The 41048-nt window shown below is 53.3% G+C and carries 48 protein-coding genes and 4 pseudogenes (1 of these 52 running past the window's edge); 21 read left to right on the top strand and 31 right to left on the bottom strand.

Features of this window, described 5'->3' with window-relative positions:
* Positions 1 to 108 precede the first annotated feature (108 nt).
* Entirely contained in the window at positions 109 to 1875 is a 1767-nt protein-coding gene (locus BLW38_RS10320) for a PAS domain-containing protein (protein ID WP_245710157.1), read from the top strand.
* A 3-nt stretch (positions 1876 to 1878) separates the two neighbouring features.
* On the opposite strand, the gene BLW38_RS10315 is transcribed toward BLW38_RS10320, so the two are convergent.
* The 5 genes and pseudogenes from BLW38_RS10315 to BLW38_RS10300 all read right to left on the bottom strand — a co-directional run bounded on the left by BLW38_RS10315 (position 1879) and on the right by BLW38_RS10300 (position 5764).
* Complete coding sequence (locus BLW38_RS10315; RefSeq protein WP_143040859.1) at positions 1879 to 2649, bottom strand: hypothetical protein; 771 nt, start codon at positions 2647 to 2649, stop codon at positions 1879 to 1881.
* Between the two features lie 18 nt (positions 2650 to 2667).
* Positions 2668 to 3258 carry an RNA polymerase sigma factor gene (locus BLW38_RS10310; protein WP_143040858.1) on the bottom strand — a complete coding sequence of 197 codons (591 nt, stop codon included), beginning with the start codon at positions 3256 to 3258 and terminating at the stop codon, positions 2668 to 2670.
* A 126-nt stretch (positions 3259 to 3384) separates the two neighbouring features.
* The gene (locus tag BLW38_RS16845; protein ID WP_092817159.1) at positions 3385 to 3645 is read right to left on the bottom strand and encodes a DUF7386 family protein; all 261 of its coding nucleotides are present in this window, start codon (positions 3643 to 3645) and stop codon (positions 3385 to 3387) included.
* Positions 3646 to 4254: 609 nt separating this feature from the next.
* Positions 4255 to 4362, bottom strand: a pseudogene (locus BLW38_RS15885) (IS5/IS1182 family transposase); the annotation flags it as partial.
* Between the two features lie 166 nt (positions 4363 to 4528).
* Positions 4529 to 5764: a Cdc6/Cdc18 family protein gene (locus BLW38_RS10300; protein ID WP_092817158.1), complete on the bottom strand. Its 1236-nt coding sequence runs from the start codon at positions 5762 to 5764 to the stop codon at positions 4529 to 4531.
* 1361 nt (positions 5765 to 7125) lie between these two features.
* Between BLW38_RS10300 and BLW38_RS16840 the strand changes: the two are divergent.
* Together BLW38_RS16840 and BLW38_RS10295 are read left to right on the top strand one after the other, a co-directional pair.
* Positions 7126 to 7401, top strand: a pseudogene (locus BLW38_RS16840) (ATP-dependent helicase); the annotation flags it as partial.
* A pseudogene (locus BLW38_RS10295) lies at positions 7391 to 8364 on the top strand (RNA-guided endonuclease InsQ/TnpB family protein); the annotation flags it as partial. The pseudogenes BLW38_RS16840 and BLW38_RS10295, both read left to right, overlap by 11 nt.
* A gap of 105 nt (positions 8365 to 8469) precedes the next feature.
* Here the strand turns inward: BLW38_RS10295 and BLW38_RS10290 are convergent.
* Positions 8470 to 9300 (bottom strand): hypothetical protein, encoded by an 831-nt coding sequence (locus tag BLW38_RS10290; RefSeq protein WP_218143051.1) that lies wholly within the window; start codon positions 9298 to 9300, stop codon positions 8470 to 8472.
* Between the two features lie 300 nt (positions 9301 to 9600).
* Positions 9601 to 10695, bottom strand: a complete 1095-nt coding sequence (gene fni / locus BLW38_RS10285) for a type 2 isopentenyl-diphosphate Delta-isomerase (protein ID WP_092734930.1) — start codon at positions 10693 to 10695, stop codon at positions 9601 to 9603.
* Positions 10696 to 11074: 379 nt separating this feature from the next.
* On the opposite strand from fni, the gene BLW38_RS10280 reads away from it, so the two are divergent.
* Positions 11075 to 11899 (top strand): IS5 family transposase, encoded by an 825-nt coding sequence (locus tag BLW38_RS10280; protein WP_092817156.1) that lies wholly within the window; start codon positions 11075 to 11077, stop codon positions 11897 to 11899.
* Between the two features lie 202 nt (positions 11900 to 12101).
* Here the strand turns inward: BLW38_RS10280 and BLW38_RS10275 are convergent, their stop codons facing one another.
* On the bottom strand, positions 12102 to 12413 hold the full coding sequence (locus tag BLW38_RS10275; protein ID WP_092817155.1) for a hypothetical protein: 312 nt from the start codon (positions 12411 to 12413) through the stop codon (positions 12102 to 12104).
* A gap of 732 nt (positions 12414 to 13145) precedes the next feature.
* Entirely contained in the window at positions 13146 to 13568 is a 423-nt protein-coding gene (locus BLW38_RS10265) for a hypothetical protein (RefSeq protein WP_245710156.1), read from the bottom strand.
* A 55-nt stretch (positions 13569 to 13623) separates the two neighbouring features.
* Between BLW38_RS10265 and BLW38_RS15870 the strand changes: the two genes are divergently transcribed.
* Positions 13624 to 13935 carry a hypothetical protein gene (locus BLW38_RS15870; protein WP_143040857.1) on the top strand — a complete coding sequence of 104 codons (312 nt, stop codon included), beginning with the start codon at positions 13624 to 13626 and terminating at the stop codon, positions 13933 to 13935.
* 167 nt (positions 13936 to 14102) lie between these two features.
* Here the strand turns inward: BLW38_RS15870 and BLW38_RS15865 are convergent, their stop codons facing one another.
* The 4 genes from BLW38_RS15865 to BLW38_RS10250 all read right to left on the bottom strand — a co-directional run bounded on the left by BLW38_RS15865 (position 14103) and on the right by BLW38_RS10250 (position 16917).
* Complete coding sequence (locus tag BLW38_RS15865) at positions 14103 to 14462, bottom strand: hypothetical protein (RefSeq protein WP_143040856.1); 360 nt, start codon at positions 14460 to 14462, stop codon at positions 14103 to 14105.
* A 202-nt stretch (positions 14463 to 14664) separates the two neighbouring features.
* The gene (locus tag BLW38_RS15860; RefSeq protein ID WP_143040855.1) at positions 14665 to 15021 is read right to left on the bottom strand and encodes a hypothetical protein; all 357 of its coding nucleotides are present in this window, start codon (positions 15019 to 15021) and stop codon (positions 14665 to 14667) included.
* 425 nt (positions 15022 to 15446) lie between these two features.
* Positions 15447 to 15692 (bottom strand): hypothetical protein, encoded by a 246-nt coding sequence (locus BLW38_RS10255; protein WP_245710155.1) that lies wholly within the window; start codon positions 15690 to 15692, stop codon positions 15447 to 15449.
* 499 nt (positions 15693 to 16191) lie between these two features.
* The gene (locus BLW38_RS10250; RefSeq protein WP_245710154.1) at positions 16192 to 16917 is read right to left on the bottom strand and encodes a hypothetical protein; all 726 of its coding nucleotides are present in this window, start codon (positions 16915 to 16917) and stop codon (positions 16192 to 16194) included.
* A 259-nt stretch (positions 16918 to 17176) separates the two neighbouring features.
* On the opposite strand from BLW38_RS10250, the gene BLW38_RS10245 reads away from it, so the two are divergent.
* Positions 17177 to 17467, top strand: coding sequence for a hypothetical protein (locus BLW38_RS10245; RefSeq protein ID WP_092817152.1), 291 nt, complete (start codon positions 17177 to 17179; stop codon positions 17465 to 17467).
* Positions 17468 to 17538: 71 nt separating this feature from the next.
* On the opposite strand, the gene BLW38_RS10240 is transcribed toward BLW38_RS10245, so the two are convergent.
* From BLW38_RS10240 to BLW38_RS10235, 3 genes are all read right to left on the bottom strand, one after another.
* Positions 17539 to 18522 (bottom strand): DUF3592 domain-containing protein, encoded by a 984-nt coding sequence (locus tag BLW38_RS10240; RefSeq protein WP_092817151.1) that lies wholly within the window; start codon positions 18520 to 18522, stop codon positions 17539 to 17541.
* 71 nt (positions 18523 to 18593) lie between these two features.
* Complete coding sequence (locus BLW38_RS16270; RefSeq protein ID WP_177167480.1) at positions 18594 to 18767, bottom strand: hypothetical protein; 174 nt, start codon at positions 18765 to 18767, stop codon at positions 18594 to 18596.
* A 114-nt stretch (positions 18768 to 18881) separates the two neighbouring features.
* The gene (locus BLW38_RS10235; RefSeq protein ID WP_092817150.1) at positions 18882 to 19655 is read right to left on the bottom strand and encodes a hypothetical protein; all 774 of its coding nucleotides are present in this window, start codon (positions 19653 to 19655) and stop codon (positions 18882 to 18884) included.
* A gap of 229 nt (positions 19656 to 19884) precedes the next feature.
* Here BLW38_RS10235 and BLW38_RS10230 point away from each other — a divergent pair, with 229 nt between their 5' ends.
* Both BLW38_RS10230 and BLW38_RS10225 read left to right on the top strand, forming a co-directional pair.
* Positions 19885 to 20547 carry a DUF4013 domain-containing protein gene (locus BLW38_RS10230; protein ID WP_092817149.1) on the top strand — a complete coding sequence of 221 codons (663 nt, stop codon included), beginning with the start codon at positions 19885 to 19887 and terminating at the stop codon, positions 20545 to 20547.
* 73 nt (positions 20548 to 20620) lie between these two features.
* Positions 20621 to 21172 carry a hypothetical protein gene (locus tag BLW38_RS10225; protein ID WP_092817148.1) on the top strand — a complete coding sequence of 184 codons (552 nt, stop codon included), beginning with the start codon at positions 20621 to 20623 and terminating at the stop codon, positions 21170 to 21172.
* Here BLW38_RS10225 and BLW38_RS10220 read toward each other — a convergent pair whose 3' ends face one another.
* Complete coding sequence (locus BLW38_RS10220; protein ID WP_092817147.1) at positions 21173 to 21679, bottom strand: GbsR/MarR family transcriptional regulator; 507 nt, start codon at positions 21677 to 21679, stop codon at positions 21173 to 21175.
* Positions 21680 to 21824: 145 nt separating this feature from the next.
* On the opposite strand from BLW38_RS10220, the gene BLW38_RS10215 reads away from it, so the two are divergent.
* On the top strand, positions 21825 to 22169 hold the full coding sequence (locus BLW38_RS10215) for an ArsR/SmtB family transcription factor (RefSeq protein WP_092817172.1): 345 nt from the start codon (positions 21825 to 21827) through the stop codon (positions 22167 to 22169).
* An 819-nt stretch (positions 22170 to 22988) separates the two neighbouring features.
* Here the strand turns inward: BLW38_RS10215 and BLW38_RS15855 are convergent.
* The 6 genes from BLW38_RS15855 to BLW38_RS10180 all read right to left on the bottom strand — a co-directional run bounded on the left by BLW38_RS15855 (position 22989) and on the right by BLW38_RS10180 (position 28119).
* Positions 22989 to 23195, bottom strand: coding sequence for a hypothetical protein (locus BLW38_RS15855; protein WP_143040854.1), 207 nt, complete (start codon positions 23193 to 23195; stop codon positions 22989 to 22991).
* A gap of 557 nt (positions 23196 to 23752) precedes the next feature.
* Positions 23753 to 24301: a hypothetical protein gene (locus tag BLW38_RS10200; RefSeq protein ID WP_092817145.1), complete on the bottom strand. Its 549-nt coding sequence runs from the start codon at positions 24299 to 24301 to the stop codon at positions 23753 to 23755.
* Between the two features lie 47 nt (positions 24302 to 24348).
* Positions 24349 to 24558, bottom strand: coding sequence for a helix-turn-helix transcriptional regulator (locus BLW38_RS10195; protein ID WP_092817144.1), 210 nt, complete (start codon positions 24556 to 24558; stop codon positions 24349 to 24351).
* Positions 24559 to 24563: 5 nt separating this feature from the next.
* Positions 24564 to 24992: a DUF2178 domain-containing protein gene (locus BLW38_RS10190; protein ID WP_092817143.1), complete on the bottom strand. Its 429-nt coding sequence runs from the start codon at positions 24990 to 24992 to the stop codon at positions 24564 to 24566.
* A 187-nt stretch (positions 24993 to 25179) separates the two neighbouring features.
* Positions 25180 to 27084 carry a serine hydrolase domain-containing protein gene (locus BLW38_RS10185; protein ID WP_177167479.1) on the bottom strand — a complete coding sequence of 635 codons (1905 nt, stop codon included), beginning with the start codon at positions 27082 to 27084 and terminating at the stop codon, positions 25180 to 25182.
* A 255-nt stretch (positions 27085 to 27339) separates the two neighbouring features.
* Positions 27340 to 28119 (bottom strand): hypothetical protein, encoded by a 780-nt coding sequence (locus tag BLW38_RS10180; protein WP_092817142.1) that lies wholly within the window; start codon positions 28117 to 28119, stop codon positions 27340 to 27342.
* A gap of 118 nt (positions 28120 to 28237) precedes the next feature.
* Here BLW38_RS10180 and BLW38_RS10175 point away from each other — a divergent pair, with 118 nt between their 5' ends.
* From BLW38_RS10175 to BLW38_RS10165, 3 genes are all read left to right on the top strand, one after another.
* Positions 28238 to 28747: a hypothetical protein gene (locus tag BLW38_RS10175; protein WP_245710153.1), complete on the top strand. Its 510-nt coding sequence runs from the start codon at positions 28238 to 28240 to the stop codon at positions 28745 to 28747.
* A gap of 272 nt (positions 28748 to 29019) precedes the next feature.
* Positions 29020 to 29286, top strand: coding sequence for a hypothetical protein (locus tag BLW38_RS15850; RefSeq protein ID WP_177167478.1), 267 nt, complete (start codon positions 29020 to 29022; stop codon positions 29284 to 29286).
* Between the two features lie 112 nt (positions 29287 to 29398).
* On the top strand, positions 29399 to 29827 hold the full coding sequence (locus BLW38_RS10165) for a DUF5518 domain-containing protein (protein ID WP_092817140.1): 429 nt from the start codon (positions 29399 to 29401) through the stop codon (positions 29825 to 29827).
* A gap of 4 nt (positions 29828 to 29831) precedes the next feature.
* On the opposite strand, the gene BLW38_RS15845 is transcribed toward BLW38_RS10165, so the two are convergent.
* Both BLW38_RS15845 and BLW38_RS10160 read right to left on the bottom strand, forming a co-directional pair.
* The gene (locus tag BLW38_RS15845) at positions 29832 to 30011 is read right to left on the bottom strand and encodes a hypothetical protein (RefSeq protein ID WP_143040852.1); all 180 of its coding nucleotides are present in this window, start codon (positions 30009 to 30011) and stop codon (positions 29832 to 29834) included.
* A 152-nt stretch (positions 30012 to 30163) separates the two neighbouring features.
* Complete coding sequence (locus tag BLW38_RS10160; RefSeq protein WP_245710151.1) at positions 30164 to 31276, bottom strand: peptidase; 1113 nt, start codon at positions 31274 to 31276, stop codon at positions 30164 to 30166.
* Positions 31277 to 31396: 120 nt separating this feature from the next.
* Between BLW38_RS10160 and BLW38_RS10155 the strand changes: the two genes are divergently transcribed.
* The 4 genes and pseudogenes from BLW38_RS10155 to BLW38_RS10145 form a co-directional block, all read left to right on the top strand.
* Positions 31397 to 31909, top strand: a complete 513-nt coding sequence (locus tag BLW38_RS10155) for a hypothetical protein (RefSeq protein WP_245710149.1) — start codon at positions 31397 to 31399, stop codon at positions 31907 to 31909.
* A gap of 91 nt (positions 31910 to 32000) precedes the next feature.
* A complete protein-coding gene (locus BLW38_RS10150) occupies positions 32001 to 32387 on the top strand; it encodes a hypothetical protein (RefSeq protein ID WP_092817138.1) in 387 nt (128 codons plus the stop codon).
* Positions 32388 to 32403: 16 nt separating this feature from the next.
* Positions 32404 to 32625, top strand: coding sequence for a hypothetical protein (locus BLW38_RS16520; RefSeq protein ID WP_245710147.1), 222 nt, complete (start codon positions 32404 to 32406; stop codon positions 32623 to 32625).
* A gap of 27 nt (positions 32626 to 32652) precedes the next feature.
* A pseudogene (locus BLW38_RS10145) lies at positions 32653 to 33231 on the top strand (DUF6159 family protein); the annotation flags it as partial.
* 836 nt (positions 33232 to 34067) lie between these two features.
* Here BLW38_RS10145 and BLW38_RS10135 read toward each other — a convergent pair.
* Together BLW38_RS10135 and BLW38_RS10130 are read right to left on the bottom strand one after the other, a co-directional pair.
* A complete protein-coding gene (locus tag BLW38_RS10135) occupies positions 34068 to 34475 on the bottom strand; it encodes a hypothetical protein (protein ID WP_092817136.1) in 408 nt (135 codons plus the stop codon).
* Between the two features lie 132 nt (positions 34476 to 34607).
* Positions 34608 to 35522 carry a hypothetical protein gene (locus BLW38_RS10130; RefSeq protein WP_092817135.1) on the bottom strand — a complete coding sequence of 305 codons (915 nt, stop codon included), beginning with the start codon at positions 35520 to 35522 and terminating at the stop codon, positions 34608 to 34610.
* A 360-nt stretch (positions 35523 to 35882) separates the two neighbouring features.
* Between BLW38_RS10130 and BLW38_RS10125 the strand changes: the two genes are divergently transcribed.
* From BLW38_RS10125 to BLW38_RS10115, 3 genes are all read left to right on the top strand, one after another.
* Positions 35883 to 36692: a DUF7847 domain-containing protein gene (locus tag BLW38_RS10125; RefSeq protein ID WP_092817134.1), complete on the top strand. Its 810-nt coding sequence runs from the start codon at positions 35883 to 35885 to the stop codon at positions 36690 to 36692.
* 87 nt (positions 36693 to 36779) lie between these two features.
* The gene (locus BLW38_RS10120) at positions 36780 to 37232 is read left to right on the top strand and encodes an ArsR/SmtB family transcription factor (protein ID WP_092817133.1); all 453 of its coding nucleotides are present in this window, start codon (positions 36780 to 36782) and stop codon (positions 37230 to 37232) included.
* On the top strand, positions 37229 to 38134 hold the full coding sequence (locus BLW38_RS10115) for a hypothetical protein (protein ID WP_245710143.1): 906 nt from the start codon (positions 37229 to 37231) through the stop codon (positions 38132 to 38134). The genes BLW38_RS10120 and BLW38_RS10115 overlap by 4 nt, the downstream gene beginning before the upstream one ends.
* 44 nt (positions 38135 to 38178) lie before the next feature.
* On the opposite strand, the gene BLW38_RS16940 is transcribed toward BLW38_RS10115, so the two are convergent.
* The gene (locus BLW38_RS16940; RefSeq protein ID WP_449404968.1) at positions 38179 to 38499 is read right to left on the bottom strand and encodes a DUF7521 family protein; all 321 of its coding nucleotides are present in this window, start codon (positions 38497 to 38499) and stop codon (positions 38179 to 38181) included.
* A complete protein-coding gene (locus tag BLW38_RS10110; protein WP_080508658.1) occupies positions 38496 to 38843 on the bottom strand; it encodes an ArsR/SmtB family transcription factor in 348 nt (115 codons plus the stop codon). The genes BLW38_RS16940 and BLW38_RS10110 overlap by 4 nt, the downstream gene beginning before the upstream one ends.
* A 148-nt stretch (positions 38844 to 38991) precedes the next feature.
* On the opposite strand from BLW38_RS10110, the gene BLW38_RS16835 reads away from it, so the two are divergent.
* Together BLW38_RS16835 and BLW38_RS10100 are read left to right on the top strand one after the other, a co-directional pair.
* Positions 38992 to 39342 carry a DUF4870 domain-containing protein gene (locus BLW38_RS16835; protein ID WP_092817131.1) on the top strand — a complete coding sequence of 117 codons (351 nt, stop codon included), beginning with the start codon at positions 38992 to 38994 and terminating at the stop codon, positions 39340 to 39342.
* Between the two features lie 222 nt (positions 39343 to 39564).
* Entirely contained in the window at positions 39565 to 39843 is a 279-nt protein-coding gene (locus tag BLW38_RS10100) for a hypothetical protein (protein ID WP_092817167.1), read from the top strand.
* Between the two features lie 223 nt (positions 39844 to 40066).
* Here BLW38_RS10100 and BLW38_RS10095 read toward each other — a convergent pair whose 3' ends face one another.
* Entirely contained in the window at positions 40067 to 40930 is an 864-nt protein-coding gene (locus BLW38_RS10095; RefSeq protein ID WP_092817130.1) for an ABC transporter permease, read from the bottom strand.
* Positions 40927 to 41048 carry the final stretch of an ABC transporter ATP-binding protein gene (locus BLW38_RS10090; protein WP_092817129.1) on the bottom strand. Its footprint extends 811 nt past the window's final position, so only the last 122 of its 933 coding nucleotides appear in the window; its start codon lies off the right edge, out of view; the stop codon is at positions 40927 to 40929. Before BLW38_RS10090 ends, BLW38_RS10095 begins: the two co-directional genes overlap by 4 nt.

Here is a 41048-nt window from a genome sequence, read left to right as displayed (position 1 = left end):
TCGATTCACTCGACGAACTTACAACGGCAATCGATACCGCTCTTGACCAAATTTCTATCCCAAAAGTGAGCAACTATTTCTAACGTCTACTATATTGACGAGGAAAGTTTGATCGCTGATGTCGGCGAAGGAGTACGAATACTCCACATAGAAGACGACCAGAGCTTTTCTGATCTTGTAGCGACGTTTCTCGAACGCGAACGCGACTACTTTGAAGTGGAAACGGTAAACGATCCACGAGATGGGCTTGAATATATAGAAGAGGCTAACGTGGATTGTGTTGTCAGCGACTACGAGATGCCTCATTTAGACGGACTGGCCGTACTCGACGAAGTGCGAAATGAATTCCCAGACTTGCCGTTCGTTCTGTTTACTGGAAAGGGAAGTGAGGAGATCGCCAGCGAGGCCATCTCCAAAGGTGTGACGGAATACTTACAAAAAGGTGGCAGTACGGAGCAGTATGAAGTTCTAGCTAACCGAATCGAACAGGCAGTAGCACGTCACCGCGCCGAGCGACAGGTCGCACGGGGATTCCGCGCTATTGAAACGGCACATGACGGCATCAGTCTTCTCGATAACAACGGACGATTCATCTACATCAACGATGCGTACGCCGACATCACTGGGTATGATCGTAAGGAACTGATCGGTGAGCACTGGGAGACTCTGTACCCGGACGACGAGGTAGAACGAGTTCACGAGGAAATGTTACCTGAAGCGCGGGACGACGAATGGACGGGACGTACTGTCTACGTTAGGAAGGACAGTAGCTTGGTTACTGTTGATCATCGTCTCTCCTACACAAAAGATGACGCCCTAGTCTGTACGATCTCCGATATTTCCGAGACGAAGCAGGTGCGTGAGGAGCTGTCGTTGAAGGAACAGGCGATGGACGCAGCGCCGATTGGCATCACCATTGGGGACACTGACGGGGCAGATAACCCACTTATCTACGCGAATGGCGGATTTGTCGATTTAACTGGCTATCCCCGTGAAGAGATTATCGGGCAGGACTGCCGGTTCTTACAAGGAGAAGAGACGCGAGAGCCACCCGTAGCTGAGATGCGCGAGGCGATCAACAATGCGGAACCGGTCACTATCGAGTTGCGCAACTATCGCAAGGACGGCGAGATGTTCTGGAACCGCGTCAGCATCGCACCGATCTTCGACGAAGACGGCGAACCAGACTACTTCGTTGGCTTCCAGCAGGATGTGACCGAAGAGCGCGAAATACAGGAACGGCATGAAGAGTGGGTCGAAATGATGCAAGGGTTCGGACAGTTGCTATCCCATGACTTGCAGACACCACTCGACGTGATCCAAGGGCGGATTGAGTTAACCCAAGAGACTAGCGAAGTCACTCATCTGGAAGATGCACAAGAGGCGCTTGACAGAGTAGAGGAATTGATTGGGGACGTGGCGGATGTAATGCAGACTGGAGAGTTAGTGAGTGACGAGGAATACGTTGACGTTGGGAAATTGACGAAGGAAGTGTGGCAGACGCTGGACGTTGGAGACGCGTCGATTAAGATAGCCGATGAAATACCGGACGTGTACGCGGACGAATTAGCATTAAAGAGATTGCTGGAGAATCTGTTAGGGAACTCGCTGGAACACGGCGAAGAGGACATTCTAGTCCGCGTGGGACGACTAGATGACGAGCCAGGATTTTATGTAGAGGATAACGGGCCGGGAATTCCAGAGAACGAGCGAACCGATGTGTTCGTGCCAGGATTTACGACGAAAGAGAGTGGTACTGGCTTCGGGATGGCAAGTGTGGCGCAAATCGTCGCGGCGCACGGATGGCGAATACGAGTACAAGACGGGATCAACGGTGGTGCAAGATTCGAAATTTTCGAGATAAAGGGTACGTAGAACCTAAAACAAATTTTTTGACAGGTCTCCAAAGATATTTTCCAACCGTCGGACTGCATCTGGCGCAATTCGTTGAGCAGCCATCGGTTCAATGATTCGAGACGCGAACACGGCAGCAGCAAGTTCCTCGTCACTGCCTTTCCGATAATCAACGAACGGTCCATCCGTTTCAATCATCGGGCCATAAAGTCGCTCCGAGAGTCTCCTAGCCTGTTCTTTTTCATCCGGCATTCGGAAGAGCCGAGGGTGCTCTTCGATTCCACTATCCGGACTCCACGCATCATAGAATGCGTGACCCACTTCGTGTGCAAGCACAATTCCCGTGCGGAACCCTGGAAAGTCGTCTGAGTCTGTCCCGATCTCGATTAAGTTGACCCCACGCCAGTACTTCCCGCGCACGGTCTCGTCTTCAAATGTAACATCACGGGTGACGCTGTCAACGTAACCTTCCTCGGTAGCCAGCTCGGCAACCCGGTTTGCACGACGACGCTGTTCGTCAATCGGAATAGTATCTACGAACGGGAAATCGAGCTCCATCATATTTTCCCGCCACTCCGACAGGGCTCTAGTGACTGGCTCGTTCGACTCTTCATCTCGTTCCCGTTCCGATTCTTCACGTTCGCTATGGAGCTGTTGAGCTTGCTCTAGCGGATCGCCACCCTCTCGAAGCGTGAATGGTGTGTCTTCGTCTCCAAGGCGAACAAATCCGTCATCCAGTTCCTGAATCCGATTATCTATTCGATCCGCGAGTGTTGGCGATGGAAAGCGACTCATTCAGCGTCTCCTCGTATCTTATGAGAGGGGCGTAATGTCGCTTGAGGAACTCGCCTCGTCACTGACCCCTGCCTCATCAAAGAAGTCTGGATGAACCTCAGCGAGTTCATCAGCATCGACATAGACGAACTGAACCAAGTTCTCTGCCGCGGTCAGTTTCTCTTTCGCCCGCTGAAGATGCGTATCGACAGTACTCGGGGAGATGTTGAGGATTGCAGCCGTTTCATCACGGCTGAACTCCGCTTTCTCCCGAAGCGCGTATACATGGGCTTGTTTGTGACTAAGCGGCGTCAGATCGCCAAAGTGCCACGCCTGTAGGAGCGCTTTTCCCACGGTCGAGAGTTCAGTCTCTACGTCGGCGGTACTAAATTCTCGAACACAGGCAGACATCAACCGGCTCTCACACTCAATCGTGTACTCCGGTTTGAGTTCCTGGCTCTCATAGTGACCGATCAAGATGCTTCCCTGGCCGTGAATGTAGTAAGCAGCTAATCCAGCGAACTTACCGTCGCCAGTAACGCGTCCAATAAGAACCGCATCCTGGTCCAGAAGCCGTCGGGGAAGACCCTCGAATTCGGTTTCTTCGGAGACAGTTGGCTGATGGGGCATCGTCTTGCTACATATTTGTAGCAAAAGGTCAAAAAGCTATCGCCGCTGAACTCATCAGCGCTGGAATCGCTTGGACAGGATAGTCAAATCAATCAGAGAACCGGAGCTGGTGAAGTGAACTACTGATTATCGCCATTTCGACTCAATACTGGTCCGATACCGTAGTCCAAGTACGGATGTGTTACAGCAATCCTTGATTTCCTGCGGCGGATACCGGTCACGAACCTTCTGAATATTATCTTCACTCTCGATGAGGTGCGTCAGTGCTGCGTCGATGACATCGCTCATCGGTGGATCATCATCTGGTCCGCCAGCGACAATCTCACTAGCCCGGTCAAGTTTGCGCTTCCGTTCGTCACTTAGTCTGAGTGTAGTTCTGTCAGTCATTTATGTACCGTTGTCCATACGGTGGGGGAGTTGACGTGGTCCTAAGGTGACCGAACGCAGTTTCCTTATAAACGGCTCAACAGTGCTTGGTCGGGTGGCAGGATGATCCCGGTGGACTGCCACTCGATCTATATACGCAATTCCGCTCTCACCGCTGGGGGTGTACATACATCGAGACAATTGCATACATTCGCGTGCGACCCCGTGGGGTCGGCCTCGAAAACCTGGTTCCCGGTACTTGAACAACCATTTGTGACGCATATATACTGGTTCTCCTTGATCCCCGTATAAAGTCGGAAAGTCACCCACAGGGTGTACACGGTCACCTGACCGCGTATAGGGACACGGTGTTCTCTTGCTAAGCGTTGCGACTTCAGTAAGAGTGCTTTCCGTGCTCGGCTCTACCAACAATCTACATCACAAGAGCGATTCTCCAATTCACATTCTTCAAACAGCGAATTACTGTACGTTCAGACACTATACCGCCGCCTTACGATGGCCTCAATCTCTCTCATATTGTCTTTCGTACGACTTATTCGGGCGCCTGAATCATCGCTCACCCCTCATTTCGTTTGTAGAAATGCCAAACAGTCAGGTTGGACAAACCTAGTGAAGCGATGTGAACTCACGATACTTGATCAGTGGGCGAATCTCGTATTGACGGGCACGTCTGATTTTCTGGTCGTCGTAGCCTTTGCCGACGAGCAGGATGTCAACAGACACAGACTCAAAGTCAGATGGTAGCAAGGACGATAACCAGTAGCGTCACTCACTCAATCCAGCGATAGCGCGTACACCTGGGCTAAACACTTCCTTGCCGGTTCACCTGTCGCTCCTGCACTCAACCATCTCCAGAGTTTCCTCGTAACTACAGGGGCACAGGTTATGACCAGCTATCTGAAACGAATGTTTGGATGTTTACTTCAGGGTTTGGAATCGCTAAGGGATCAACCGAGATATTGTTGTTACGAAGGTATCTAACAAATCGGCCAGTGGTTGCTACGGCAGGTTGAAAGATCTCATGAGGCGGTATTGCGACTTCATGCGATGACCAAGTTCCGCCTGCACGGCCGATATTGTGTTCTTGTGTGCGTACAACTCCTTTTTCTCGTAGATTAGCGATGAGTTGTTGGACCCTTCGCTTTGAGATATTATCAAGATTAAACGACTGACATTCTCTATCGTACTTATCATATAATTCGTCAGTAGAGATTGGCTTTTCATCCATTTTATTGTGAACGGCGATAATAACACAGATCAATTGTTCTTTCGGCGTGAGATCCTGCTTAAATGTGTAATATGTGTTGAGAGCGTCACGAGATTTTGTCGCTGTATCCAAATGAGCTAATGTCACTCTTGACTCATCGTTTCGATACGCTACGTACCCGGCCAACTCAAGCAATTGAAGTGCATCTCTTGCACTCCCTGTTTCCTGAGATATAATTGCCGCACATTTCGGTATTACTGCATCAGCAAGTGCATTTTCCCTGAACGCTTCGTCCGCATGAAGATTCAAAATTTCCTGTAATTGAGGGGCATCATATGGAGTGGTTTCCAGTATGTTCATATCTGGCCGCTGGAGTACATCCATTGAAATAGACTCAACGAGAGCAGACTCATTACTAATTCCGATTACTCCACATTCTGTCCGGTCTGCTCCGTACGTTGAAATTGACTGCTGTATCTCTTCGAATGGTATTTCACATTCATTGAATTTTTCAAGATTTTCTAATATAATATACCAAACAGTAGATGGATCATCCATTCGTCGTAGAATTACCTTTTCTAACTTATCCTGATGTGTACCACTAGGGTAATCTTCTTCACAAATTCTGCTAGCAAGTTCAACGAATATTTGATATAACGAGGTGTCTTTGTTGCAATTGACCGTCAGAATTTCAATGTCTCTATCAATCTCGTTCTCAAATATTGATAAAAAATGTTGTACGACTGTTCGCTTCCCTGTTCCGTAGTCACCATAAATCAAGAGAGACGGGGCTTGAAAACCATCTATGTACTCTTGAAAAATATTCACTAGCTCAGAGATCGTTTCGTTATGTGCTACAATCTCGTCGGGAGTATACTCATCTCGAAATGGTTGTCTTGTGTTGAATATCATCACTTGTGGTAGATACGAATTAGGGGAATATATGAGTGTGCTATTCAATCAAGTGTTCCATTACGGTTTGAGAGATGACTTTCTTTTTGTGTATTTTAGGTTTGAGTAGAGGAGCGAAGTAGGTATTAATATTATATCCTTGGGACACCCCCACCCCTCATTTCGTTCGTTTCTGTGTTATCGGTGGGGGTAGACTGGCAGTACCGTAAGGACCCCCACCCCTCATTTCGTTCGTTTCTGTGTTATCGGTGGGAGTAGACAAGGGTGTCAAGGTTAGAGGATTGCATTGCGGAAGGCTGCGAAGGCTTTGACCCAGCGCTCTACCGATTTCTAGGAGCTATAGTGGGAGAACCGGTTGTAGAAGAGCCTGGTTCGGTATTCCAGCAGGCCGAACCAGGCTTCGACTAGAGACCATTCCCTACGTTTCTCGACGTGGCTCACAGAGATCGAGGTCCTCAAGCGCCCAATTGTACCACTGTCTGCGCTCCACGAGTACAACAGGATCGCCACGACAGCCCTTCAGTACTCGCTTGAGGAACAACAGTGTGTCGAGGTCAGATCGGTCAAGAGGCACCTCGATGTGGATAACCTCGAAGCTATCCACATTGACTACAGCCCAGACGTAGACCTCGGTATCTTCGAAGTTTAGTTTGGTCTCGTCGATTGCAACCGTCGAATGGTAGTCAAATCGGGATCAAACAGATACGCCAATCGATGATACTACTGGCGCACAGCCTCGTATGACTCCCTGACTACCCGCTGGACGCGACGATACGAGAGACCGGCGTGATACAGGAACGCTGCCTCAACGCGCTGTTCCGTCGGAGTATCCTCACACTTCTTGTTCGCGTGCTTTCTCAACTACGCGGTCAAGCATTGTCTGACCACCTATCAGACTGCTTGCCCGCGTTCTCCTTCACGCTAAGGTTAATACCCTTCCTTCTACCTAACTACTATTATTTATTATATCACTAGTATATTATTTATTTATAAAGTTTACTGTAAAGGCAATATTTATCTGTGAATAGGCTGTAGAGGCCCTATGGATCGAATTTATCCATAACTATCATAAGATCAATACTATATTTAAATATCCCGAATGGATTCACGGAATCTACAACACTTCGCTAATCTCTTGACCATCCTTGCTCGGGTAGAAACGTACGAAACAAGGGGTGTGAGTGGGCGGGTGTCAGATGAGTGGAAAGGTCAACAGATCGTGCTAACTATTTTCTCCCGGCGTTTGCACAACTCAGCGAAACACGTTGACCGCAAAGCAGTCAATGACCCCGCTCAACAGTACTCTGGTAGGGTTTAGCGTCCGTACGAACCCATAAGGTTACAGTTAATCGACACAAAGTATGCGTATTGTGTTCGAGGACGGCACGCTGCTCTTGGAGAACGCTCCTGAGTCAGTACCGTATGCTGAGTGGGATGATCGCGTTGCGGAATATCGAGCACAAGCGCATCATTACAAGGCCCTGCGAACGTGGGCGCAGGTCAACAGTAGGGACCAAGCGACACTTCACGAATCGGACGCGACTGTTGAAACGCTTGAAGATACAGCGCGCGCCTACAGCGATTTCCATCTGTCGACTGCCGTTGCGATCGAACCCCGCGATTACCAACAAGCCGCCGGGGTACCGGAAACGCGGCGACCGACACCCACGCTCAACTGTGACGTGGAAACAGAACGGCATCAAACACGACGACAAACACGGCCAACTCCGTCTCTCGAAAGGCTGGAACCTCAAAGACGGGCGCTCAGACTTCATTCTCGTAGAGTATGAGACACGACCGGATGTGACCGTTGAGAACATCCAGCAGGTCCGGGCAGTCTGGACCGGCGACCGTTGGGAGCTGCATCTCGTCTGTGAGACAGTAATTCCCGTCGAAGACGCGCCCGGCGACAACACTGCCGGAATCGACCTCGGTATCAGCAACTACCTCGCTATCGACTACGAGGACGGCCCAAGCGAGTTGTACCCCGGCAACCGGCTGAAACAGGACAAGCACTACTTCACCCGCGACGAATACCAGATAGAGGGTGAGAACGGCCCATCAAAGCGGGCGCGTCGTGCCCGCCGGAAACTCTCGCGCCGGAAAGACCACTTCCTGCACACCCTCTCGAAACACATCGTTGAACGATGTATCGAGGAAGAAATCGGCACGATAGCCGTGGGCGACTTGAGTGATATTCGAGAGGACGATGACGGCGACTCACGAGACTGGGGCCAGCGTGGAAACAAGAAACTTCACGGGTGGGAGTTCGACCGCTTCACGCGCCTGCTGGAATACAAAGCCGAAGCATATGGGATACTGGTTGACCGTGTGGACGAGGAAAACACCTCGAAAACCTGCTCCTGTTGTGGACAGATTTGAGACGCTAACCGCGTCGAGCGTGGGCTGTACGTCTGTAACTCGTGTGCAACGACGATGAACGCAGATGTGAACGGTGCGGTGAATATTCGCCGAAAGATAACTCAAACTCTCCCAACCGGGGATATGAGTAACGGTTGCTTGGCACGGCCAGGAGTCTACCTGTTCGATACAACTACGGGTGCGTTCCACCCAAAGAGCAGGCAGACTGCAAACCCTAATATCCCAACGCTCGGGATTCACCCCGCCTGCAAGCGGGTGAGGATGTCAACGTGCAGTACCAGTGTGTAGTAGTTCGCGTGCGTCTAGGATCTGTGGCTGGACTGCTACAGGGTCAGGTCAGTAATTTCCCAGTCTTCAGGGAGATCCTCATCGATGCCGTGTTCGCGGACGAGGGCTCGAATCCGCTGCGCAACATCGTCGGCTAGTTCGAAGTCATACTCTAACTCTTCGTTCCACTCCCAGTAGCGAGGGATCGTCGGCCAAAAATCACTCGCTGCGCCAGCTGGGGCGTCCAGCAAGTGGCGTACTTCGGTGATTTCACCGCTTGGATGCCGGATCGTGTGCTGGATTGCGTCATCTTTCAGGATCCGTTCCAGCAGATCCATAGCCGTATGCTGGTCGGCGTAGAAGGCGTGTTCGAGCATCGGATTCACGACGAAAATATCCGCTGCGGCGTGGTCGTGAACCCGGTCAGCGACCGAATGCTCGGGATGGCCAATCCCCCACCCGTAGGGATGGAGTCCTTCCTTGATGTACCCGTACTCCGCTTCGACATCATCGAGAATCGCTTCGAAGTATTCGAGCGCCTCGACTGGAATTGCCTCGACAGCGTCGCTCACTCGCGTTCGGATAAGATACCGTCCAGTGACATTCTGGATAATCGTCGTCACGTGCGGGAAGTCTTGCGCAGTGGTTGGGTGGTACGCGTCAATGAATTCAGCGAGAAATTCCCACCCATTTGCCCGTGTCGCGTCATCCAATGCAGTGACGAGTGGCTCTCGATAGGTACGTGAGACTTCTTGATACCAGTCAGTGTTGTCTTGCTCGTGGGCAGTGGCCTGTCTCGTTTCGTACGTCGCCATCGCTTGATGAAGCGCGTCGAAGTCATCGTTTTCCACGTCAGCAAGAAGGGAATCCAACTGCTCGCTGTTCACTGGATCGTCGGTTGGAGAGGCGGACGTACTGGATGGCGAACAGTCGTGGAGACGAAGTTGGGTAAGCGTCTCGAATGTGTCGCCACAGTCCTCACACGTATGGCTCATATCCAGCGGTACGGGATCAAACAGAAAAATAGTGGCCACGGGAATTTCTCAGACAGTGCATCTCTGTCCTTGGAAGGAGCTGTTGTGTTGAATAGCGGTATCCTCGTAGATAGTTGAAATCGGACCATCACCGTTAGGCGTTCACAGCGGTGGTCTCAGAATTCGAATGGCCTCACCCCCGCTCAGGGATCGCTATTCAACACGGCACTCGCTACTGGTTCGTTGTTCCACGTACTCGCGTGTTTCTCCTTGCAACACGTATTCCACCTGCTGGAGATCGTCGATCGAACCTGAGCCGGTGACGAACATTGCTGTCTGTAGTTCGGCGATCAGGTCCTCAATTCGCTTGATGACAGCGTCCGACCCGTCAGTGGCTGGTTTCAGGAACGGCTTCGCCAACCCGCCGGCGTTGGCTCCCAAGGCAATCGCTTTTGCCACGTCCAATCCCGTTCGGACACCACCACTCGCAATTACGCAGTCGTGTTCGGCAACACACTCAATTGTACTTGCAGCGGTCGGAATTCCCCACTCTCGAAACAGAGTGCCGATTCGTTTCTGTCGCGGCGCGTTCGCGGCCGCTGCTCGGTAGGCCTCGATTCCGGACCACGTCGTCCCGCCTTTTCCAGCGACATCGATCACATCAACGCCTGCCGCAGTCAGCTCTCGGGCAGTCTCCCCGGAGATCCCGTTGCCCGTTTCCTTGACGATAATCGGCACCGAGAGTGCCTCAGTCACTCGTTTGATCGCAGCTAAACAGTTCCGCCCATCGACATCTCCTTCAGGTTGAGTGGCTTCCTGGAGAAAGTTCAGGTGGACCGCGAGCGCGTCGGCATCGATCATCTCGACTGCCCGCTCGACCATTTCGATGTCATACTCTCGAAGCTGTGCAGCCCCGAGATTCCCGTAGATGAACGCATCGGGCGCAGCATCGCGGGCGACAGTATACGATTCAAGGACGCGTTCGTCGTTGAGTTCGAGGCCTGCTCGCTGGCTACCGAGACCCATAGCGATACCGGTCTCGCTGGCGGCCTGGGCCAGTGCCCGATTAATCTCCGTCGTGTTGTGGTGCCCACCAGTCATACTCTCGATGAAAATCGGGGCAGAGAGGTTGTGACTCAGGAACTCGATAGAAGGGTCGATCGCGTCGTAATCGAGTTCCGGAAGCGCGTTATGAACGAGACGGACATCATCGAAACCCGTACCAGTCGTTTCAACGTCCCGTTCCTGTACAATTTGAAGGTGGTCGTCTTTCCGGTCTTCAGTCTCCGAGGAGTTCTGCGCCGTCATTAGTCGAATTTGTAAAAGGGATGGGAAAACAGTACTGTTGTATCGATTCAGTTCTATATATTACCGTTGTATAAAAAGTGGAACAAAAGCGTACAGACAGGCGATAATGCTAACGATAAAGAAAGCGGTCGCTAATGGGGTCTCCGCTGATTATTAAACCAGTTGCGAGAACTGATACTGCTACAGCAATAAGTGCTGAGCGAATCGAACGAAGATGCGCGAGAAGCTCTGACTGCTCATCCATCACACGTGATACCTTATGGTTGTCTGACATCCACCTTTCGATCTTGGATAGAGGAAGGAGCTGCTCTGTTGAATAGCGATCGTATCTGCCGACATCACGGTTTAGAAGGATGAAGCCGAGGAGATCGAACCTGCCATGGAAATCGACATCCTCGACTTCATCGAACAGTGTCGTCACCTAGCTAAACAAGCGTTGGGAAAGCACGCGGGCGAGCCCGCCAGCGGCGGGTTCGCCCGCTGGGTCCACGTGGTTTTGCACTGTTTTCGGCTCGAAGAGGGCTACAGCTACCGTGAAACGCCGAATCGGTTGAAGTACATGGCTGAGGTGCGTGACGCTCTCGGCCTTGATCGGGACGATCTCCCCGATCATACCACGCTTTACAAATTGTTTGATCGGTTGAAAATGTGGGTGTGGCGGGCGCTGCTGCGCGTTTCCGCCCAACAGCACCCGCAGTCCGGCCACGCTGCTCTCGACAGCACGTTCTTCGACCGACGGCGTGCCTCCTCGTACTTTCGCCAGCGGGCAGGACGGACGATACAGACGCTAAAAGTGACGACCTTGACTGATGTGGAATCGCTTGCCGTTCTTGACGTTCACATCACAGCGCGGTGGCAGCACGACACGAAGACGGGACCGCAGGTCGTCCGCCGAAACGCGGACGACCTGCAGTCCGTCGCCGCCGACAACGGCTTCCAAGACTGGCACACCGAGTACGAAATCGCCGCACACGACGTTGAGTACCTTGTTCACTACCGTGGCTCGTCGGCCAAAGCAGCTGCAAACAACGTACTCAACCGAGCAAACGGCTACGCTCAGCGCTGGATGGCCGAAACATCCTACTCGACAACCAAGCGCTCGCTCGGCGACACCGTGCGAGCGCTGAGCTGGTATCGGCAGTTCCGTGAGATCGTCTTGATGTTCGCCATCATCAACATAGAATCGCTGTGTGAGACCCTGTAACCGTGACTCAGCATCTATTCAACACAGCAGAAGGAGCCGGTACTCAATAGGAGCGGCTACCAACGGATACACCGCGATGATCGAGACCTATGCCCTCACGATTGGGGTCGAATCCTACGAGTACGACGGGGAATTCTACATTGTTGGGGAAGGGCATAGGACGCCGAGCGAGGTTCTTCAACACGTCGCTGGAAACCACATTCTACTGCTTGATCAAATCGTTGAACTCCTCGACGACAATCTCTCCATCGATCGACCGTTCTTCACACCAGTCAACTGCTTCTTCATCTGTTAGCAGCTGGATCACCTCGCCAGGAGTACGTTGATTGCTGATTTTCTCAGCCCACTTGGTCGAAGCACCGCCCTCAGCATGGAGAAAGTACTCTCCATCAGAGGTTTTGTACAACGTCTCAATCAGGTAGTTAAAATCGCCACGATCGGTGAGCGGCGCGTATCGGGCGACCTGTTCAGCTTGCTCCGTGTCGTAGAGCTTGCGGTTGATGACTTGTTGCATCGCACTAGGTGGTATTTTGTAGTGTTTTAAAGCACCTTGGGACTTTCAGAATCTCATATCCCAAATCGCAAGACGTGGGCGGGGTGAGTTGTCGTGACGACTCCGGTATGAATCCAGAAATCCCAACTTAGATAGGGATGGTTTTACCTGAGAACTTGGAAGCTATCTGTCGGTTTTACACAATTCTGTTGAAGTGTAATGGCTTCGTCGTCGTAGTTGCATTACCTGAGACTATCACCAATATAGGCGTCGGACAGAAAATTCCCGACATCATTACTCCTGTCTAGCAGGGAGTCATAGAACTATTCGCAAGGGTTCTTTTCACACCGTCAAGTCTGAATCACCCTTCAGAACGTGCTTGCTAACTTATCGGATTTTTCACCGACCGCAAACGCTATACTGTATTGGAGTTATCGTTCTAATATGTCTGGGACTGTTCGGGAATCGCTTGAAGACTGGTATAATCCGAGTATTCAGTCGGCGATGATTGTCTTGATGGGTTCGAGTTTTTGCCTCTTTCTGTTCCTCAACAGTCCCGATTTCACGAACCCGTACTACGTTTTCGGAGTCGGAGTGATGAGCTTCTCAATCGTCTTTGCGGCGCTTATGCTCATTTCTGTGCTACTGAAGCGCCGATAGACTACTCCCCTGCATTGACCGCACCCGGGTCAGAATATATCACTTGCTGAGGATTTCAACAGGGCCTGTGGGGTGTATTATACATTAATTTCTTCAGTCAGCCAGTCGCTCATTCACTATCCCATTAACCTGATGCAGAAGCTCAAGGAGCTCGTCATCAACATTCACCCGGTACCGTTCTGGCGAGGAATCTTCAACGGGTTCGAGAACTTCCAGTACCAGCAAAAGATCCAAATGAGAATACACGGACTGGCGACTGACGCCTGACTTGTCGGCTAGTTCCGATTTCGTGAATTCAGACCCTGGTAGTGCATCCATCAGTGCATCAAGGATATAGCCGACGCTTTCGTTCTGAACGAGAATTCGCCATCCACTGGGGTACTCGTCGCGGAGTTCGTCCATTGAGAGGTTCTCAACCGAATCGATGGGTGATTTCTGGCTTGGCATAGTGTGTTCGAGCGAGGGGTGCTCTGGTACCCAATCTTGAACGTGGATCGTGTTAAAACTATTGGGCATATGTGTTCGACAGGATTGAGTACATATAAATGTCACCGATACTGAAACAACCGTAATGTCGGATGTTGCGGCGAAGTTCGTTTGGAAGTTGGCCCGCCGTCATTCATGGGGATCACCAATTCCAGCTGAACAACTGATTCGATTGGTAGCGGGAACAGAAGATCACAACGAACTCGCTCGTATTCTTGAAGAAGAAGTGCTTGAACTCCCATTTATCGTACAGTCTGTAGATGGAATATACATCCCAAACGGTCAGGACGCACACGTTGAAGCAGGTAACTGGTTGCGACAACAGACGGGTTTCGACGATCTCACAATCAAGGCAACATTGTCGCGGATGCCTGATGACTGGCCAAATGACGAATGAACGGGTACGGGGAGTAGCAGAGAACTAGCGACACCCTACAAACTCGCGGATACGTTGATCTGATAGAGTATCATAGAAAAGTTGCCATAGTGTTTATTTCACGAGTTTCACAGCCAAACCAGACATAAGAATCTGCTTGCTTATTTGCCAGAGGCAAACTCGGGTTCTCAAGAGTTGATTCGTTCCGCCCAGATTTTTCGCTCCGCCCTGAATCCAAACCAGAATGCGGTGAGCAATGTTGGAATTGCGACGCGGGTTGTCAGCCCACTCAATGCCATCAGCGACCATGATCCAAGTACGAAGAAATAGCCTGCTGCATTTGTCGAGCTCGTTGCGTCTGAGGTGAAAACCAGAACCGCACCAATCCCGTTCACGCCCGCCAATATCATCGATAGGCGACCAGGAAACACCAGTGAACCGTATGCACCCGCGACACTCAGAACGCTTCCGAGCAGATCGCGTGAGGCAAATGAGTGGAGTTTCAAGCCACCAGCGTCGGGAGAATCTGTGTCTGGGGACTCATTCATAGTAGGACAACTGGGAGTGGGGAATAAAACGTGACTGAAGAGTTTGCTATGTCTGCTCTTTGTATTGACTGTAGATGAGTTGGGGTTCACGGGTAGAGTATTTCAACAGATCCAATACATGTTTCATTCTCTGTATTTTATACAGTACTTGTAACAAGTTACAGAAAGATCAAGACTGGCTACGGGATGTGTATTTCCTTAGTCACCCGTTTCCTGACTCAACGGAGCGGCGAGCCTCATCGATGATTTCGAGGTACTTCCGAGCTTCAGTTATCTCTATATCGGCACTAAGTAGATATGCATCGACATCGTGCGGTGACATATCTGTCTTTTCGGCAGTTAGTTGGCGATCAAAACCTGCGATTTCTCGGAATGCGAACGCCTGGGCTTCTTTTTCGGTGAGAATCTTGGAGCGGGACAACATACTTACCAAGTGTCGTGCCCGGGTGAGCTCTATGTCTCTGTGTTCGCCCGCATCTGCAAACTCGTTTTGCGAGGATTGTCTGTCTTCCCTACCGTTGTCAGTACCGTTCGTTGGTTCAGAATTATCTCGTGTCATATATCGGATTGTGGCCTCTATCGCTCTTTGTTTGCTGTGTGTTCCGACGTGAAGAATCCGCGATCCGGTGAGAGACGGCTGTAATCGCTTGATTTCGGGATCGCATCATATTCTATCACGCTGGGTCGTATTTTGTAGTGTTTTAAAGCACCTTGGGATTTTCAGAAGTTTCACATCCAAATCGCAAGAAGTGACCGGGATAATCGATAGGCTGATTTTCGTGGCGAACCCAGTATGAATGCAGAAATCCCAACTGAGACAGGGGTGATTTTACCTGAGAACTTGGAAGCTATCTGTCGGTTTTACACAATTCTGTTGAAGTGTAATGGCTTCGTCGTCGTAGTTGCATTACCTGAGACGATCGCCGATATAGGCGTCGACCAGGAGTTTCCGACATCATTACTCCTGTCTAACCGAATCCACCGCTATGCTTCGTCGAGAATCTGATCCCAGAGTCTCGACAGATCGTCGATTTGTTGCCACCCATCAGCCTCGTCCACGTCTTTCTCAACGATGGTGATCTCCATGAAGTAGTCATCCAGTACTTCAGCGCGTTCCATCGCAAGTGGTGGTGAGCAGTAGTCTTCCTCAATCCAGACAGCCTCACCAGTTTCCGGATCGAATCGAGCCTGCTCCAGCGCCCGTGTCATCGCGCGACCGAATGGTTCCATCGCCCCAATCTCGCTGCCGTCGAGGCGTTCACGGAGCTCTGTCAATCGTGGCTGCCGGGCCGGACACGGACGAACCGCTTTGCCATACACGACCATTAGAGCCACTCATTAATCAATTCGTAGCTGGGAACTACAGGTTAGTTGAGGTTGCCCGGACTGCGCGTCGGCGTGTTCCAGATCGGCACTCTCGTGTGGGACCGATGGGGTCTGTTGAAGATGTGGCTACACAGATTGTGTTGATGTCCGTCAGGCACGGGACACCGTCGAATATATGGAGCACCCAGAACGGATAGCGCGTCTAACCTAAGTCCTGGACCCCTGTCGAATCTCCCTCACCAAAGTCAGCGCTTGCTGATCGTGTAGGTTTCCGTTGCCGCTGGTCGTACGTGTCAACCCACTCTTCAATGACCGACCGGGACGTGATGAAGAATTTCTTCATAATTCACCCGCGAGATCGATCCAGACCCTACCCAGTAAATTGGTTGTCTCTGCCCCACCGTCACACAATTCCCAGTCCGTTTGCTAGCGCAAGGCTGCCGAGGGCTGCAAATCCACCTGCTACCAGTACGTACTTCGGAATCTGGTAGCGAAGACTGCGGCTGAATTCATCGAATCCTTGATCGGAAAGAATCAGCGGTTCTTTGTCACTTCCCTGGAGCACGGGAGTGCCTTGATCGACGGAGACTTCTCCGCAGACCGCCAGCATCTCGCCGTCGAGAATGGCTCTCGCCTCAAAATACTCGTCATCAGGGATCTCTTCGGGCCCGTCCGCATCGAAGATGTACTCCATAATGGGAGTGGGGTTGACAGTCCAGTGTTCTTCTAGATGGATGTACGGCGATCCCCAACTACGCTTCGACAGCCCGGTCGATACTGTCCACTCAGGAGACACTGTTGTGATGTCGGCGCTGTCGTGGGTCTCGGTCAACCACTCTGTGTCGATCTGAATCTCACGGCGACCGTCGTCCACAGAAAACGTCCCGGACTCAATCCCGGATGCATACGTAATCAGATTCATATCCGCTCCGGGCTCTTCGGCATCGAGATTATAGTTATACGACTCGGACTCCTTGAGCCGCCACACGTACGCACCAACCGGTTCTTCCTCATCGGTCAATAGAGAGTCGCTTAGTGGCGCTGGATCCCTAACATTCACCGTTCCCTCGATGGCGACTTTCTCACCATCGACGAGCGTTGACGGGGTTCCATCCTCGGATGTTGACACTGATCGGTAGAGCCGTCCGGCGGTAATCGCTCGGTGACCGCACCACAGAGAGGTAGCAAGTAGAACTACCCCGAAGAGAGTACGTAGCGCTTCAATCATATTCATCTGAACCGTTTGAATGTACGTTATACACGCCGAACCGTGATTAGTGCTGGCGTTCGAATGCCTGCGAGCTTAGCCTGGCCTTGGATTCTGCCCTTCCCACGTGTCTCACACAGCATTCACCACCTATTTAGATCTTGAGTGAGGATTACTCTCGATGCCCTCCACAGTCAGCGACGTTGTCTTTAGCGAGCCGTCCGGCCGCCTCAATGCTGCAGTTATGTTCTCTGGAGCACTCGCCTTTGCAGGACTGTACGTGTACTCCAGGATGACAGGTACTGGTTCCGTATTTAGCTGGCATCTTATAATGCTCGTTGGCTTTGTACTGTCTGGGATTGCCGAATCGCTGCCAGCTGATCGACAGCGAGCAGCCGGCGTCTTCCGTATTGCGGCGATTCTCCTCTTGCTCACGATCCTCGTACCTGGGTTCATTCTCGGAGAGCCGTAGATAGCGGCCAACGTGATCGGAACCCGACTCTCTGTCCGATACAGACTGATTAGATCCATATTGATTGCTGTTCAGAATATCAGTATCTGTGCGAGTGTACCGAGGAAAAAGAGTACTACCAAGAATGCGACTCCGGTCTTTTGGATCCGCTTTCCATAGGCGTCGAGTTTGTAATTGCCGAGACAGATAGTGACGAGCCGCGTTGGATGTGTGAACGGGCTTGGCGGTCGCGGTTCCGGGATCCGCTCACGGAGTCGCCTGTATTCGGTGAACGACCAGACACTGTAGAACAATACTGCGATGACCAGCGTGATCGCCGCCAGAAATACCATCCCGAGTAGCACACCGGCAGGGTCCGTCAGTTCGACTTGTAGGTTGACTTGATCGCCACTTCCGGATCCCGCGAAGAGAAGAATCCCTGCAACACTCACTACTGAGGCCGGTAGCACGAATAGTGCTATCTTGAGTAGCCGTATACTGAGGCTGTGGACCGTCCCTCGGTCGACACCGAACAGTGTTTGATACCGCGTCGAGGTGTATTCGTGTTCGGATCGGAGCCCTGTCTCAGTCCCTGGTTTTCGTGCGCCGATTGCGTTGAGCGCGGTGAGGAGCAGACCAAGACCACCGATAGCGATGAATTCGAATGGACTTGTTATCGTCTGCCGCTCAAGGAACCCATCACTCGGGTCGGCGGGATCGACGTATGCCGTCACCATCTCACCTGCTTCATATGGCTCAATCGCTGACTGGGCGTCCGATCGCGTGTCATACGATTGGCTAATACTACCGGGGAACAGTTGGTCACCAGTATATTGGGTTCCTTGGAACTGGTAGGTAAACTCGATTTGAACGTAGTAATCCAAGCTCCCGCGGCTCTCCGACTGGGTGACGGATGCTCCTTCAATCGTTGCTTCGACCGGCACGGCATCGTCGACCGCTTCGGACTGCTGAACGTAGTCGTACCCGCCGAAGGTGATCCCCGCCAGACAGACGAGCACGATAATAACCGTACCCTTCGTGATTCGAACCGGTGTGCCTCGAACGGTGAACTCCATTTATCTGAACACCGTCACACGTTGTGGATACAGTTTGGTCGATTGCATCGAAGTCTGATGCCGCGGGGGTGCTACTCTGCGTGTTTCAGTATTTGTGGGGTGACGATCACCTCAAGGGCAGCAATTCCGAGTGCCACCCAACGGATTGTGCCTTCAAGGAAGGTGAATGCGATGAGCGCGATGACCGCGGCATTAACGAAGCTTATGCCATAGCGAATGGCTGGACTGGCAAAGATGGAGGGCATCTGTGTGGTTTGATTAGGAGCACAATGATATTCTTTTATATACTATATCAGGGGAACCAACTCTCATCAACAGACGTGTCTTCCCCCATCGGTTATCGAATTTGGATTTTCGAATTAGCTCCCGATGCTATTGAGCGATTCAGAAACCCCGCTCGTATCGACTCGTTCTGGGTCGTCTCCTTGCAGTTGGAGATAGGCCGCAGCGATAATTCCGTACAACAGAACGAAGAGGATACTGTTGATCGTATTCACGATGAGTTCCCCGACGATTGCTGCGTTGGTAATGTCGAAGAGTGTTCCCACGATGCCACTGATGAACCCAATGACACCCGCGAGGATTACGAGGACGGAGAGTTTCAATCGATTCCCACGTGAAAGTCCCCAACTCCGTTTGAGCCCGTCGACGATTCCTCGATCCTCGACGCCGACTGCGAACGTGAAAAACAGGAAACTGACTGCGAGGAATATTCCGGGAATGAACAACATTACAAATCCGATTATTATCGCGGGGCCAACAATGAGTCCGCCGACGAACAGTGAAAGCGTGGCTCGCCCCATTCGCCGCGTGTAGAGGTCACTTGGAAAGCTCGATAATTCTACTGTCGGCCGGGTGAGTGCCCGTGAAAGAACGGCGAAATACGCGGAACTGAGGACAACTGCTCCGACGAACAGGCCACCGGCAACAGTGCCGGAAACTGGGAGTGTCATTCCGAGGGCCGCTTCGATCTCGCCTGCCGGCCCGTCCGGGAAGACGCTAATCACCGCCGTGTTGATCGACGCTTGTGTCAGTAACTGAATTGCGAGAAACCCGACGAGCAGTATTCCCCCGGTGGGTGTGAGTATTCGCCTGATTCCATCACTGATCGCTTGTCCGAGCTGGAAGGTCATAGATTGGTCTGGGTGTCGACAGAGAATAAACACGGTGAAGACTCATATCGAATTTTAATACTTTTAGACTCTGCTCTTGTACTCAAAGAGTTGCCGCACATCCGTATACAACTCGTTCTATGGACGTAGCAAGATGGAAATCAGCCGTATACCTCGTGAGTGAGTCGCTGCTTCAATTCCATTTTGAACTTCGGAGAGTGTTTTTATCACTTGTATCAACGTATCGCCTATGAGTTCTGAAGAGACCGGTACAGAGGAGACTCTGGCTCCACCGACTGACGACGAAGGCTTGTTACGCTTTTCGCTGCTCTATCCGGGCCGTGATGGATGGCAGACAGTACTCGTTGGTGGAATCTTGCTCCTGTTCTCTTGGTTGATCATCCCCCTGTTCATCGCCGCAGGATATTTTGTCCGCCTGACTCACGCAGCGGGTCGCGGCAATGTCGAGCCACCCACGTTCGATGAGTGGTGGGATTTACTCGTCGACGGCGTGAAGCTTGTTTTCGTCTTGTTGCCTGCCGCTCTCGTCTACGCACTAGCCGTGTTCCTCGCTGCAGAAATTTATGAGCCGCTTGCGTTCCCTGTTGCTATCGCGGGATTCTACGTGTACCCCAGCATCTATATGAACTATGCAGTCACCGATGACTGGAAAACAGCCTACAATCCGTCGATCCTCATCGAACAGCTTACGACAACCACGTATCTCTACGGGTTTCTGCTCTACGTACTCGTTATCAACGGAATCGGCGTGATCGTTGCCACACTGTTACTAGGAGTCTCTCTGTTAACGATCGTTGGATGGATCATCATCTGGCCGATGATCTACTTTTACTGGTATGGAATCGATGCAGCGCTCTGGGGATGTGTCTATAGCCGCCTCGAAGCAAGTTGAAAGCGCCCGTAGTTGGAGTAAGGGTCGCTCACATATCGAAGTTACTTTCCTGATTCGACTGGTGGCGTACATAATGGCCACCTATGAAGCGTTTGACCAGGGCGTAGAGGTGAACGGTCAAACGATCTTGACGATCGTCGAAAAGGCAATGGGACGCTTCTCTGAAGCCTATCAGCAGCGGGCGCTCCAAGCACTTGCTGCGGAAGGGATCACGGACCCGGACCCCGAGGAGTGGTACCCCCAACAAACGTGGTTGAATGCCTTCGAAACGATCGCTGAGGAATTACAGCCACATGTCCTTGATCGGCTCGGTGAACAGCTCCCGACGGTCGCTACGTGGCCGAACGACTTCGATAGCGTCCCCGAGGGACTCCAGTCGATCAATATAGCCTACCAACAGAACCACCGTGGTGGCGACATCGGCTACTATGAGTTTGAGCAGACAGAGGATCGAGCCGGCGAACTCACGTGTTATAATCCGTACCCCTGTCCGTTTGATCGAGGACTCATCCGTGGTGTTGCCAGACAATATGCGTCTGTCGACGCGTTCGTCTTCATTGAGGAGACTGGAGATACGTGTCGTCGTGACGGGGACGATACCTGTACGTACACCGTGTACTGGTGACTAGCGATCGTAGGACTCGAGAGCGTCCCGGAGTTCCGCGGCGGTAAACTCCGACGCAAGCGTGACTATCTCTTGTAAATCTTCGTAGGTCTCTCGAAGCTCTTCGATTCGTTCGGTCTCGTTTTTGCTATCGTCGGGGAGTTGTGCTTGCGCGCGTTGGACTGTCCGAAGCGTTGTCTGTATTTCCCGCTGAACGTACTGTTGAAACACGTCCTGCAGAATGAACCAAACTTCTCGCTCAGCCGTATACTGCACACGTCGTCCGCCGCCTTCCGAAGATCGACGGTAGATCATCCCAATTCGCGTTAATGTTCGGGTGACGTTGCTGATCGTCGATTTCGCGTAGCCAGTCTCATCGACGAGTTCCGGGATCGAAAGCGGCTCTTCGGAGAAGTATAACACGCCATAAATACGGCCTGCGCTCCGACTGAGACCGTAGACTTCCGCCGACTGCTCCATCGACTCAATCACACGTTCGCGCGCAATGGCGCGATCGTCCTCACTCATAGATGTCCGTTGTCCTCACTAGGTGATGGGTAATCTGTTGATTCACACTTCGGTTATGGATTTCGTAAGCATTAAATTGTTTGATTTGTTTGTTCGGAGTGTACCGAACAAAGCGAATAAATCTGTCCCCAGGATGATCAAAGCTATGGCCAGCGCCTTTCCACACCAGCCCCCAGTCACCCACGCTCCCCGTGAAGAAACGAATATCGTCGTTGATCGAGACGAACCAACCGACGTGCTCCAGGTTCTTTCGTCCGAGTCCGCACAGGAGATACTGGGGACTCTCAAATCGGAACCCAGAACGGCATCAGAGATCGCAAAGTCAGTCAACCAATCGGTACAGAACGTTTCATACCATCTCGACCGGCTTTGCGAAGCGGAACTCATCACACCGATTGAGACGTGGTACTCCGAGAAAGGTCGAGAAATGACTGTATACGCTCTTGCCACCGAACAGCTCGTCGTTCAATTCCACGACAGTGACGACTAACAAGCCATCTACTTCCGAAATGCGGACTGTACGATAGAATCTGGACAAAACTGTCTCCCCGTCGGTGTAAATAGAGTAGTCAAGGACTTTGCGGATGATCAAGATGAAAACCCAAGAGAACGCTACTGAACTGCCTCGCTAATCGCCTTGACGAACTCCTCGGTGCGTTGTGACCCGATGAGAATCGAACGCCCGTTCTTTCGTTCGATCCAGACTCCCTGACTGCCACTGACATTGTATGCGATCTTCCCGGGTACCCAACGGATTCCCCACCCACCGAACTCACGAAGGGGGCTATACTGTTTGGACTCGTACTGTTCAATCTCCGACCACGAAATGTGACGGAACGACCGGTGAATCGGCCACATTTTGAAATAGATGCCGTCGGTTCTCACTTCCGTGTGGAGACGAAGACTGTAAATTAGCCCAGCGACTCCAACCACGATGGCGAGTCCACCCCACAAGATAGGGCCTAATACAAGCATAAGAAGCGCGACACCCCCAAGAAGTCCCCATATCCACAGTTGGCGAAACCGCTGTACTTCTCGAAATCGCGGATCTCCTTCCATAAGTGGGTTATTCAAAATTGTCGAGACACAATAATATATTCTCCGGACATCGGGACATACCCGTGGCAGACGCGTCTTGTAATTCGCACAGCTATCGGAACACTCCTTGAGCTGGTAGGACTCTCGGTAGTCAAACGCACTCTTCAGCGATTAGCTGTTTCGGATGAAAATGGATTTGAACAGTAGGTTTCGATGGAGACGACCCAGTTCAATACAGTGGTCTATGTTCTGTAGTCTCCGGTGTAACCGTTCACGGCAGGTACGTTGCGAGAAAATTAACGATACGGTCTAGTGGTTCGTTAATTTCTTTTTCACCGCTGTCCGCGTCGTCCTCGTCTGCAGAGGGTGGCTGAGTCATATCTAACTCTTTGAGTTGTATCGTTCTGTATTTTTGCCTGGATGGAAGAACCAGCTGGTCGGGCTGTTCGAGAATTATGATACAATTATTGAGATCCATATCTCATCCAGTTGGGAGTGCGAAGATAAACGCGAAGAACGCTAATGGGATGACGAAGACTGCGGCGTACCAGAGTGCCGCGGTGGCGAGTAACAGCCACGTGCTGAGTCCGTAGTTAGTTGGATCCCAATCAATGCCAATCCGCGGTAAGCCGATGACCGAAGTCAGTGGCAGCACACCTACGTATGTTACCGTGAGTACGAACGCCATATTCAGCAGTGTATTCGAGAGAGCAGCCCCCTCTGTACTCGTTGTCGTAAAAACAATTCCAGTACCAATCCCGAATGGGAGCGACAGCGCGATAGCGACGAGGAGATAGCTTGCGATCGTGGACCGTACTGGTGGTAATCCGTCGAATAACGAACGGATTCGGCTGCTGAGTAGGATCGGGCTCCACAGTACCGCAGCGACGAGTCCGGGCCCAAATACGAGGGCGAGCGTGTCGAACATCGATACCTACTGGATCAACACCTGTATGCCTCAAAACCGTACAGAAGACTCAAAACGAATTTTGAACAGTTGTTCCGCTTAACCGGGTATTCCTGCGGCAGAACAGGCTACCAATACACGGTATACACGCAGGCATCCCCGTGTTCACGTCGGCATTTCTCCCCCGTTTCTTCGATGAATACGAGTCGTTCGACTGGCGCGAATTGTTGCGTGACGGCACGGATAATCCCGCGGTCGAATGGGCAGGGATATGGATTTTTACACCGGATTGTGCCTACTTTATCGTCGATTTCAGTGACCCGATAGTAGCCGATCTCACCCCCTCGATGATTTTGTTGGTACGCGATGTTAATCGACCGGAGCGCGTCTTCAACTGTTGAGAGTCCGGTTGGCCAGTCAGCAGTCTCCGGAATTTGTTCCCCAATCCGGTCCAACAGGTGTGGCTCCAGCTCCGTCGCAAGTACTCCGAACGCGTCCAACCACGCCTGCTGGGAGTACCATTCGTTTGGTTTGGGATCGTCGATACCGTTGTCCGCGAGTGCATCCCGAACCTGTTGTTTGTAGGTTTCGGAGAAGCGACTCACTCCCTCAAGCGTTGCAAGGATTGTCTGACCGTTTATCTCCACATCATGGTCTAGGACGTTGTATTGGTTCATTGGAGAGTGTTTGTTATGTGTACTCTATTCTCATAGCTTCCTGAATTTTACGTCGAGTCGTTGTTCTCTCCAGGCTCGAAGATGTCCTCGATGTGGCACTCGAAATACGCTGCGAGTTTGAAGGCGAGTTCGAGCGATGGATCGTATCGATCGCGCTCGATAGCGTTGATCGTCTGTCGGGTGACGCCGACTGCCTCGGCCAATTCACCTTGGCTGAGCCCTGCTGCCTCGCGTCGTCGTGGAAGATCATTCTCCATAATGGTTACCGCCGCTTGACGATTCCGTAGGCGACACCCCACAGTAGAAAGAGTCCTGAAGCAAGCAGTATCGCACCGGTCACTTCCGGTGGCGGATCGATACGTCCCGCAGCTTCAAGCACGTAGATAGCAGGGATGACAGAAAGTCCGAGCACGAACAAAACACCGAGCGTCAAGCCGCTTGCACGGTTGTAGAGCTCAGTGTCGCGTTCGTCTTGGAGCGGTACATCGGTCAGTTTCGGAGCGAGGAACGTGATTCCACTCCCAATCCACGCACCCCCACAGTAGATGATTGTTCCGAGGAGTTCATGTCCTGTGACTAGGCCGGCGAGTAGCCCGATGATCGCTATACCGAGGATGGCGTACACGATACGGTAGTAGACGCGGCGTGCTTGCTCTGGTTCATTCGTTCCGGAAGTTAGTGTGTCAAGCATCCTTTACAGTAAAGAATGTTTTACACCATATAAAAATTTTGCTTACAGGGTTGCTATATTCAGATTCGTGTACTGCGAGGAAACACTAACCGGCCAATCGTCTTCAAACACGAAGACTAGAAATCAGCTAAACCGACTCGTGAGGTGGGTGCTATGGTCCAACCGTCGAAAGATGTTAGATGGCCCGTTACCCCATCCGGACCCACAGCAAATTCCAATACTGTAGGAGCCAGTACAAGACGCTCGTCGCGCCAACAACCGCCGAGTAGTGGACACGAGTGACGAGTGACCAGTCGTCTCGGAGCCATGCACGAGCCACGTAGGCGACTGCGCCAGCGGTAGCGATGACTCCCAGTGTCGGCACGACGAACACGACCTCGAACCACGCGGGCGGACGATTGAACAGCGTCGGCCTATCCATCGACGCCACCGCGACGATGACGCCGACAAAGGACAACACGAACAGCAAGAGTCCGGCGAGGCCTGCGCCAGCCACCCACCGAGCGCGAGTAACAGATTGCGGTGGTGACTCACCACCGCGATACCGACGCCACCCACGAGCCGCCGGCCATCCCACCAACCCGGTCAGCGCGATGACAGACGCCGCCACCGTTAGCCATCCCTGTACCGATAGCTGCTCGTGGTAGCCGATCTGCTCGTATGCGCTCAGCCCGTTCAGTAGATGAGTCACTTCACCATCCGTCTCACGGAACAGCAGCGTCGAATCTTCCTCGACATGCTCAAAGACGAGCGGTTCAACTTCGACCCATTCGTCTGTCCTGTCTCCCTGTTCGGTTACGAGCCGCCCGTCGTCAGCGATTCGGACATCGACTGGTTGGCCCGTGAGCAGACCGTAGACGAGCTTCTCGGCACTGACGGTGTCGGTCGTGTTCACCGACCGGTATCGACCTTCGAGTTCGTCGGCACGCTCGGGCATCCCGTCGGGCATCCGTTGCGCTCCGCTCGAATCAACGGGTGCGAACTGGTCGAGCAGTGCGTCTACGACTTCCTGCTTCGCGCCGGACGCCTCGTTGCCGTGGGCGACGACGAAGAGGCCGACATCTTCCTCTGGGATCAATGCGAACTCAGTGGCGAACTGTGGGACACTGCCGCCGTGACGCACTAGTCGAGTATCACCACGGGATCGCTCGAAGAGTCCGAACGCCATCCCGTCGACCCGCTCGTGCGGGGTGAACCACTGCTGGTGCATCGAGGCGACCGCGCGCTCCGAGAGAATCCGTTCGCCGTCGACGACGCCACCGTGTAGATGCGCTTGGAGCAACCGCGCCATGTCTGTCCCGGTCGTGTGGAGCCCGGACGCGGGCGACACGTCGGAGTAGAAACTCACAACGTCTTCGACGGCCGTTCCCTCGGCAGGCACGAGGTCGGGCGGGGCCGGTTGGAACGTGCTATTCGACATACCTAGCGGCGCGAACACGTTGTCCGTGACGAACGATCCGAAGCGTTGTCCTGAAATGTCCGCGATCAGTTGGCCGGTGAGCGCAGCGGCGTAGTTGGTGTACTGGTGTAGTTCGCCGGGTGGGCGGACACGCGCCGGTACGTCTGTCGATACTGACTCAGCGAGCGGCCGGATGTACTCAGGCTCGCGTGCCGAGTCGCCCCGTCCGCGGACTTCGAATCCCGGCGTGTGGGTGGCGAGGTGTTCGAGCGTGATCGGTTCGTCGTACGTGTCCGGAAGATCAACGGTTTCGAGGTGGTCATCCACCGGTGCGTCTAGTGTGATCTGCCCGCGATCGACGACCTGCATCGCAGCCGTCCAGGTAGCGACCTTTGAGACGGAGCCGACGCGAAAAAGCGTCTCATCTGCCCGAACCGGGACATCCTCGCTTCGGAATGCGTGGCCGTAGCCGCTCGTGTGGACCTCGTCGCCGTTGACGACGGCGACCGTCAGCCCGCCCGCATCGTGGTCAGCTAACGCGCGGGTGGCCGCGTCGTCGATGAGCGCATCCACGCCGGTCGTTTGAGTCAGTTCGGTCGAACCACTGGCGAGACCGCTGGCCGCGACGGCGGTGCCAGCGCCGACGGCCGCGGACCGCGACAGGAATCCGCGTCGTGAGAGTGTGGAGGGCATCGGTGGGAGCGTGTGAAAGACGGTTCACGCCGTGAAAGGCGGGACGAATCGTCTGATTGAGTGTACCAGCGTTGCTCTGGTGAAGGTGGACAGCCGGCTGTTGTGGTTTGTGACAGCCATATCTCTCTATCCAACTCGGTAGTCACGCGGGGTGCCCACCTTCGCTCCTTCGTCACTGGAATTCTGATGTCAAACATACTTTACAGTAAAGTTTACTTTCCACATTATATGAATCTTTATCCTCAGAATCGGTTGTCAGCTCGATCCCACGAGGGCGAGAAGCCCGAACGCGCCTGCCAAGCCAAGCGCGGCGACGACCAAATCAATCGCCCATCGAAGCAACCAGTCTCGCACTCCCGCTCCCTCGGGGCGAATACCGAACCGGACCGTTAGGTGTCGAACGATTACGACCCACGTGACAAGCACGAACCCGAACAGAAACGGCCACACGTCGATCCCGAGCCGAACCTGCACGACGTAGACCGGGAGTACGCCGATCAAAATCGGCGTTGTTGCGATCCGGGCCGCAGCACGGAGTGGCCGGCGCTCCGGCGTCGGGCGATCGCCAGGCGTTAATTCAGGGACTGACACGCCACACGACCGAAAGCCGCCCGCAATTTCGCGTACCTGTCCGCGCGGTATGAGGATCCCTTCCGGTTTCGTGACAGTAGGAGACTGATAGCGAAGTCGAGCGGCAACGATCGGGCCGAGTGGAATCAATTGCAGCGCATCTACCGTGTCGAGGCCGATCGTCCGTTCATCGGTGCCGGTGGCCGCTGCGAACTGTGTCGTCTCTGGATCGTCGAATTCAGGCCTGATCGTTACTGTTTGCTGCTCGGAGTTGAGCCGGTAATGATTTGTCTTGAATCCCGCACTCGAAAACCACACCATCAACCACAGGCACGCACAGACGATCACGTACGCGATAGCTGCCCGAGAGCCAATGACAGTCGTCGAACCGAGAACCGCAAGCGGGAGCACGATGAAAAATCCACCCCAGATCACAGGGTGCATCGTGACGATGAACGCCGCCATCCGGTGTGGGAGCCGACGAATGCCGTGTAGCTCCGTCTCCCAACCGAGACCAGAATCTGATCGCTCGATGTGAGTGGAGGGCATATCGGACCACTCACGAGACATCGAGTTAGAAGTAGTGGTGGCTGTTACTATCTCACCGTTCCCTATCGACCGCCAGATTAACCTCGTTGGTCGGCGCTATCTCCCGACTAGGATGAAGATCCGGGCCATTCTTCGGGGGTTCGTTGCCGGACTCGCGGGGGTGGGGTTCGTGCTGATATTTCTGTTTGCGCAGACGGGGCTCGTTTCACTGCCGGTTCTACTGACGATCGGGATTGTCACGATCGTCGCCCTCTTCGCGGCTGGCGGGCAGACAGCTGTGCTACGGCTGGCCGGACGCGCGGAACCGACTACGGACGAAAAACAGGAAACGGAGTGGTGGCTGAGTCGAGTCGAGCCGGCACTTGAAGACACTTGGAACGTGTGGTCCGATCTCGTGTTGACGGTGTGTCTCGGTGCTGTTGGAATCGGATCGTTCGCGCTCCTCGTTACGTCATCAAGCGACGATCCGCCGCTGGGCCTTCTCATTACTGGGTTTCTGGGAATCAACGGCGCGCTCATCTCACTTGCGTTCGCTCTCGATTAATTGGCATGCAGGGTCCTGATAGTGGAATAACGCATCCAGAATGGTGTCAAGATATTTCACCTGTTGTAGAGACATCGAAGCCATAAATCAGGACTCGGATGAGACGACGATTTCGGTGAATCACGCGGTTTCGATTGTTGTCCTTGCGAGTGCTATTGGTGGGGTTGTTGGGTATCTCTTTACTGTTCATCTCGTTGCATCATTCGCGTCTGAACTCGAAGCAGTCTGGCTGACAACCGTCGTGTTTGCGAGTGTCGGGTTGTATCTGTGGGGTGTATCTCGATAATAGTCTTGGCCGCCTCGGAACGACCTTCAGTAACAAAAGACCGATTACGGAAACAGCAGTACCGGAAATTATGAACGGCTGGTCTCTCCAAGATTCAGTTGGCATCCTTATCGTCCTTGGGATAACGCTTTCTGCGGCTCAGGCTGTTGAAGGCATCGCGCAGGCACTTATCGTGTTCGTTGGTGTCGTCATCGCATTACTGTGGATACTGAAATTCTTTTTTGAAGGCTACACAGACGCGATTACATCGTAGACATAGTGAGCAAGAATTGAAGCTACTATCTACTCCCAGATTCGAATGGATAGCTTCGAGATCAGTTTGAGTCAGCGGAGCGAATATATGCTTCTTTTTTGAATTAGGCAGTATGGATCTCGATTGGTTGTTCGACGAGGATCTGCCAACGTATGTGTATGCGCTTTTCGGCGGCGTGGTCGGTATTCTGGCGGTGACAGTACATAATCTGTTTATCGGGTCAGAATCGTATTATCACCTCTCTGGAGTGATTGTCGGCAGTGGTTTCGCCGGATTTCTCGCCGCGAACGGATCGGGGCATTTCAAAAGAGCGGGTATGGGTGCCGGTATCCTCGGAACGGTTCCCGCCTTTGCGTGGTCGTCTGACTTTCTACGAGGCTGGTTTATCACGTCGGCTTCCGAGGGTGGACAGATATTTGCGGTCGTGCTTCTGTGTTTTCTTATTCTTGCCACGGGGATGTTGGGGACACTAATCGGCGTATTTGGCGGTTTCTTCGGCGGATGGGTCGCTAAGAAAACCAATCCCGAGATCAGTGGGTAAGATCTCAAAAATAGGTTCCAAGACTCAGCCCGATTGCAGTACCGGCGGCGATTTTCGCACAGGTTTGCCAAGACTGCGAGCTGAAACTGTAGAAGAGGAATCCAACGGGGACTGATCCGAGCGCCGCCGCAGTCCAATCTGGAGAATACTGGAATGGATCCGTCAAGAGGTAGAGTACAGCCATCACGACTCCACCAATGAAGGCTAAGATCCGATCCCACTGAAACTCGGACCAGTTTGGTCCATCATATGGTGTATCCATTTTGAGTAGGTCACGCTTGGAAGGCATACTTAGAACCCTGTTTTCTGGATTATGTGTTCTACGTAGCACATCAGTTATCGATCGCTGGCTGTGCGAAGCCGATCGATTCGATCCCCGAGCGCCACCTTGATAGAGAGCGGATTCGGGACTCGCCTTCGTGTTGGTTCTAAGGCGTGTACGTCGGCGTATTCGATGAGCGCATCAGCGACGATTGTCCGCCCGGCCTGTTCGGCAGCGTACTCGTCAGCTGCCCGGATTCGTCGACGGGCAAGCCAAAACCCGATAAGAACCACTCCAAGTGAGAGTCCGAGTAACGGCCACTGTGGTCCGATACCGATGACGGACGCGATGAGTGCGATACTCGCAACGAGGACAGTACCAAGCCTGATCTCGAAAACATGGGTCCGGAGTTTCCCTGCCTCGATTGCAAGCAGCGCAGTGGCTGTCTCATCGTCGAATACATCGAGAAATGTACTTGTGACGAAGAGGCGTCGGTAGTTTGGTGGCCCGCGAACGATTGTACTCGCCGTTTCTTCGTTTTCAGTATCGAGGATTCGGGCGTCTCGAACGCTGAGACCGGCCCGTGAACGGAGTTGTTCCAGTCTGTCGGCACATTCTCCAGTTGGTGTCGTCGTCGAACGAAGTAGCGGGATTACCCATGGGGACGCGTACAGCAAACCAAGTATGAGAACGATGAGTGTGAGAGCTGGGGCAAGTAGTGAGGATTCAAGCGAGAACACTTGCAACGGTGTGAGTATGACCGTGAGAAGGACGCTAAGTCCAACGATGTACCGTACCATCTTGCTGATCGCGGTGCTAGTGGAAAGTTCTAGATCACGTACTTCGCGGACACCACGTACCGTCGGGAGATACGAAACGAGCCAGATACAGCCGGCCGCGAGGAACGTGACGAACTGCGAGAGCACTCCGCCCAGCGGTTCCGGACTAGCGGGGAGCGCCGTGAGGAACGCGGCCCCAGATCCAGTGAGGGCTAACAGGCCGTACGAGAGTAATGCGTACGGGAATAGCACGGCTCCATACAGCAACCTGTACTTTCCGACGGGGTTTCGGAGCCGACGAACTACGACGGTACCGACGAGTCCGATGAGGCCGCCGATGAGCGTAAGTCCAACAAATGCGGCGATCGCGGCACTAATCGAGGGTGGCGTGGCTTGGAGGGCAGCCATACTGGTGTCTTCCTGAAACACTCACTAAAATCACTGCGATTGATAGGAAACGATAGCCGTTTCTCAAAACAGATTTTGAACGTTCCGGAGATTGACACCGTCTGCTCTTCAATGCCGTATATGACCCTCTACCAGACACTAGGTCAGTGCTCAAACAGCACCAGCAGACGCCGATACCTCGCCGCGTGTGGCGTTGGACTCTTCGGCAGCACAGCTGGCTGTACGACGATCGTGGACAGCCTTGCCGATCTCGCGTTGGGCGATGTCAATCTCTTCAACGAAACTGAGGATGTCCTTACCGGTACTGTGACTATCACCGGTCCGGGAGATGAGTCTGTCCTATCAGAATCATTTGAGTTACCACCGGAATCGGACGATGACGATACTGACGAGAACAACGACGAAGACGGTGTAACCGCCTACGAAGACGTGTGGACTGAGCCTGGCACCTATGAAGCCAGTGTCGAATTGGATAGTGAGTCCGAAGTTCAAGGAGAATCCACTGCATCAGAGTCAATCTCCATTGATAACACGTCCGAGGAGATGCTTGCCATCGCGTTCGGTATGGAAGAGGTCGATGACGCGATCGGCTTTATCGTTGGCGAGTCGTTGAGCGACTTCGCACAGGCGTGACCGGCACCATCTGTTTCACTTTTCGTTCCCATTCAAGCTGATTTTGACCCTTCCAAGTTTTTATACGTGCTATTGGTGGATCGTTCCACATATGCCCTCTATCACGCGACGAAGGACGATTGGCCTGTTCACAGGATGCGTTGCCCTCACCGCAATCGGCGGTGCTGTCGCACATACGACACAGAAGAACGCACCGCATCTGATCGTGAACAATCAAACGAAGCGCGAACTGGACATCACAACGGTCATACGCACCGTTGGTGATAGCGAGGTTCTCGTCGACGACACGGCATCCGTTCCGGCAAACGGCGATCACGGATACACTGGTCTCGCATCCAATGAGCCACTCGACGTGACGATCCGCACGGAAACCGGATTGGAGAACACGTACCGATGGGAAGAAACCGATCCAGAGAACGCATTATCCGTCGGTGTCTCCACGGACGAAATCGGCTTTGTCGTTGCAACGCCGCCCTAACTTGGTGTGATTCAATATGGCTTCGAAATACCGACGCGGCTTCGACATTACCCGTGATAGCCTGCGCGTGTTCACCCGAGAACCGAGTCTGGTACTCCTGCCGGTGTTGAGTCTTCTCGCCATTGGGAGTGCCTTCGCTGTTCTCGCAGTGGTCGTCTTCCAGCAGGGACTCATTGAGTCGCTCGTCACCAACGAGCTCTACCAGTACGGGGCGTTGTTTTGTGCGATTGCGATCTAATCGAGCCTTGCGACGTTTTTCAACGCCGCTGTGGTACACTGTGCGGCCCAACTCTTTGATGGCAACTCGACATCCGTTCGAGATGGGCTCGCCGCAGCGTGGCGTGCCCGCCGTCAGATCGCTGTGTGGGCCGTCGTCGCTGCGACGCTCGGGACGGTCCTGTACATCCTCGATGAGAAGTTCGGCGTGGTCGGAAGCCTGACGCGAGCTGTCTTCAATCTCGCGTGGGCGCTGCTGACGTTCTTCATCGTGCCAGTCATCGTCCTTGACGAGCGACGGAGTCTGCGCCGCCAGCTCCGGCGAAGTGGATCGCTTTTTCGAGACACGTGGGGTGAAAGCGTCTCCGCTACGCTCGGCGTGAGTTTCGTTTTCCTGCTCGTTGCGTTGCCCGGCGTCGCACTGGGTGCGGTGGGGTTCTTCGTGCTCGATGGCATACTCGCTACCGGGGCGCTCGTCGGTGGTGGCGTGATCATCGTCGCTGCCATCGTTGGCTCGCAGACGGCATCTGCAATCGTCCGGACCGCGCTGTATCGATACGCGACGACGGGTGAAGGGGTCGGCCCGTTCGAGGCTCGGGATCCGGACACGGTCTTCCCCGAGAGCTGACGATGCCGATCTACGACCGGGGTCCTGCTTCGGAGTACGAGGTCGTCGATCGATGGGACGACGGGATCGGGTGGATCGCACATCCGAACGAAACCGGTTGCCGGACGAGTCATGCCGTCGTTGGAGAGAACGGCGGCGTGTGGCTCATCGATCCGATCGACGCGCCACGAATTGATGAAGAGCTTTCGACGCTTGGGGACGTACACGGCGTGATCGTCTGTTCGAACTACCACGTCCGTGACGCGGACGTGTTCGCAGCACGTCACGACGTACCAGTGTACTGTCCCCCGTGGCTCTCTCGGGCGATATCTCAACTCGATGCTCCGATCGAACCGGAAACCAGTACCGTCGGTACGTCCGGATTCGAACTCCGTCGTTGCCGTCCGTTTCCGGGCTGGTCTGAAGCGATTGCCTATCGCGGATTCGACGAGACACTCTACGTTCCCGACGTACTCGGGACTTCATCGCTGTTCACCGTGGGTGAAGAGCGGCTCGGAATGTATCTCTTGTGTCGGTTCGCACCACCACGGGCCGTGTTCGAGGGGCTGTCTCCACAACAAATCCTCGTCGGACACGGCCAGGGAATCTTTGAGAACGCCTCGCCAGCTTTGAGGACGGCCCTTGATGGAGCGCGTCACCGCTTGCCTGCAGCGCTTCGATCCAATGGGTGGGGACAAATCCGGGCGCTGACAGCGGCACTTGGCGATCGAAGCTAAATCCGATTGCTGTTGAACTCTTATCCTTCAGGCATATTTCATCCGAAACAGCTGGTCGCTGAAGAGTGCATATCGCCCATTGCTGATTCGGTTGTTGGAACTGGTTTATTAACTCCGGTCTTAGCGAAAAACCGACCGCTGGCTTTTGCAGACAACGATATAGGCAGTCAGATAGGCCGCGACCCAAACTGCCGCTTGTGGCGCGGGGTTACTACCCGAGAAAGACACTCCCGACGCAAGAATAGCTATCATCCCGATGAGTCCCCACCCGATTGCAGAGGCGATAAGGACGAAGATATACTCACCCAACTGTCCAAGTGACCAATCACCCGCAACGATAGGGTATGAGCCGCCAAGTGCCAACACACCGACAAGCAGATTACTCGTCGAGGTTGAAACCGGGAATCCGAGGACCGCATTGCCGAGCGAGACCATCGGGTACCAGACGAGGATAAACCCGAGAACAGAGAGGAGAAGGTCAAGGGTCGCGGATAGCCACGAACCCAATCCTCGTTCGGCGGTTGCCATACCCGTTTTTCGTCTTGATCGTATGAGACGTTTGTGATCATAATTGAACGGTACGTAAGTCACCTGTACAGACCGCAACCAGACCAAAAGCTATCAGCTGGTGAGGACTTCAACAAGTCGTCGAATTTTCGCTCAGGGATAGACAGCTAACTCGAATTCGTACCAACTCCCGTCGTAGACCGCGTACATATTCGGAAACGTCGTATACTCTGTATACTCGCTGTGTTCCTGTACGTGGTCGGCGGCGTTGAGCTGCGTGAGAACTGTGTCGAGTCCGTCCGACATTGGTGGTGACTCTTCATAGAACCCCGAGACTGGTCGCCCGTCCGTTGCCGTGTCGAGTATCTCTATCGCCTCACTTGAGAGCGAACCCGTCGAAAAGTCGACTTCGAGAACGGTGTCGCGGACGTGTTGCTCGTATTCCGATCGGGATCTCCCAATCTGCTCGGCTGTGAACGTCCGTTCGCTCACAGGGATGGCAGTCTGCTCGGCTCGTGCCTGGAATAGATGGTCGTTGTGTTGCAGATACTCGAACGGCGGCGACGGGACGAGGTCGCTTGCTTCGGTATCGAGGTGGGAGTGATACGTGACGCCGCGTGAACCTGGCTTCTGATCACTGACATCGATCGCCGGATCTCGATCCGCCGCTGCGGCTTCCATCGCCTGCTGGAGTATCTGCTGGTCACGATCGGACAGTGACGTGACCGGTACTGTTACCGGATCAGTACTGTCGGGCTGTTCCGCATCCTGTAAGTCGAGGTAGAACTCCCACCAGTCTCGTTTGACAGTACGAATCGTCTCGACATGGATCCGGTAGTACCGATCGCCGTCCGTAGCGAACTGGGGGCGTTCCCGTGGCTCGGAGCCGAACTCGTACTCGTAGGCCAACTGGTAGTTCAGCACCGTAACCGAGCCACTCGCAAGCAGTTCGTCGTAGACTGCACGTTTGTACTCGTCAGGGTAATCGATAGCGAACTGGGCTCGGTGTCCCGCTGGATCTGTCAGTAGGAACGCCTCGTACGGATCCTCTGTTGGATACGCACTCAATCGAAAACGACTATCACCTGACGAGAGACAGCCAGCAACACTTGTGACTCCCGCTGCCCCGAGTGCCGTCAACAATGTCCGTCGAGTATAGTGATCACTCATGTACCACATCTACTACTCATCGGTGGGGTTCGAAACGGTTCTGTCTCACAGAACTGGTCGAACAATAGACGATACTGACGTAGTATCACGAGTAGCCAGTTGTCGCTGGGCGGAATTCTTCAAAACCCCGATAGCTCAAATCGAAACTGTGCTTTGCGTCGTGTCCGCGAAACAGGCGGTAGAAGGGCTCAAATAGTTAAATCTGGTTTTGATACTACGTTTGACCTAATATATGACAGTGGTAACCCCGTAGATACGATGGTCATCGTCTCCGCATTTAAAGATGGATTCACCGCACTCCGCGCGAATCCGATCCTGCTCATCGCTGGCCTGCTCGTCGGGGCAGGCAGCCAGCTGCAATACGTCGATCACCTTATCGAGTCGCCATATCTCTCGGCAGGCGTGTCGCTCGCCTGGCTGATCGTCTTTCCGTTCGTTATCGGCGGATTCATCGGCACTGCCCGAGCCGCGATCGACGGCACAGACGCATCGCTCACCCACTTTTTCACTGTAGCCCGGACTCATTACCTTCGGCTTCTCCTTGCAACGGTGGTGTTCGTGCTACTCGTGTTTGGAACCGCGATCGGATTTGGGCTCCTCGGGTTTATCCTCGGTATCGGATCGATGGCGCTCACCGTGATTCACGAGATGGCTGCATTCGTCGCAGGCGTCATCTCTGTGCTTATCTGGCTCGTGTCGATCCTCGTTGTCATTATGTTCGTGCAGTTTTACGACACGGCGATTGTCATCGAAAACAAGAGCGTTACTGATGCGTTCCGGAGAAGCGTTGGACTCGTTCGCTCGAATCTGAAAAGCGTCACTGGATTCTCCGTGGCGTGGCTCGTCCTGCTGAACGTCTTCTTCATTCCCGAATACCTGTTCCAGTTGACGATGACGGACGCTGGCCCGGCTGACGTATTACCGATCGATCTCGGGATTCCGATCGCTGTTCTGCTCCCGATCGGGATCGCTCTTTCCACGGTCGGCTTCGCGTACTTCTACACGGTGTACACGGCCTACTATATGCGATTAATCGCTGCCTCAACTGATAGTCAGGACTCAGTATGACCATCCACCAACAATTACGTACGATAGTTTCGAACAGCCATCGAACAGATCCCCGCGATTGCCGCCCACCGAAACTAGCCCAACCCTATGTCACGAATCCTTCCGACACAAACTGACGCTACTGTTGAACGAAGCGATACTCCAGCCGTCCTGAGTCTCGACGACGACGGGACGCGAGACGTGATCGAAGTATTGTCTTCCGAGACTGCCTACGAGATCTTTCGACTGCTCAACGAAACGCCGGCAACGCCGTCACGGATCGCTGATCAGCTCAATCAGAGCGTGCAGAACGTCCATTACCACTTGGAGAATCTCGAATCGGCCGGCGTGATCGAAGTTACAGACACCTGCTATTCGGAGAAAGGTCGGGAGATGAGCGTCTACGTCGTATCTGAAGATCCGACACTGCTCTTTCTCGGCACCGAGGACGATCGGCCGAGTCTCAAACGTGCGTTCAAATCCTTCGCCTCACTGCTTGGCCCACCGTCGATCCTGCTTGCCGCCGGTGAATCTATCTCCCAGTTCGTTACTGCCGAATGAGCGAACATACCGACACACCGGTCCAAAGAACTTCTACTGCCGGCGACACAACCACGGGTGACGTGGCACCGACGATCAAGGCCCGAGACGATGTCGATGGCTGTGGCTGTCTCGAATGCCGCAACATCGAGATACCCGCAACTCGTCGAAGCGTTCTCGATGCGTTAGTCTGGTCCGTTCGCCTGTTTCGATCCTATCCGTCAATCGTCGTTTTCGCGGGTGTGGTCATTTTGGCCAGACGGCTGCTCGAAACGGACAGTATCAACGTGCTTCCGATGCCTGTAATCGGCGTGGTTGAGGTCCTGACGGCGTTTGCGTTCATCATCTTGATCCGTGCCTACGTGGGAACGATAGTCGCCGGCGAACTGACCGGTGAGCCCGTCACGAGACGTGAGGGATTACATCGAAGTCTCGCTCGGACGCCATCACTAGTCGGAGTCGTCATTCTCACCGTGGTTTTGGTGATGACAGTTCCGTTCTTCGTAGCACTACCACTCTTCCTTATTGTCGGTGTGCTCCCGGTCACGCCGGTAGATATGATCAGTTTCCCCGTCGTTGCAGCGGTCGGTGGAATCACCTTTGCCGTGCCGTTTCTGTTTCTCCTGTACAAGGTCTGGTTCGCACTTGAAGCGTGTGTCATCGGCCAGTATGGCCCGCTCAAATCATTCCGCGTGAGTTGGCGCATCACGACGAACTACCGAGGGAAATTCATGCTTATCGGGGTGATCGCTATTGGAAGTGCAGCTAGTCTCTTTCTCCCAACATATCTCCCCGAGATGGGGATGAGTCTGGCCTCGTTGAACCCCGTTTTGAGCCTCATCTCATCGAGTGTCAGTGAACTACTCTCAATCGTGTGGGCAAGCGCCTACGCGCACATCTACGTCCAAGGCATCGTATCGTGAGCCGAGGCTTATGCCAGAGATTCAATTCCCTTGAATAGACTCAACTATGCTTTTTTAGATATACTGGAAGTACGTGGTGTCCAGAGACCATATAATATCAAACATAGCCCGATAGTCTGATTGATAGCACTAACTGCATAAAACGTAACTTCGTCTGCTATTGGGATTATGATTACGAATAATAACAGGAATGGTGTCAAGAGTACCAAAACAAACCCAGCAGCAATGAATAACATCGGTCGTTGACCATTCCGAAGATAGCCACGTACAGCAAGATACGCAGTACTGATACCGAGTACAAGGGCTACGATAGAAAAGGCCAACCCAACAACTGCAACTGGGTGTGATAAATCAGCCTCTATCATTGATCTCTCACTTGGTTAATAAATTCGCTAAAACGGTCGGTCATCTTTTCCCGTTTACTGATAGTCACATCAGCATTCTCTTCAGAGATACCAATCACAATCTGAGTTGGATCGGCGGTATAAGTCTGGAAATGGTGGCCGTCTTCGTCATATTCCATTTCTGTATCTAAAAGTCCATAAGACGAGAGTTTGTCTGTCCGACGATAGACCGACTGTGGTGATATATCACACACATCACTCAATTCATCAGCTGACATTGGCCGTTTCATTGTTTCTTGTAGAATTTTTCTCGAATGTTCGTCACCTAGGATCTTCAAGACATCACTCAACTCCTCATCGGTCATTGTCTCTATATGTTTATTAGGCGCATTCTACTCGCTATTGTCATTCAGACCCACATTGGGACAGATAATAAGCGGTGATTCACAGTTCGATAACTTGGAACCGTGCCTGACCCTTCTTTTCGTCTTAGTAAATATAAACAGTGTACTCATGACAGCGAACGTTACTGGAAGGAAGAGTCATAGCAATCAAAATACCACTATTGCAGCGTTGGTTCATATTGCTGGCCTTTTGTTTGGCTTTTTTGCTCTTGCTCTTGTATATTTAGCGTCCGATAATGAGTTCACGAAATCGAACGCAGCTAATGCATTAAATTGGCATATCCCGATCTCTTTGGTAGCGATCTTGGTCGTTATAATTGGTCTCGGAGTAAGTGAACTCGCCGGTGTAGCAATGGCACTACTCATAGCGACGGCAACAATCTGCTTTGCGGTAATAGCATGTATAAAAGCGTATCAAGGCCGAGCGTGGCAATATCCGATAGTCCCTCAGCTAATCTGACACCGCGTAAAGAATGCTGTGTTGAATAGCGGCTTCTGAACCGCTGTGAATTGAGACCAATCTGGAGACCAGTAGCGGTAGCCACTCATAAACCGACTCAACTTCCGACCACTCTTGATCAGCACTGCTAATCAACAGAGCAGTAAAGAAAGGCATAGACGAAACCCCACTATGCGACGGTCCATTCGGTACACCCTTTCGGCTGCTGTCGGGATCGGAGTGATGGCACTGACGTTTGTCGTCGACAACGGTCATCTCGGTCTCGTGGTGATGATTCCACTCCTATACGGGACGACGACGACATTCGCGCTCAACAACGTAGAGACGATTCGAACGATGTTTGGCGAGGGAACATCACGGAAGATTGGGATGCTTGGCGGGGGGATTGGTGCGGGAAGTACGGCCGGCCTGTTCCAGCAGTCGTTCGCGGCGGGAATCGCAGGCTACGGACTATTCGTCTTTGGGATGGTACTAGTCACCGCAGAGCTCGACAGGAACTAATGACCCGGTCACCTCACATACCTTCAGACATCCGGCAGGGTCAGAAGATAACGCGGGTATAGTGGATACGCTATCATCATGAATTCGGAATTTTACTGACTGGTCGTCCCGTCGTGCTCGTCACGGAGCGACGCATACACAACGGATTGATCGGTCAGTACATACCAAATATAAGTGAGACGACGGTAAGTCGTATCTCATACGTCGAGTCAGACTAGAAAATCTACAAGTCCCGCTGACAGTATCGACCCACTGCGAGTATAATGAGCGTGATGGGCCACGCGAATAGCGCGCAGAACGAAACTCCGTCGGAGAGGACAAGCCCACCGAGCGGAGCCTGCGGGCGAGCAGTTGCCATCACCCGCGGGATAGCGACGAGCTGATTGTGGGTGCCCGCGACCAAGAGTTGGTAGGGTTGGACGAGAAATCCCGTTCGGAGTACCGACGGGACACCCGGGTCGACTCCGAGGAACGCGAAGACGAGAAAAGGACCTAGCGAGAGAGCGATCGCCTGAGACCGCGCCGCGACCAGTGTCGAGACGGCCACCGTTGTTCCGGTCAACGACAGTGCAAACCCCACCGAGACGAGAAGGAACAAGCTGTAGCTAACCGGATCGGTGACTCCGAACTGAAACCACGACGTTAGCGCGCCCGCGATCAGACCGAGTACCACGACGCTTCCCACAACGGCCGACCGGGCGAGGAGCTTCCCACCAACGACAGCATAACGCGAGACCGGGAACGTCTGGAGTGTCCGGAGCCGACCCGCCTGAGTGTCGCCGGCGAGCGTTCCGGCTGTGAGTACGACAACGACGAGCGGGAGCAGAAGTGTCAGCACGCGACCGAGCGTGAATAGAACGACCGCGGTCGATGAGAGGGGGTCGCCGTTGGGGACCAGTGCGAGGACCGTGAGCGGTTGTCCCCCTGCTCCAGGCGGATCAGCCTGCCGAACGACGCTTACAATCGAGAGAACGAACAGGACGGCAACGGTTGGGACCGTCCAGCCACGCCGGAGCCACAAGAATTCATGTCGTGCAACGTGACCCACCTGTGCCGCCAGTCGACGAGCCGACGAACGGTCGATCACTGCTCGTCTGTGTAGGCCTCAAACACCTGTTCGAGACCAGGAAGCGATTTTTCATACGATTCAAGTCCCACGTCCGAGCGTTCGAGTGCGGCGATGACACCGGCGGTTCCCTGCTCGG

The sequence above is a fragment of the Halopenitus malekzadehii genome, from assembly GCF_900108505.1.
GTDB lineage: Archaea > Halobacteriota > Halobacteria > Halobacteriales > Haloferacaceae > Halopenitus > Halopenitus malekzadehii.
Note: the sequence above shows the minus strand (reverse complement) of the source record. Positions and strands in the feature narration are given on the sequence as shown.

What these genes read in the sequence shown, in the direction of transcription:
- BLW38_RS10315 (WP_143040859.1), bottom strand. Translation starts at nt 2,649, where the DNA reads ATGAGTCGCTTTCCATCGCCAACACTCGCGGATCGAATAGATAATCGG.
- BLW38_RS10310 (WP_143040858.1), bottom strand. Translation starts at nt 3,258, where the DNA reads ATGCCCCATCAGCCAACTGTCTCCGAAGAAACCGAATTCGAGGGTCTT.
- BLW38_RS16845 (WP_092817159.1), bottom strand. Translation starts at nt 3,645, where the DNA reads ATGACTGACAGAACTACACTCAGACTAAGTGACGAACGGAAGCGCAAA.
- BLW38_RS10300 (WP_092817158.1), bottom strand. Translation starts at nt 5,764, where the DNA reads ATGATATTCAACACAAGACAACCATTTCGAGATGAGTATACTCCCGAC.
- fni (WP_092734930.1), bottom strand. Translation starts at nt 10,695, where the DNA reads ATGACGGCGCAGAACTCCTCGGAGACTGAAGACCGGAAAGACGACCAC.
- BLW38_RS10280 (WP_092817156.1), top strand. Translation starts at nt 11,075, where the DNA reads ATGGAAATCGACATCCTCGACTTCATCGAACAGTGTCGTCACCTAGCT.
- BLW38_RS10275 (WP_092817155.1), bottom strand. Translation starts at nt 12,413, where the DNA reads ATGCAACAAGTCATCAACCGCAAGCTCTACGACACGGAGCAAGCTGAA.
- BLW38_RS10265 (WP_245710156.1), bottom strand. Translation starts at nt 13,568, where the DNA reads ATGCCCAATAGTTTTAACACGATCCACGTTCAAGATTGGGTACCAGAG.
- BLW38_RS15870 (WP_143040857.1), top strand. Translation starts at nt 13,624, where the DNA reads ATGTCGGATGTTGCGGCGAAGTTCGTTTGGAAGTTGGCCCGCCGTCAT.
- BLW38_RS15865 (WP_143040856.1), bottom strand. Translation starts at nt 14,462, where the DNA reads ATGAATGAGTCCCCAGACACAGATTCTCCCGACGCTGGTGGCTTGAAA.
- BLW38_RS15860 (WP_143040855.1), bottom strand. Translation starts at nt 15,021, where the DNA reads ATGACACGAGATAATTCTGAACCAACGAACGGTACTGACAACGGTAGG.
- BLW38_RS10255 (WP_245710155.1), bottom strand. Translation starts at nt 15,692, where the DNA reads ATGGAACCATTCGGTCGCGCGATGACACGGGCGCTGGAGCAGGCTCGA.
- BLW38_RS10245 (WP_092817152.1), top strand. Translation starts at nt 17,177, where the DNA reads ATGCCCTCCACAGTCAGCGACGTTGTCTTTAGCGAGCCGTCCGGCCGC.
- BLW38_RS10240 (WP_092817151.1), bottom strand. Translation starts at nt 18,522, where the DNA reads ATGGAGTTCACCGTTCGAGGCACACCGGTTCGAATCACGAAGGGTACG.
- BLW38_RS16270 (WP_177167480.1), bottom strand. Translation starts at nt 18,767, where the DNA reads ATGCCCTCCATCTTTGCCAGTCCAGCCATTCGCTATGGCATAAGCTTC.
- BLW38_RS10235 (WP_092817150.1), bottom strand. Translation starts at nt 19,655, where the DNA reads ATGACCTTCCAGCTCGGACAAGCGATCAGTGATGGAATCAGGCGAATA.
- BLW38_RS10230 (WP_092817149.1), top strand. Translation starts at nt 19,885, where the DNA reads ATGAGTTCTGAAGAGACCGGTACAGAGGAGACTCTGGCTCCACCGACT.
- BLW38_RS10225 (WP_092817148.1), top strand. Translation starts at nt 20,621, where the DNA reads ATGGCCACCTATGAAGCGTTTGACCAGGGCGTAGAGGTGAACGGTCAA.
- BLW38_RS10220 (WP_092817147.1), bottom strand. Translation starts at nt 21,679, where the DNA reads ATGAGTGAGGACGATCGCGCCATTGCGCGCGAACGTGTGATTGAGTCG.
- BLW38_RS10215 (WP_092817172.1), top strand. Translation starts at nt 21,825, where the DNA reads ATGGCCAGCGCCTTTCCACACCAGCCCCCAGTCACCCACGCTCCCCGT.
- BLW38_RS15855 (WP_143040854.1), bottom strand. Translation starts at nt 23,195, where the DNA reads ATGGATCTCAATAATTGTATCATAATTCTCGAACAGCCCGACCAGCTG.
- BLW38_RS10200 (WP_092817145.1), bottom strand. Translation starts at nt 24,301, where the DNA reads ATGAACCAATACAACGTCCTAGACCATGATGTGGAGATAAACGGTCAG.
- BLW38_RS10195 (WP_092817144.1), bottom strand. Translation starts at nt 24,558, where the DNA reads ATGGAGAATGATCTTCCACGACGACGCGAGGCAGCAGGGCTCAGCCAA.
- BLW38_RS10190 (WP_092817143.1), bottom strand. Translation starts at nt 24,992, where the DNA reads ATGCTTGACACACTAACTTCCGGAACGAATGAACCAGAGCAAGCACGC.
- BLW38_RS10185 (WP_177167479.1), bottom strand. Translation starts at nt 27,084, where the DNA reads ATGCCCTCCACACTCTCACGACGCGGATTCCTGTCGCGGTCCGCGGCC.
- BLW38_RS10180 (WP_092817142.1), bottom strand. Translation starts at nt 28,119, where the DNA reads ATGGCGGCGTTCATCGTCACGATGCACCCTGTGATCTGGGGTGGATTT.
- BLW38_RS10165 (WP_092817140.1), top strand. Translation starts at nt 29,399, where the DNA reads ATGGATCTCGATTGGTTGTTCGACGAGGATCTGCCAACGTATGTGTAT.
- BLW38_RS15845 (WP_143040852.1), bottom strand. Translation starts at nt 30,011, where the DNA reads ATGGCTGTACTCTACCTCTTGACGGATCCATTCCAGTATTCTCCAGAT.
- BLW38_RS10160 (WP_245710151.1), bottom strand. Translation starts at nt 31,276, where the DNA reads ATGGCTGCCCTCCAAGCCACGCCACCCTCGATTAGTGCCGCGATCGCC.
- BLW38_RS10155 (WP_245710149.1), top strand. Translation starts at nt 31,397, where the DNA reads ATGACCCTCTACCAGACACTAGGTCAGTGCTCAAACAGCACCAGCAGA.
- BLW38_RS10150 (WP_092817138.1), top strand. Translation starts at nt 32,001, where the DNA reads ATGCCCTCTATCACGCGACGAAGGACGATTGGCCTGTTCACAGGATGC.
- BLW38_RS16520 (WP_245710147.1), top strand. Translation starts at nt 32,404, where the DNA reads ATGGCTTCGAAATACCGACGCGGCTTCGACATTACCCGTGATAGCCTG.
- BLW38_RS10135 (WP_092817136.1), bottom strand. Translation starts at nt 34,475, where the DNA reads ATGGCAACCGCCGAACGAGGATTGGGTTCGTGGCTATCCGCGACCCTT.
- BLW38_RS10125 (WP_092817134.1), top strand. Translation starts at nt 35,883, where the DNA reads ATGGTCATCGTCTCCGCATTTAAAGATGGATTCACCGCACTCCGCGCG.
- BLW38_RS10120 (WP_092817133.1), top strand. Translation starts at nt 36,780, where the DNA reads ATGTCACGAATCCTTCCGACACAAACTGACGCTACTGTTGAACGAAGC.
- BLW38_RS10115 (WP_245710143.1), top strand. Translation starts at nt 37,229, where the DNA reads ATGAGCGAACATACCGACACACCGGTCCAAAGAACTTCTACTGCCGGC.
- BLW38_RS16940 (WP_449404968.1), bottom strand. Translation starts at nt 38,499, where the DNA reads ATGATAGAGGCTGATTTATCACACCCAGTTGCAGTTGTTGGGTTGGCC.
- BLW38_RS10110 (WP_080508658.1), bottom strand. Translation starts at nt 38,843, where the DNA reads ATGACCGATGAGGAGTTGAGTGATGTCTTGAAGATCCTAGGTGACGAA.
- BLW38_RS16835 (WP_092817131.1), top strand. Translation starts at nt 38,992, where the DNA reads ATGACAGCGAACGTTACTGGAAGGAAGAGTCATAGCAATCAAAATACC.
- BLW38_RS10100 (WP_092817167.1), top strand. Translation starts at nt 39,565, where the DNA reads ATGGCACTGACGTTTGTCGTCGACAACGGTCATCTCGGTCTCGTGGTG.